We start from the raw sequence: 56,429 nt of genomic DNA, 5'->3' as shown, positions 1-56,429 counted from the left end.
GCGGCGAATCTCGTGGTCGACGCGGGCATGCACCTCATCTGACACCCCCACGAAAGCAGGCAATCAATGCGTATCGAAGAAACCGACGTCCTCGTGGTGGGGGCGGGGCCGTCCGGCCTGACCACCACCGCACTGCTCGCCAGGGACGGCATCTCGATGATCGCCGTCAACCGCTACCCCGGTACGGCGCACACCCCGCGTGCGCACATCACCAACCAGCGCGCGATGGAGGTCTTCCGCGACCTCGGCATCGAGGAGAAGGTGCTGGCCCGCGCGCTCCCGGCCGACCAGATGGGCAACAACGTCTGGGCCACCAGCGTCGCCGGGCGCGAGCTGGCCCGCAGCCACGCCTGGGGCACCGGTCCCGACCGGGCCGGCGACTACGCGAAGTCCAGCCCGTGCTCGATGACCAACATCGGCCAGCACGACCTCGAACCGATCCTGCGCGACCGCGCCCTCGAGCTCGGCGCCGATCTGCGCTTCAACACCGAGCTGGTCGCGATCAGCCAGGACGCCGACCGGGTCGAGGCCGAGGTCGTCGACCACACCACCGGCGAGCACTACCTGATCCGGGCGGCGTACGCCGTGGGCGCCGACGGTGGGCGCAGTGTCGTCGCCAGCCAGCTCGGCTTCCCCTTCGAGGGCGAGACCGGACTCGGCTCCGCGGTCAATGTCTGGATCGAGGCCGACCTGACCGAGCACCGGGCGCACCGGCCCGGGGCGCTCTTCTTCACCATCCAGCCCGGGCGCGACTTCTGGCTCGGCGCCGGCACCTTCGTCACCGTGCGGCCCTGGACCGAGTTCGTGCTGATCGTGGTCTACGACCCGGCCACCGAGCAGATCGACCTGAGCCACGACGCCCTGATCGAGCGGGCCCACAAGGTGATCGGCGACGACTCGGTCGAGGTGACCATCAAGGACGTCAGCGAGTGGCAGCTCAACCACGTGGTCGCGCTGGAATACCGCATGGGTCGCGCGTTCGTCATTGGCGACGCCGCACACCGTCACCCGCCGGCCAACGGGCTGGGCAGCAACACCTCGGTGCAGGACGGCTACAACTTGGCGTGGAAGCTGTCGCTGGTGGTGCGCGGCCTGGCCGACGACTCCCTGCTCGACAGCTACCACGACGAGCGCCAGCCGGTCGGCCGCCAGGTCGTCGACCGGGCACTGGCCAGCGTCGGCCTCGCAGGCTCGATCCCACCCGTGTTCGGTGTGGGTGCCGGGCAGTCCGACGAGGAGGGCCACGCCGCGCTCGACACGTTCTTCAGTGACTCCGACGAGGGCCGCGAGCGCCGAGCCGCCCTCGACCAGGCGATCGCTGCCAACGACCACCACTTCAACGCCAACGGCGTGGAGCTCGGCCAGCGCTACATGTCTGCGGCCGCGGTCACCGACGGCCAGCAGCAGCCGGCGTACGACAGGGACGCGGAGCTGTTCTACCACCAGACCACGTGGCCCGGCGCCTACCTGCCGCACCAGTGGCTGGCCCGGGAGGGCCGCCGGGTCTCCACTCTGGACCTGGCCGGTGGCGGAGTGTTCACCCTGCTCACCGGTATCGGGGGAGAGGCCTGGGCCAAGGCCGCCGTCGCCGTCTCCGCCGAGCTCGGCATCGAGATCCGCACCGCGGTCGTCGGTCGCGGGCAGGAGATCGACGACCCCTACGGTTCGTGGCGTACGGCCTCGGAGATCGAGGAGAACGGCGCCCTGCTGGTCCGGCCCGACCGCTACATCGGGTGGCGGGCTCCCACTCTCACCCCCGACCCCACGGCCAGCCTGCGGGCTGCGCTCGGGTCGATCGTCAACCGCTGACTTCGAGGAGACAGACATGGAATACGGACTACTGCTGCTGCGCCTGGTCGTGGGCGGGCTGATCCTGGCGCACGGCGCCCAGAAGGCGTTCGGTGCGTTCGGCGGCATGGGCCCCGGCGGCACCGCCCCGCTGTTCGAGCAGTGGGGCCTCCGTCCGGGGCGCACCCTGGTGCTGCTGGCCGCGGTCACCGAGATCACCGGGAGCCTGCTCGTGCTGCTCGGCCTCTTCACGCCGCTCGGCGCGGCGATGGTGCTCGGCACGCTGGTGGTCGCCTCGTCCGTCACCTGGGGCAACGGCCTCTGGGCGGTCAAGGGTGGCTACGAGCTCCCGCTGTTGTACGCCGCCGCGGCCGCCGTACTCGCCCTCACCGGACCGGGGCGCCTCTCGCTCGACCGCGCGCTCGACCTCACCAACCAGTACGGCGAGGCCACCGGCCTGCTCGCCATCGGAGTGGGCCTGGTCGCCGCGGCCTGTTTCATCACCTACGCCCGCAAGACCCTCAGTCGTTCCGTGACGGCATGACCACGGCCGACACCGCTCGCCATCCCCGGCTCGTCTGAGCCACCATCATGCCCAGGAGGAGAAAACACATGAGACTCGCCAACCTTTCAGGCCGTGCCGTGCTGGTCGCCGGAGACGCCGAGGCCCTCGACGTCCACAAGGCCAGCGACGGCCGCTTCGGCCCCGAGCTGCGCGGCATCTACGACAACTGGACCGACTTCGTGGGGTGGGCCGGGCAGGCCGGGCTCGACGGCGCCGAGCCGTTCGACGTGGCCGACCTCGGTGCCCCCTCGCCCGAGCCCCGCCAGATCTTCGCGATCGGGCTCAACTACTCCGCCCACGCCGCGGAGTCGGGCTTCGAGGCGCCCACCGACCTGCCGCCGGTCTTCCCGAAGTTCCAGAGCAGCCTGAGCGGCCCGGTCACCGAGGTCGTGCTGCCGGCCGGCGGCAACACCGACTGGGAGGTCGAGCTGGTCGCGGTGATCGGGCGCGAGGTCACCCGCGTCGCCGAGGCCGACGCCTGGGACGTCGTGGCCGGACTGACCGTCGGCAACGACATCTCCGAGCGCGTCGTCCAACTGCGCGGACCGGCCCCGCAGTTCGGACTGGGCAAGTCGTTCCCCGGGTTCTCGCCGACCGGACCGTGGCTGGTCACCACCGACGAGCTCGACGACCGCGACAACCTCACCCTGACCTGCACCCTGGACGACGAAGTGGTCCAGGACGGGCGCACCTCCGAGCTGATCATGTCGGTGCCCCGCCTGATCGCCGAGCTCACCAAGGTGGTCACCCTCTACCCCGGCGACCTGATCTTCACCGGTACGCCGGCCGGTGTCGGCGTCGGCCGCGAACCCCAGCTCTTCGTCGCCGCCGGGCAGACCCTGGTGTCCAGCATCGAGGGCATCGGTGAGCTGCGGCAGACCTTCGTTCCCGAGGAGACGCCATGAGCCTGCACGGACTCAGCCATGTCGTCATCGGCGTCCCCGACGTCGCGTCGACCGAGGCGTACTACACCGAGTTCGGCCTGACCAAGGGGCCCGACGGGCTCAGCACGCGTGACGGCGGACGCCAGCTGGCGCTGGTGCCGTCGCCGGTACGTCGTCTCGTCGAGCTCGGCGTGGCCGCCGACGACGTCGACGACCTGGCCCGCATCTCAGCGAACCTGCTGCGGCTCGGGGTGCCGGCCGACCTCGACGGCGACGAGCTGCTCACCCACGAGCCCGTGAGCGGGTTCGGGGTGAGGATCGCGGTGCGGCCACGCATCACCCAGGAGCGGCTCCCGGCCACGCCGTACAACGGGCCGGGGCGCATCGAGCGCCACGGCCGGGCTCCCGGCCTGGTCCGCACCGACCGGGTGCGCCCGCGCCGGCTCGGCCACGCGGTCGGCGGTACGACGGACCTGGCCGCCACGATGCGGTTCTTCATCGACGGGCTCGGTTTCAAGGTCTCCGACCACATCGGCGACAAGGGTGCCTTCCTGCGGTGCTCCAACGACCACCACAACTTCCTGGCCCTGCAGGCTCCGGTGAACTACCTGCACCACACGAGCTGGCAGGTCGACGACATCGACGACGTGGGCCGCGGTGCCTTCGCGATGCTGGAGGACAACCCGGAGCGCCACGTCTGGGGCCTGGGCCGGCACCACGCCGGCTCCAACTTCTTCTGGTACCTCAAGGATCCGGCCGGCAACTTCTCGGAGTACTTCTCCGACATGGACTGCATCCCCGAGGACGAGATCTGGGAGCCCGAGGTGCTCGAGGGCGCGAAGGGCCTGTTCAACTGGGGCCCGCCGCCGCCCCCGTCGTTCCTCAAGCCCGACGACCTCGCCGCCATGATGACCGGGGCGCACAGCACCGCCTGACCGGCGGCGCGCAACGGTCCGGTCTCAGTTGCCGGGTTCGCGCCACGCGGACGCCGCGAACTGACTACAGTCGGCAACGGCCCGACGTGGCCGCTGCTCCGGAGACGTTGAGCGGCGGTGAGGAGCCTCTCTCCTGGGAGGGAGCGGAGGGTAGGGCCGCTCGGCTTGCCGGGCGGCCCTATTGCAAGCCGGCCTGCAGTCGCGTGACCAGGTCGGGCTCGAGCGAGCCGTAGCCGGTCGACGCCCACGGCTCGGCGTCGGTCTCGAAGTAGTGCACCGGCTTGCCCCGGCGTACGACGTCGAGGATGTCGGGGGCCTTCTTCCTGCGCAGCGCGGTGAGGCAGTCGGGGCACAGCGGCACCTCGAGGGTGCGGCCCTGCCACTCGACGCGGCGCTCCTTGCCGGCTCGCCCGTGCAGCGGGTTGAGGTAGCAGGTGGGGCTCGGCGCCCAGGCCTTCCCTGCCCGGGCGGTCTCGAGTGCGTCCCTCCCGCGCCGGGTCAGCACGAGGGCACCGACCGCATCGAGCTCGTCGGGTTCTTCGGGGGTCAGCAGGCGGCGTACGGCGGCATAGTGGTCCAGTGCTGCCTGCCAGGCCTGCTGGTCGTCGCCGGGTGCGATCTCCAGCTCGTCGAGCTGCTCACCCAGCGCCTGCGACTCGTCGTGGGCGAGGGAGAGCGTCTCGCGGGCCCGGGCCGCGCGGATCTGTTTCAGGGCGGACTTCGGCAGCGGTGCCGGCTTCGCCTGCTTCCGGAACGAGACCGCGACCCGCCACGCCACGAACACGGCGACCAGCGCGACCACCACGGTGGTCAGGCCGCCGGGCAGCCACCCGTCGTCGTCCTCGCGCGGATTCTCCTCCCGGTAGTCCGCCGAGTGCTCGGCCAGCAGCTTGTCCTGCAGCTTCTCGACCCGCGCGGGGTCCATCGAGAGCAGCTCGATGGAGCGACTCATCGCCGACGGCACGTCCTGGTGCTCCTCCAGGTCGACCACCATCTCGATGGAGTAGTCGTTCAGCTCGCCATCGGGTTGGCCGGGAACGCCCCACTGGCGACCGTCGACCTCGACGCTCGAATAGTCCGTCGGCTCGAGGCGGGTGGTGGTGGAGAGGTAGATCCCGGGGTCGGGGAACTTGTCGTGCAGCCGGGTCAGCAGGTCCGAGGCCTTGCCGCCGTACGTGTCGTTGTCGCGCAGCGGCCACACCACGACGTACGTCGTGTGCTCGGCCGCGGTCACCTGGTGCTCCAGGTCGGCCTCGTCGGCCTTGCTCACCAGGCCGCGCAGCGACGGGTGCACGTAGACCCCGTCGGAGGCCAGCTCCTCGTGGATGCGGGTCAGGTCGTCGGCCATCGTGGTCTCCTCACCAGCGCCAGGTGCCGGGCAGTCGTCGCTTGGTCGTGCCCACGAACAGACCGTAGAGAGTGCCGATCCCGAGCAGGACGCCGACACCGATCAGTGCGCCCGCCATGATCCCGCCACTGACACCACCCCAGTAGTCGGACTCCGTGTCCCGCTCGGGCCACCGCACCTCGCCGTCGACCCGCTTGACCAGGCGCGGGAGGGTGACCGAGGGATCGCCGGCGAACTCGTCGTGTGGCGACATGGTCAGGTAGCCGTAGGGACCGAACGTGTTGATGTCGCCGTTCTCGGGGCCCTGCCAGATCAGGTAGACGCCGCGCTCACCGGACTCGGCCAACCCGGCTTCGAGCTGCTGGACCGTGTCGAAGCCGGAGGCACCGGCGTGGCGGGTGTCGGTCCACACCACCACCTTCACCGGGGTCTGCGCGGCCGCGACCGCCCGGGCCACCCTCTTCTCGCCGGCCCTGTCCAACATGTCGCGGGCGTCGGGTGCGACGTACACACCGTCGTCGGCCAGCCCGGCCAGGGCGTTCACCACACGGTCAGTGCGCGCCTCCGCCTTGAGTGGCTCGCCCTGCGCGGCCACGGCGTCGGCCCTCCGGTCGTGCAGCACCTGGGTGGCCAGTACGGCGGAGCCCGCGGCGAGCCCGGCGGCCACACCCAGCGACACGAGGCCACGAGTCACGCGGTTCATCGGGGCACCTGCTGCCACCAGTCGCCGCCGAGGGCGCCGAAGCCGGTCCTTGCCCACACCGTGGATCCCTCGTAGTAGGGCCGTCGGTTGCCCAGCCGGCCCTTCTCGTGGAGTGGCGCCAGCTCGGCGCCCTTCTCCAGCGCCCCGGCGCAGGCCCGGCAGACCGGCACGCTGGCACCGCCACCCAGCGGGGACTCGGTGTCGGCGGCTCCGTGGCGCGGGTCGACGTAGCAGCAGCGGTACTGGCCCTCGGACGTCTCGAGGGCATGCAGGCCGGTCTGTGCGAGCACGAGCGATCCGACCACCTCGAGCAGGCCGTCGGAGCTGGTGCGGGTCTCGGCACGCTCCAGGCATGCAGCGGCGGTGTCCCTGCGCCGCCAGTCGACGAGGTCGTCGGCCCGTCCGAGTGCTGCGGAAAGCTTCTTGGTCGCCGAGGAGGCCCGGGCCCGGGCGCGATCGAGTTCCTTGGCCGGGTCGGGCGCAGGTCGTGGCTTCCGCGACGAGGCGCTGGTGCCCTTGCCCGAACCCGGTCGGTGGGCGACTCCGCCGACGGCCTGGACCAGTCGGTACCCGACCACCGCGACACAGAGCGCCGTCACCGTGGCGACCACCGCGTAGAGCCCGGGGGTCGGCATCTCGGCGTTCTCGCCCACGGGGCTCCGGGTGCCCTGCCCCTGCCAGGTGGAGGTCGCATAGGCCTCGATCTGCTGGTCGGTCAGGGGATTCTCCATGTAGGTCCCGGGCAGTCCGGCGTTGACCACGTCGAGCACCAGGCCGGCCTCGACCACCGGCGTCGCGAAGCAGTCGCCGCACGAGTCCCGGATCGCGTCGGTGGCAGCCTCTCGGGCCTCCCTGACGGCGCCGGCCAGCATCAACTCGTCGTTGTCGACAGAAGGTGCGATGTCGCCGTAGACCGCCAGCGCAGTGTGTCCCACCTCCGAGGTCGAGACGAACCAGACGCCGTCCTCGCCCGAACGGGCGTGGAGGAGGGTCAGCAACTCCTCGGCGGTGTTGTCCGTGGTCAGCCCGGGTGGGGCCTTGGTCAGCACGATGTGCACCGGGACCGAGCTCTTGGCGGCCTTCGCGGTCAGCGCATCCAGGACGGCCTCGGTGTGGCCGTTGCCCATGACTTCCTCGACCAGGACGGGGTCGTGCTCGAGGTGGGCGACGATCTCGCCGACGGTGCCGGCGAAGTCGTCATCGACGCCCGAGACGGCCACGAGTCAGTCCTTGAGCTCGCAGATCACTTCGCCGTTGGTGACCGTGGCGCCGACCTCGGCGGTCAGGCCGGTGACCGTGCCGGCCTTGTGTGCCTTGAGTGGCTGCTCCATCTTCATCGCCTCGAGCACGACGACGACGTCGCCCTCGGCGACGGTGGCGCCTTCCTCGACGGCGACCTTGACGATGGTGCCCTGCATCGGGGAGGCGACCGCGTCACCGGAGACCGCGGAGCCGGACTTCTTGGCGGCTCGCTTCGGCTTCTTGGCTGCGCCCGCGCCGCCGGTGCTGAGGCCACCGAGACCGGCCGGGAGCACGACCTCGAGGCGCTTCCCGCCGACCTCGACGGTCACCCTCTGGCGCTCGCCGGCCTCTTCGGCCTCGGCGGTGCCGCCGGCGTACGGCGTGATCTGGTTGTCGAAGTCGGTCTCGATCCAGGTGGTGTAGACCGTGAACTCGCCCTCGCCGGACGGGGTCGAGGCGCCGACCCAGGCCGGGTCGTTCACGATCACCTCGTGGAAGGTGATCGCGGTCGGCATGCCGTCGACCTCGAACTCGGAGAGCGCGCGGCGCGAGCGCTCGATCGCCTGCGTGCGGTCCTTCCCCGTCACGATCAGCTTGGCCACGAGCGAGTCGAAGTTGCCCGGGATCGTCTCACCGTTGATGTAGCCGGAGTCGAGGCGGACACCGGGGCCGGCGGGCGGCAGCCAGGCGGTCAGGGTGCCGGGGGCCGGCATGAAGTTGTTGCCGCCGTCCTCGGCGTTGATGCGGAACTCGATCGAGTGGCCGCGGATCTCGGGGTCGTCGTAGCCGAGCTCCTCACCGGCGGCGATGCGGAACATCTCGCGCACCAGGTCGATGCCGGTGACCTCTTCGGAGACACAGTGCTCGACCTGCAGGCGGGTGTTGACCTCGAGGAACGAGATGGTGCCGTCGGCGGCGACGAGGAACTCGCAGGTGCCGGCACCGACGTAGCCGGCCTCCTTGAGGATCGCCTTGGAGGAGTCGTAGAGGCGCTTGACCTGCTCGTCGGTCAGGAACGGCGCGGGGGCCTCCTCGACGAGCTTCTGGTGACGACGCTGCAGGGAGCAGTCGCGGGTCGACACGACCACGACGTTGCCGTGCTGGTCGGCCAGGCACTGGGTCTCGACGTGGCGCGGCTTGTCGAGGAACTTCTCGACCAGGCACTCACCCCGGCCGAAGGCGCTGATCGCCTCGCGCACGGCGGATTCGTAGAGCTCGGGGATCTCCTCGAGCGTGCGGGCCACCTTCAGGCCGCGGCCACCGCCGCCGAAGACTGCCTTGATGGCGACCGGCAGGCCGTGCTCCTTGGCGAACCCGACGATCTCGTCGGCGTCCTTGACGGCGTCCTTGAGGCCCGGGGCGAGGGGAGCCCCGGCGGCGAGGGCGATCTGCTTGGCCTTGGCCTTGTCGCCGAGGCCCTCGATCGCCTCGGGGGAGGGGCCGATCCAGATCAGGCCGGCGTCGATCACGGCCTGTGCGAACTCGGCGTTCTCGGCGAGGAAGCCGTAGCCCGGGTGCACGGAGTCGGCGCCGGTCTCGGCCGCGACCTTGATGATCTTGGCGATGTCGAGGTAGGTCTCGGCGGGAGTGGCGCCACCGAGGGCGTGGGCCTCGTCGGCCAGGCGGACGAACTGGGCGTCACGGTCGGGGTCGGCGTAGACGGCGACCGAGCCGATTCCGGCGTCCTTGCAGGCGCGGATCACGCGCACGGCGATCTCGCCACGGTTGGCGATGAGGACCTTCTGCAACGGCTTGACCTCGGGCACGGACACTCCTCTGGTGATGAATTGCGAGGGCGCACCGATCGTGCACCCGTCGTGGAGTCTAAGGCCCTCCGGTGGTACTCAGTTCCGGGGTTCCGGTCTCTGGTCTGTGGAGAACGCCACTCCCGTTGTCGGGTGCACGGCTCAGGGCGAGAACTCGTTGAAGAACTCGGCCCACCAGCCCGGTCGGCCCACGGGCCCGAGAGTCGAGCCGGCGAGCACGATGGCCAGTTCGTCGTGGGCATCGGGTGCGGGCACCCCGTGGCGCACGACGTAGTTGGGCGCTGCGTCGGCGGTCGCGCCCCAGCCGAAACCCTTCCGCCGCAGCGTGGTCCGCCGTACGCCGTCGTGCACCAGGGCGGTACGGCGCCGGCCGAGGTGCCGCACCTCGTACTTGCGGCCGGCAATGGTCAACGTGCCGTGTCGACGGGCTCTCCGCCAACCGCCGTCCCTGCCGTTCCACAACTCGACCGGAGTTCCGTCGGCCATCGTGAAGTGCACCGCGGGGGCACCGCCGCGGATCCGGCCCCGTCCCTGCATCCACAGGGCGGCGTCGACGCCATCACTGAGTGACGAGCGCATCGTGGCGAAGAAGCCACTCCCGCGACGCTGCTCGGGCACGTCGTACGGCGCGATCTCGCCGGCGACCGCGCCGTCGGGCCGGATGAGCACGAGGGTGATGCGGGCGTCGTCGTAGGCCACCCGCCACGGTGGGGGCTGCTGCCAGCCGGATGCGTTCATGCCGGCACCATGCCCACCGGGCTCACAGGCGAACCAGGTCTTCGCGGCACCTGGCCTCGATCGCGGCGAGGTCGTCGAGGGTGGCGTCGATGTCGCGGCGCTGAGCCTCCAGGTGCTGGCGTCGTACGTCGCACTGCTCGATGAGGTACTCCAGCTGCCCGGCCTCGCCCGGGGGCTCGTCGTACATGTTCACGATCACGGCGATCTCGTCGAGCGAGAACCCGACCCGCTTGCCGCGCAGGATCAGCTCGAGCCGGATCCGGTCGCGTTGGTGGTACTCCCGCACGGTGCCGGCGCGCACCGGATGAAGCAGGCCGAGGTCCTCGTAGTGGCGCAGCGTGCGCAACGTGACGGCGTACTCGTCGGCCAGCTGCCGGATCGTCCAGGTCGTCACGGTGGTCCTTTCGGTGTCGGTGTTTTCGGTGGTCGAGTGCCGCCGAGGTACCAGGCGGTGTGGGTGTTTTCGGTGGTCGAGTGCCGCCGAGGTACGAGGCGGTGTATCGAGACCTTGCTTTACGTCAACGTAAGCGTAGGACCATGGTGTCGTACGTCGACCACAATGAAGAGGTAGTCATGTCGTTCGAGTTGTCCCGTGAGCACGAAGAGTTCCGCCGGTCCGTCCGCGACTTCGCGGAGGCCGAGATCGCCCCGCACGTCGCGCAGTGGGACCGCGACCACCACTTCCCGGTCGACGTCGTGCACAAGATGGGCGCGCTCGGCCTCTTCGGCCTGACCGCGCCCGAGGAGTACGGCGGCGCCGGGCTGGCCCCCGAGGACGGCCCGTTCACCTCGCTGTGCCTGGCCATCGAGGAGCTCGGCCGGGTCGACCAGTCGATGGGCATCACGCTCGAGGCCGGCGTCGGCCTCGGCATAAACCCGATCCTGACCTACGGCACCGACGCCCAGAAGGAGGAGTTCCTCCCGCCGCTGGTGGCCGGCGAGAAGCTCGCCGGCTTCGGCCTCACCGAGCCGGGCGCCGGCTCCGACGCGGGCGCGACCAAGACGAAGGCCGAGCTGGTCGGCGACGAGTGGGTGGTCAACGGCAGCAAGCAGTTCATCACCAACTCCGGCTCCGAGATCACCTCGCTGGTCACCGTCACCGCTCGCACCGGTACGCGCGACAACGGAAACGCCGAGATCAGCACGATCATCGTGCCGTCCGGCACGCCCGGCTTCACCGCCGAGAAGGCCTACGACAAGCTCGGCTGGCACATCTCCGACACCCACCCGCTCTCCTTCGAGGACGCGCACGTGCCGGCAGCCAACCTGCTCGGCGAGAAGGGCCGCGGCTTCGCGCAGTTCCTGGCCACCCTCGACGACGGCCGGGTCGCCATCGCCGCCCTCGCCGTCGGCCTGATCCAGGCCTGCCGCGACCTGTGCGTGGAATACGCACTGGAGCGCCAGACCATGGGAGGCCCGATCGGTCGCAAGCAGGGCGTGGCCTTCCAGATCGCCGACCTCGACGTCATGCTCCAGGCCGGTCGCCTGCTGACCTACAAGGCCGCGGCCATGAAGGACGCCGGCGCCCCGGTCAAGGAGTTCAAGCAGGCGGCCTCGATCGCCAAGCTCTACACCTCCGAGTCGGCGGTCACCGCGACCCGCATCGCCACCCAGGTCTTCGGCGGCTACGGCTTCATGGAGGAGTACCCGGTGGCCCGGTTCTACCGCGACGCGAAGATCCTCGAGATCGGCGAGGGCACCTCCGAGGTGCAGCGCATGCTGATCGCCCGTGGCCTCGGCCTGCCGGTGGAGTGACCACGTAGAAGAAATGGGCGGGGCTTCCCGGCTTCGGTCGAGTAGCCTCGCTTTTCATGGGTCCTCGCGCCAGGCGTCTCATTGACGAGACATTGCGCTTCCTTGCCGTCGGCGGGGCAGCGACGCTGGTGGCGTTCGTGCTCTTCAACTTCCTGGTGCACGGCGTCTACGTCACCGAGAAGCCGTGGCTGCACACCCATCCGACGCTCGCCTACGTCGTGGCCAACACGGTCGGCATGGCGATCAGCTACCGCGGCACGCGCAACTGGGCGTTCAAGAACCGGCAGACCGCACACGCGGACGGCGGCCGGTCGGCGTACGTCCTGATCAACGTGGTCACCATGGCCCTGCCCATCGGGTGCCTGTGGATCAGCCGCAACCTGCTCGACCAGGACTCGGCCTTCGCCGACAACATCGCCGCCAACGTGGTCGGGCTCGGCCTGGGCATGATGGCCCGGTTCTACCTGTTCCGCCAGGTGATCTTCAGCCAGAAGAACTACGCGCCGGCCACCCTCGCGGGCACCAACGCACTGCCGCTGCCGGGCAACTGCGTGGTGGCGCGCGGCAACCCGCGACGCGTCCTCGGTGTCACCGACGAAACCTCAACGGACCCAGAGGTCGATCCACGCATGCCCTAGCTCGGCCATCAGGTCGCGCAGCAGGGGCAGGCTGACGCCCACGACGGTGTGGTGGTCGCCCTCGATGCCGGTCACGAAGGCACCGCCGAGTCCGTCGATGGTGAACGCCCCCGCGACATGGAGGGGTTCACCGGTCGCGACGTACGCCGCGATCTCGTCGTCGCCGAGATCGGCGAAGTGCACGGTCGTCGACGCGGTGGCCGCGGCGACCCTGCCGTTGGCGACGTCGTGCAGCGAGTGTCCGCTGTGGAGCACGCCGCTGCGGCCGCGCATCAGCTGCCAGCGCGTGGTGGCCTCCTCGGGCGAGGCCGGCTTGCCGTAGGCCTCACCGTCGATCTCGAGCACCGAGTCGCAGCCCAGGACGAGGCCCTCACCCGTCACGCGGGCTGCGACGGCAGCCGCCTTCAGCTCGGCGAGCTGCAGTGCGAGCTCGCCCGGCGGGATGCCGACCACCTGCGACTCGTCGACGCCCGAGACGATCACCTCGGGCTCGACGCCGGCGCTGCGCAGGGTGGCCAGACGTGCGGGGGAGGCCGAGGCCAGGACCAGTCGTGTCGTCATTGCCGGCCGCTCAGATCCGGGCCAGCGCGGCCTTCAGCGGGTCCAGCCCGAGTGAGCCGAGGTCGAGCGCCGCGCGGTGGAACTCCTTGAGGTCGAAGTCGGCGCCCTTGCGTGCCTTCGCCTCGTCGCGGGCCTCGAGCCAGATGCGCTCGCCGACCTTGTACGACGGCGCCTGGCCCGGCCAGCCGAGGTAGCGGTTGACCTCGAACACGATGGTCGGGTCGTCCATGCGGCAGTGCTGGCGCATGAACTCCAGGCCCAGGGCGGGCGTCCATGTCTCGCCGGGGTGGAAGCCGAACGGGTTGTCCTTGGGGATCTCGAGCTCGAGGTGCATGCCGATGTCGATGATCACCCGGGCCGCGCGGAAGCCCTGGCCGTCGAGCATGCCCAGCTTGTCGGCCGGGTCCGCGAGGTAGCCGAGGTCGTCCATCAGGCGCTCGGCGTACAACGCCCAACCCTCGCCGTGACCGCTGACCCAGCACATCAGGCGTTGCCAGCGGTTGAGCTTGTCCTTGCGGTAGGCGGTCTGCCCGACCTGCAGGTGGTGGCCCGGCACGCCCTCGTGGAAGACGGTCGTGACCTCGCGCCAGGGGGAGAACTCCTCGATGCCGTCAGGCACCGACCACCACATGCGGCCGGGGCGGGTGAAGTCCTCCGACGGGCCGGTGTAGTAGATGCCGCCGTCGTTGGTGGGGGCCAGCCTGCACTCGATGCGGCGGATCGGCTCCGGGATGTCGAAGTGAGTGCCGGCCATGTCGGCGAGGGTCCGGTCGGCCAGCTCCTGCATCCACTGGCGGAACTCCTCGCGCCCGGCGATGCGGCGGGCCGGGTCGCCCTCGAGGTGGGCCACGGCCTCGTCGACACTGCTGCCCGGGAGGATCAGGTCGGAGGTGGCGGCCATGTCGTCCTCGATGCGCTTGAGCTCCTCCCAGCCCCACGCGTAGGTCTGCTCGAGGTCGAGGGTGGCGCCGAGGAACTGCCGCGACGCCAGTGCGTAGTGGTCGCGCCCCACCGCCTCGTTGGTGCGCCCGCGCGGCTCCATCTCGTCCTCGAGGAACATGCCGAAGTCGGCGAACGCGCGGGTCGCTGCCTGCGCGTGCCGGGCCAGGTCGGCCTGCAGGGCCTCGCCGGCGTCGCTGCCCTTGACGAGGTCGGCGAAGAAGTCGCCGCCGTTGCCCTCCTGTCCCGTCCAGTGGCGTACCTGGGTGGCCACCTCGGCGTACTGCCGCGCCGCGGCGACGTTGCCCTTGTTGGCCTCCTCGGACAGCGTGATGCGGTAGTCCTGAAGGGTCTGCGGTACGGCGGCGATGCGGGCGCGGATCAGGGACCAGGCCTCCTCGCCCTCGGTCGACATGAGGTCGAAGACCTGGCGCATCTCGTGCAGGCCGCTGCTGATCACCGAGAAGTCGCTGCGCTGCAGGCCGGCCTCGGAGGTCTCGACGTCGAGGCCGAGCCGCTCGAGGAACGCGTCGCGGGCGACCTGCTCCCGCTCGTCGCTGGGCGTCGCCGCCGTGGCGTCGGCGAGGGCCTTGCGGGTCAGCTCCTCGCGTGCGGCGAACCCGTCGGGGGAGAGGTCGGTCAGCTTGTCGTCGTGCCCGGCGATGCCGAGGTACGTCGCGGTGAGCGGGTCGAGGGCGGCGTACGCCTCGGCGTAGGCATCGGCAATGGCATCCACGGGGCGCTGTTCGGTCACGCGCCCACAGTAGTGGTGAGTGTCGAAGACGCGGCAACCTTTTACCGGGGTCGTTGGTCGTGTGGTATGAGACTGGTTCAAGGGCCCGGCAACCGCCGGGCGGACAGGGGACGACATGGACGCGGTGCAGCAGAGCTTCGCCGGTTCCTACCGGCGTCTCGTCGGCCAGCTGTACGGCGTGTGCGGCGACCTGTCCGAGGCCGAGGACGTGGTCTCCGAGGCCTTCGTCAGGGCGGTCAGCCATCGGCGTACGTTCGAGGCAGCGGAGAATCCCGAGGCCTGGTTGCGCACCGTCGCGGTGAACATCGCCCGCACGAGGTTCCGGCGCCGACAGCTGGGCGAGAAGCTGACCCGGAAGGCGCCCTCCGTCGGCTCCGGCCGCAGCCCCGACCTCGCCGAGGACCGGCTGGCCCTGGTCGCCGCGATGGGTCGACTGCCGCAGGCCCAACGCGAGGCCCTGGCGCTGCACTACCTCGCCGATCTCCCGGTGGACGAGGTGGCCAGGACTGTCGGTGCGCCTCTCGGCACGGTGAAGGCGCGGCTCAGTCGCGGCCGCACCGCACTCGCCGCACTGATGACCGAAGCCACGGCCCCGGAGGGCCGCTCAGTCCAGGAAGGACAGTCCCGTGCGTGACCTCGACGAGCTCCTGACCGGCCGGATCGGTGACGCCGCGGCCGACGCTGCCCGCATTCCCGACTTCGACGCACTGGCCGCCCGCGGACGACGCCGCACCACGGTTCGCCGTACGGCGGCGGCCGGGGCGGCTGCCCTGGCCGTGGTGACCGTCATCGGTGCGACCCAGTGGCTCGGCGGCGGTGACCCGTCGAGCGAGCCGGGCCCGGTCGCGCCGCCCACCTCGACTCCGAGCGCGCCGGCCGAGCCGAAGACCGACCACGGGACCGGCCCGATCTCCGACGCCCGGGCCGAGGCGATCGTCAGCAACCCGGCAGCGACCCTCTTCTCTCTCACCGTCGACCCGGACGCCCCGGACAGCCGGGCCTCGGTCTGGCAGCTGTGCCCGGCGCAGTGCGACAACCCGAAGTACGCCGTGGCGATCACCGACGACGGCTACACGACGTACGCCGCGTTCCGGCTGGCCAACCCGGTCGAGGTCCGGTCGGCGGGCTCCGGGCGATTCCTGGCCGAGCGCTGGGACCCGGGCGCCACCCCGTTCCTGCTCGATGCCGACGGCACCGGCACGGCGGTGGTCGCGGACGACACGGAGGCCCCTTTGTCGGCAGGCGAAGTCGTCGCGGCCGTGCACGGCTCCGGCGTGCCGATCATCGGCCTGTTGGCCGTCGATCCCGGGACCGGGGCCGCCCACCCGATCCCGCTCCCGAGCCGCGTGGCCACCTGGCAGCAGGACGGTGAGCGGATCTCGTTCCTCGACTACAACGGCCCCACCGCGCGATGGACCGACGACGGGGGAGCCACGTGGTCGAGCCACCCGCTCGACGCGGAGAACCTGCTGACCCAGTTGGTGCCCTCGGCGGATCCCGACCGGCACGCCGTGGTGGCCGGCGGCGACGGAGCCACGCTGTTCCCGTTCAACGTCGTGCACCGTTGGGACGGCGACGGTGCGGTGCAGCGGTTCGACCAGTCGAGCAGCCCGCAGGCCTACATCGCGCACCAGGCGGTGCTGCCTGACGGGCGGCTGCTGATCGACGTCGAGGACTGGTCGGACGGCGACGCTCCGACGGGCCTGCACGTCTCGGCCGGCGACGACTGGACGCGGTTCACCCCGGTGCGCCTCGGTGCGCCGTTCGACCGGGAACCCGCACAGGTGCTGGGGATCCAGGCCCACCACGGTGTCCTCACCATCGATGCCGTGACCGCCGACGGAGCGGTCCATCGCTCCACTGACGCCGGCGCCACGTGGCAACCCCTCGTGGTCAGGTAGTCGGTTTGGCGGGCCTCACTCGTCGAGGGAGCGCAGGTGCCGCAGCACGGCACGCCCGCGCGGGGAGAGTCGATAGCCGGGCCGCAGGCTCACGGTCAGGCCGAGCTCCTTGAGCCGTCGGATGTCGGCCTTGAACGGCAGCTTCGTTCGGCCGACATCGGCCGCGATGGTCTCGGCCAGCTCGCCGGGCCGGCCGTCGATCAGCTCGAGGTGCGAGCGGGTCCACGGACCGTGCTTGCTGCGCGCGTCCATGCCGGCCAGTCGGGCCACGATCTCTGCACGCTGCTTCGGCCCGAGGCGTGCCTTCTCGCGCAGCGTCCCCCGCTCGTCGTCGCCGGCGAAGCTCATCCGGATCCGGTAGACGTCTCCGGGCTTGCGGTCCAGGACCTCACGGAGCCGGGCCAGGTCAAGGCCGCTGCGTCGAGCCTCGTCCTCGGTGATCGCGTCGGGGTCGACCACGTCCACCTCGTCGAATCGGATCACGCCGACCGCCGTACGTTGTGAACCGCCGGGCACGTGCATGCGCCGGGTCCAGCGGCGGAACGCGAGGTCGAGCTCACCCGAGACGATGCCGTCCAGGACGGCGCGCGGAATCATCACGAGGCTCATCCTGCCTGCTGGCGTGCGCTCGTGGTGGATCAAGTCGATCACTACATCGATACCGCGGCCTGCCCGACCGTGGCGGGATGGGTGACCAGGAATCTTCACTCTCGGGAGGACCACCTCATGGGCTTCACCCTTCGACCGCGGCTGATCTCGGCCATCGTCGGTCTCGCGCTCTCGGCCACGCTCGCCCCACCGGCGGTTGCCGACACACCACCGACCCCCACGACGTCGCAGCAGGGCGCACCGTCGCGGGTCACGCTCGGCGTCGGCGAGCACTACCTCAACACGCCGTACCAGTGGCAGCGGACGTCGTACTGGTGCGGCCCGACGGCGATCAGCATGGCGCTCGGCATCCGTGGCATCGACGTGTCGCAGGAGACCCTCGCGGCCTTCATGGGCACGAGTCCCGACTACGGCACGACCGCCGACGCCGCGGTCACCGCGCTGCGGCACTTCTCGGGTGCGCCCTACGAGGCGGTCTACGTGCCGGACGGCGGCGGGCAGGCCGCGAAGGCCACGATCTGGAGTCGCATCCAGGAGGACATCGACGGCGGCTTCGCCGTGGTGACCGGTATCGGTGCACCGCCGCACACCTACCCCTACTACGACAACCCGACAATGATCCACCACCTCTTCGTGGTCGACGGGTATGACACCAACTACGGGACGGTGCGCATCTCCGACCCGGCCTACTTCAACGGGAACTCGCAGTACTGGATCACCCTCGATGACCTCGTCTGGCTGATGGAGGGCCACTTCTACAACTGGTGAGCCGCACCGGTCGGGCGTGCCAGACTGACGCGGGTGATGGTCTACGAGGCCCGGGACAGTGACCTCAGTGCACTCCGGTTCGGGGTGTCGCCGCTCAGCGAGCTGTGCCTCTCCCTGCGGGTGCTGCGGGCCCCGACGACCTACCCCGTGCCGGCAGGCTGGCACGCGCACGTGGCCCGACAGGTCGGCGACCTCGACCTCGAGCTGTTGACGGCGTTGGTCAACCAACGGCTGGGCACACCCGACTTCCTCAACCCGCGACCGGAGCTGCCGTTGCCCCGGCTGTGCGACGAGCTGCAGACGGTCGCCACGCTCCCGGCCGACGCGATCGAGCTGGACCTCGAGGACCTGTGGCCGGAGAACCGGCCGGAGGTGCTCAGGGGGCCGATGCCCGCGCTGAGGGGGCGGATCCTGGCCCAGGTGCAGGCCTACTGGGACCGTTGCTTCTCGCCGTTCTGGCCCGCCTTCCGCTCGGTGTTGCGGGCCGACATCCGCCACCGCTCGACCCAGATCGCCGACCACGGCCTGCGGCACATGCTCGACGCGCTGACGCCGAGCCTGACCTTCGACGGCACCCGCCTGGCGTGTGACAACCGGGTCGGTACGTCCTACGAAGCGGCGATCGCGGGGCGCGGCCTGGTGCTGGTGCCGTCCCTGTTCACGCTGAACATCTCGTATCCCGCAGTGGCACGGAGCAGTCCCACGCTGATCTATCCGGCGCGCGGGCACGGCAACCTCCACACCCTGACCGCCCGGGCCGACGACCACCTGACAGCCTTGGTCGGCGACGTGCGCGCACAGCTCCTGTCCACCCTGTCGGAGCCGCGCACGACCAAGGAGCTCGCACTGCTTCTGGGCAAGACCTCCTCGGCGGTCAACCAGCAGCTGCGGTCCTTGACCGCGGCCGGGCTGCTCGACACCACCCGCGACGGCCGCTCGGTGCTCTATGGCCTCTCCGACCTCGGCAGCCGACTGGTGCGACCGACCTAGATCAGAGCCGAGGGGAAGGCCTCGCGGTAGCTGCGCATGCCGCCGGCCGACTCCGCGGCGAGTACGGCGCGGCCGACCGCACGCGTGACGCAGTCACCGGCGGCGGTCAGCAGGTCCTGGAACGCGAACACGTCCACGGGCTCGCGGGCGCCGGTCGCCAGCGTGAAGAGGGTGTCGCCGTCGAACATCGTGTGCACCGGGTTGATCGCCCGGGCCAGGCCGTCGTGGCCGACACCGGACACCTTCGCGCACTGGGCCTTGGTCAGCGTCGCGTCGGTGGCGATGACCCCGATCGTGGTGGCGAACGGTGGCTTGACCAGCGAGGGGTCGGCCGCCGCGGCAGCGCGTGCGGCCACCAGGTCGTCCTCGGTCGGACGACGCAGGGGCGGCAGGTCGCCGGGCACGCAGTGGCGTTCGGCGTACAGCTCGCCGGTGCGTGGGTCGACCGCCGAACCGACCGCGTTCACCGCCACGAGCACGCCGATCGTCGTGCCGTCCTCGAGCCGGACCGATGCGGAGCCGATGCCGCCCTTGAGACCACCTACCCGTGCGCCGGTGCCGGCGCCGACCGTTCCCTCGCGCACGTCGGTCGAGGCCGCGTCGTAGGCCGCCGCGCCGAGGGCCGCATCGGGGTGGTTGGCGAACGTGCCGCCCCGACCGAGGTCGAAGAGCACCGCAGCCGGCACGATCGGCACCACCTCGCCCGGCCCGCCCATCGGGAAGCCGACGCCGTCGTGCAACAGCCGCTGCGCGACACCGTCGACGCTCGCCAGGCCCAGGGCCGAGCCGCCGCTGAGCACGACCGCGTGCACGAGCTCGACCAGGTTGCGTGGATCGAGCAGGTCGGTCTCGCGCGTGCCGGGCCCGCCACCGCGTACGTCGACGCCACCCACCGCACCGCCCGGCGGCGCCAGCACGACCGTCGTCCCGCTCAACCAGCCGTCGCCGATGCGCTCGGCCTGGCCCACCCGGATGCCCGGCACGTCCGTGATGCTGTTGGAGGTCACGGGACCAGTATGGTCACCCGCCATGGACACCAGACCAGCAAGTTATGTGGTGGTGGTCGAGGACGGCGCGGTGCTGCTCGCCCACTGGAACGAGAACGGCAAGACCGGGTGGACCCTGCCCGGCGGAGGCATGGAGGACCACGAGTCCACCGAGGAGACTGCGGTCCGCGAGTTCCGGGAGGAGACCGGCTTCGACGTCGCGCTCGACGGACTGCTCGGTGTCGACACGAACTACGTGCCGGCCGCCGCCCGATTCTCGAAGGGCGCCGGCGACCTGCGCGGACTGCGGGTGATCTACCGCGGGCACATCACCGGCGGTGAGCTGACCCACGAGGTCGAAGGCACCACCGACGAGTGCCGGTGGATCCCGCTCGACGAGGTCGCCTCACTCAAGCGGGTCAGCCTCGTCGACGCCGCCATGGAGCTGCTCCGCACGAGCTGACCGGCCGGCACCATGCCTGGAAAACCAGTCGCACCGAGCACTGACGATGTGCGACCGTCGAGGAGTCAGCCCGACCAGATCGAGGAGAACCCCCATGCGAGCAGCCACCACGCCCCGAGTCCTCATTCGTCTCGCCGTGGAGCTGCCCCGTGTCACCCTCACTCAATCTCGGAATCGTCGCGCATGTTGATGCCGGCAAGACCAGCCTGACCGAACGCCTTCTGTTCGAGGCCGGTGTCATCGACGCACCCGGGAGCGTCGACGCCGGCACCACCCGCACTGACTCGCTCGACCTCGAGCGGCGCCGCGGCATCACCATCCGGGCCGCCGTGACCTCGTTCGGTCTCGGCGACCTGGCCGTCAACCTCGTCGACACCCCCGGGCACCCCGACTTCATCGCCGAGGTCGAGCGGTCACTGGGCGTTCTCGACGCCGCGGTGCTGGTGCTGTCGGCGGTGGAGGGCGTGCAGCCGCAGACTGTCGTGATCTGGCGCGCCCTCCAGCGGATCGGCGTGCCCACCGTGCTGTTCGTCAACAAGATCGACCGAGCCGGCGCCGACGTCGAGCGCGTGCTCGCGCAGGTGCGCCGCCGCCTGACGCCGTACGCCGTGCAGCTCGCGCGCGCCGATGGGCAGGGCGACCGTGCCGCCACTGTCACCGGGGTGCCACTGACAGACGAGTCGGTCGTCGCCGGAGTCGCGGAGGTCGACGACCGGGTGCTGGCGGGTTGGGTGGCGGGGGCGACACCGCGTCACCGTGACCTCGTGCGCGCGCTGCGCAGTGGCGTACGACGTGGTGCGCTGACGCCGGTGCTGTGCGGGTCGGCGATCACCGGTGCCGGCATCGATGAACTGCACCGGACGCTCACCGGTCTCCTTCCGGCCGCACGGCACTCCGACGGTCCGGTGGCCGGCACCGTCTTCGCCGTCGACCGCGACGAGCGCGGTCGACGCGCCTGGATCCGCCTGTGGTCGGGCGAGCTGCGGGTCCGTGACCGGGTGGCGATCACCGGCCGGAAACCGGAGCTCGTGACGGAGGTTGCAGCGAGCGAACCGGGCGGAGTGACCGTCGCCTCCGTCGCCCGGGCGGGACAGATCGCGGTCATTCGCGGACCGGCCGCCCGCATAGGTGACGTGCTCGGCAGGCCACCGCGTCGTCGTGCCCACCACTTCGCGCCCGCCACCCTGCAGGCGTTGGTCGAGCCCGAGGACCCCACCGCCCGCACGGCGTTGTACGCCGGCCTGACCGAGCTTGCCGACGAGGATCCGCTCATCGACCTGCACCTCAACGAGGTCGACGGTGAGGCCGCGGTACGCCTGCACGGCGAGGTGCAGAAGGAGGTGATCGCAGCGCTGCTGGAGCAGCGGTACGGCGTCGTCGCGAGGTTCCTCGAGACCTCCGTCGTCTGCATCGAACGCGTGGTCGGCACCGGCGCATCGGTCGACCGGATCAACGTGGGCGACAACCCCTACCTGGCAGGCATCGGCCTGCGCGTGGAGCCCGGCGAGGTGGGGTCCGGCATCACGTTCTCGCCCGGCATCGAACGTGGCAACCTGCCTCCGGCGTTCATCGCTGCCACCGAGGAAGGGGTGCGCGCCGCGTTGATTCAGGGCCTGTGTGGTTGGGCGGTCACCGACTGCCAGGTGTCGATGACGGAGTCCGGCTACTGGCCGCGCCAGAGCCGGCCGCACCAGAAGTTCGACAAGTCGATCTCCAGTGTGGCCGCCGACTTCCGGCACCTGGCCCAGGTGGTCGTGATGGCCGCGTTGCAGCGGGCCGGAACCCGCGTCTGCCAGCCGATCGAGCGGTTCGACCTGGAGCTTCCCGACGAGGCATTCGGTGCCATCGCCGCACTGCTCGGGCGCATCGGCGCGGTCACCCTGGACACGTCGGCAGCCGCCGGGTACACCCGGCTCGTCGGGCACGTGCCCTCGGCCGCGGTTCGCGACCTCACGTCACGACTGCCCGACCTCACCAGTGGGGAGGGCGTGCTGGTCACGCGGCTCGATCACCACGCACCGGTCACCGACACGTGTCCGCCTCGAAGGCGACGGACGGGCTTCGACCCGCTGGACAGAGGCACGTGGTTCCGTCGCGTGCCGCGATGAAGCCACTGAAATGAGACAACGTGGTGGATCACAGGCACCAGATGCCTGCGATCCACCACGTTGAGTGGAATCAGTCGCGTGCCGTCAGCGGGGCAGGCCGCTCGAGCGCCAGCCACCCGGCCCGTGGGAGTAGTTGACCCGCACCCGACGGTGGTTGGCCGACCACTCCGACTGTCGCTTCTTCGGCGGGGCCTCGGTCGTGCCGAGCGAGGAGAACACCGCGACCAGGGCGGCGATCTCCTCCGGGGTCGCGTCGGGGCTGACGACCTTGAGGATCGGCTGCTGTGCTGGCTTGTCTTCGGCTGTCATGTCATCTCCTTCGGTCGTCGACCTGTCGTGAGTTCTGATCGACCTGTCGCCAGTTCTGGCTGACCTGTCGTGAGTTCCGGGTGTTCCCTCGGCCGCCGCGTTCGCTTCTTCGACTCCTGCGGAAAGAAGCAGGCAACATCCCCCTGACGGGCCTGGCGGCCCTTACAGAGGAATATTGCCGTGCTTCTTGGCCGGCAGAATCTCGCGCTTGGAGCGGAGGAGGCGCAGGCCGCGGACGATCTCGGTGCGCGTCTCGTGCGGCATGATCACCGTGTCGACGTAGCCACGCTCGGCGGCGATGTAGGGGTTCGCCAGCGTGGTCTCGTACTCGTCGACCAGCTCGGCTCGACGCGACTCGACGTCGCCGCCCTCGGCCTCGACGGCGGCGAGAGTCTTGCGGTGCACGATGTTGGCCGCACCCTGGGCGCCCATGACGGCGATCTGCGCGGTCGGCCAGGCGACGTTGAGGTCGGCACCGAGGTGCTTGGAGCCCATCACGTCGTACGCACCGCCGTAGGCCTTGCGGGTGATCACCGTGATCAGCGGAACGGTGGCCTCGGCGTAGGCGTAGATCAGCTTCGCGCCGCGGCGGATGATGCCGTTCCACTCCTGGTCGGTGCCGGGCAGGAAGCCGGGTACGTCGACGAACGTGAGGACCGGGATGTTGAACGCGTCGCAGGTGCGCACGAAGCGAGCGGCCTTCTCGGACGCGTCGATGTCGAGGCAGCCGGCGAACTGCATCGGCTGGTTGGCGACCACACCGACCGGGCGGCCCTCCATGCGGCCGTAGCCGATGATGATGTTCGGCGCGAACATCGACTGGACCTCGAGGAACTCCTCGTCGTCGAGCACGCTCTCGATCACGGTGTGCATGTCGTAGGGCTGGTTCGGGGAGTCCGGGATCAGCGTGTCGAGGGTCCGGTCGAGGTCGCTGATCTCGAGGTCGGCCTCCTCGTCGTACGACGGGGCCTCGTCGAGGTTGTTCTGCGGCAGGTAGGACAGCAGCGCCTTGACGTACTCGAACGCGTCCTCCTCGTCGGAGGCCATGTAGTGCGCGTTGCCCGACTTGGTGTTGTGGGTGCGCGCGCCGCCGAGCTCCTCCATGGTCACCTCCTCGCCGGTGACGGTCTTGATCACGTCGGGACCGGTGATGAACATCGCCGAGGTGCCGTCGACCATGACCGTGAAGTCGGTGACCGCGGGGGAGTAGACGTGCCCGCCGGCGCAGTTGCCCATGATCATCGAGATCTGCGGGATCACACCGGAGGCGTGCACGTTGCGCTTGAAGATCTCGCCGTAGAGGCCGAGCGAGACGACGCCCTCCTGGATGCGGGCCCCGGCACCTTCGTTGATGCCGATGATCGGCGAGCCGGTCTTGATCGCGAGGTCCATCACCTTGGTGATCTTCTCGCCGTAGACCTCGCCCAGCGAGCCGCCGAAGACGGTGAAGTCCTGCGAGAAGACGCAGACCTGACGACCGTCGACCGTGCCGTAGCCGGTGACGACGCCGTCGCCGTAGGGACGGTTCTTCTCCAGCCCGAAGGCCACGGAGCGGTGACGGGCAAGCTCGTCGAGCTCGACGAAGGAACCCTCGTCGAACAGCAGCGCGATCCGCTCGCGAGCGGTCTTGCGTCCCTTGGCGTGCTGCTTCTCGATTGCCTTCTCGCTACCGGCGTGCACGGCCTCGTCGAGGCGCCGTTCGAGCTCCTGGAGCTTTCCGGCGGTCGTGTGGATGTCGAGCTGCGGCTCGTTCTCGGCTGTGGTCATGTTGGTGCTGGCCTCCTCGGATGTCCGTGGGCCAATGTAGTGCCCATGACTTCCGCAACCGACCCGCGCCCACCCCTTGACCGCGACCGCCTGCCCGCCAGCGTCGAGATCCTCCCTGCCGTCGGCTCCACCAATGCCGAGCTGGGAAGTCGGGCCCGCGACGGTGCCGCTGACGGCACGGTGGTGGTCACCGAGCACCAGACCGCGGGCCGCGGTCGTCTCGACCGGGTGTGGGAGACGCCGGCCCGTTCCGCGCTGACCTTCTCGCTGCTCAAGCGGCCCGACCTCCCACCAGTCGTGTGGCCGTGGATCCCGCTGGCCACCGGACTCGCCATCCACACCGCGCTCTCCGGCACGGTGCCCGGCCTCGGCCTGAAGTGGCCCAACGACGTGCTGGTCGACGGCCGCAAGCTGGCGGGCATCCTCGTCGAGCGCATCGAGACACCGGACGGCCCGGCGGCCGTGATCGGCATCGGGCTCAACGTCTCCACCACGCGCGACGAGCTGCCGGTCGAGACGGCCACCTCACTGGCCCTCGAGTCGGGGGAGGCTCCCGACCGCACGGACCTGCTGAACGGCCTGCTCTCATCTCTTGAGTCCACCCTTGCCGCACTGTCCACGGACCTCGAGTCGGTGCGTACGTCGTACGCCGCCGCGTGCGTGACTGTGGGCAAGGACGTGCGGGTCGAGGTGCCTGCCGGGGAGCCGCTGACCGGACGCGCGACCGGCATCGACCCGGGCGGCCAGCTGGTGGTGGAGTCGTCCTCCGGGCAGGTATCCGTGGGCGCCGGCGACGTCATCCATGTGCGGTGACCGATTGTTTGACATGATCTGAGGGTGGCCATCTCAAAGAACCTCCTCAACGACGGGGAACACGTCGTCGTCACCACCCGCACGCACGTCAAGGCGCTGTTCCTGCCGATCCTCGTGCTGCTGGTGACCCTGGCTGCCGCTGTCTACCTCAGCGGGCTGGGTGACGGCACGACCGGCAAGGTGATCGACATCGTCGTCTGGGTCGTCGCCGCAATCGTCTTCGTGTGGTGGGTGGTGCGGCCGTTCCTCACCTGGCTGACCACGTCCTACACGTTCACGAACCGGCGCTTCCTCGCCCGCTCCGGCTTCATCGCCAAGGAGGGCCGCACGATCCCGCTCAACCGGATCAGCGGCGTCGACTTCGAGATCGGCGTGATCGACCGCATCTTCGGCTGCGGCACCCTCGTGGTCTCCGACGCCAGCGAGCAGGGCCGGGTCGAGCTCCACGACATCCCGCGGGTCGAGCAGATCCAGCTCCGGGTGGCCGACGAGCTGCACCGCCTGTCGGAGCAGCGCAACGACGATGGCACCTGAGCCCGACCAGCCGCTGAGCCGCGATGACCTGGTAGCGGGCATCCTCGGCACCAGCGCCGAATTCACCGCCGAGCAGATCGCGGTCGAGGCCTCCGTCGAGGTCGAGGTCACCCGTCGCCTGTGGCGCGCCCTCGGCTTCCCGGAGTACGCCGAGGACGAGGTCGCCTTCACCTCCCACGACATGGCCGCCCTGACCCTGCTCCAGCAGACCGTCGACTCCGGGCTCATCGACTTCGACACCGCCCTGAACCTCACCCGCGCCGTCGGTACGACGATGGCCAGGCTGGCCGACTGGGAGGTCGCCACCCTGGTGCCCCAGCTGCCCACCGGGGAGGGGGCTCGCGACAACAGGATGGCCGCGGCCCTGCACATGCTGGAGAAGGTCGGCGAACCCTTCGAGCAGCTGCTCGTCTACGCCTGGCGCCGGCACCTCGCGGCCGCGGCGTCCCGCATCGAGTCGCTGGGCCCCGACGACGAAGAGCTCAAGACCTCCGACGTCACGGTGGGCTTCGCCGACATCGTCGCGTTCAGCGCACTGTCCAACGAGATCGGCGAGGAGCGCGTCGGCGACCTCGTGGAGGTCTTCGAGACCCGCTGCCACGACGTCGTCTCCACGAACCACGGCCGCGTGATCAAGAGCCTCGGCGACTCGGTGCTCTTCATCTGTGACGACCCGGTCAAGGCGCTGGACATCGCCGACGGCATCATCACCGTGATCGGCCGCGACAGCCGCATGCCCGACGTACGCGTGGGACTGGCCAGTGGCGGCGTGGTGATGCGCATGGGCGACGTCTTCGGCCCGCCGGTCAACCTCGCCGCACGACTGACCGCGGTGGCCCGGCGCAACCGCATGATCATCGACGAGGCCACGGCGGCCAGGCTGCCCGCCGACAGGTTCGAGACCCGCCGCCTCCCGGCACGCCCGCTGCGTGGCTTCGGCCTGGTCGAACCCATCTCGGTCCGCCAGCGCTGACAGCGTTAGGGTTCGGGCGTGTCCCACGCTCCTGAACTGGCCCCGACGCTTGCCGTGATCGGCGGCGGACAGCTCGCCCGCATGATGGCCCAGCCGGCCATCGCGCTGGGCCTACCGCTGCGCCTGCTCGCCGAGGCCGAGGGCGTCTCCGCGGCCCAGGTGATCGTCGACCACACCGTCGGCGACTACCGCGACCTCGACACCCTGCGCGCGGTGACCGACGGCTGCGCGGTCGTCACGTTCGACCACGAGCACGTCCCGACCGACCACCTTCACGCGCTCGAGGAGGCCGGCGTCGCCGTACGCCCCGGACCCGGGGCCCTCGTGCACGCCCAGGACAAGGGCGTGATGCGATCGCGCCTGACCGCGCTGGGCATCCCGTGCCCGCGCCACGCACTGGTCTCGGAGCTCTCCGAGGTCGAGGCGTTCGGCTTCCCGGCGGTGCTCAAGACCACGCGCGGCGGGTACGACGGCAAGGGCGTGTGGGTGGTGCGTTCGGCAGCCGACTGCGCCGATGCGTTCGAGACCGCGGCCGCCTCCGGCGTACGGCTGCTGGCCGAGGAGCTGGTCGACTTCCGCCGTGAGCTCTCGGCCCTGGTCGCCCGGTCGCCCAGCGGCCAGGCCGCGGCCTACCCGGTCGTGGCCTCGACCCAGAAGGACGGCATCTGCCTCGAGGTGATCGCCCCGGCGCCCGACCTGTCTCCCGAGCTGTCCGCGCAGGCGCAGCAGATCGCCCTCACCATCGCCAAGGAGCTCGAGGTCACCGGTGTCCTGGCGGTCGAGCTCTTCGAGACCACCGACGGTCGGGTGCTGGTCAACGAGCTCGCCATGCGCCCGCACAACACGGGCCACTGGAGCCAGGACGGCGCGGTGACCAGCCAGTTCGAGAACCACCTGCGCGCGGTGATGGACCTGCCGCTCGGCTCGCCGGCGACCCGCGCGAAGTGGACCGTGATGGTCAACATCCTCGGCGGCGACGTCGCCGCCGGACGCCTGTACGACGGGTTCCCGCATGCGATGGCGCGAGACCCGTTCCTGCGCGTGCACCTCTACGGCAAGGAGTGGCGCCCGGGCCGCAAGGTCGGCCACGTGAACGCGTACGGCGACGACCTCGACGACTGCCTCGAACGGGCCCGGCACGCTGCGGCGTGGTTCCGCGGCGACCTGGGCAACGAGTCCGAATGAACTTCAGGGAGAGTGAGTGACATGACCGACTCTGCTGCCCGCGTGGGCATCGTGATGGGCTCCGACTCCGACTGGCCGGTGATGCGCGCCGCCGGGGAGATCCTGGACGAGTTCGGGGTGGCCTGGGAGGCCGACGTCGTCTCCGCACACCGGATGCCCGAGGAGATGATCGCCTGGGGCAAGGACGCGGCCGGTCGCGGCATCAAGGTGATCGTCGCCGGTGCCGGCGGCGCGGCACACCTGCCGGGCATGCTCGCCTCGGTCACGCCGCTCCCGGTGATCGGCGTACCCGTGCCGCTGAAGTACCTCGACGGCATGGACTCGCTGCTCTCGATCGTGCAGATGCCGGGCGGCATCCCGGTGGCAGCAGTGGCGATCGGCAACGCCAAGAACGCCGGCATCCTGGCCGCGCGCATCCTGGCCACCGCCGACGACGACCTGCAGCACAAGCTGGTCGCCTACCAGGAGTCGCTCTCCGAGATGGCCCGCGCCAAGGGCAAGGTCGTCCGCGACGCGCAGAAGCCTCGCAAGACCGGCTTCTGAGTCACTGCCGGACCCGGATCAGTCGATGTCGTCCTCGTCGCCGAGCAGCTCGTCGGGGTACTTCTTCACGTAGGTCTCCATCTGCCCCTTGCGGAGCAGGCCGAACAGCTCGGCGGTCTGGTCCTCCTTGAGCTCGACGATGGAGCCGTACTTGTCGATCGTCGGAGTCGCCGCGATCGGCACGGTCATGAACTTCACGTCCTCGGCCTTGGTGCCGCGCAGGGACAGGGCCAGACCACGGAGGTCGCCGTTCTCCCAGTCCATGTCGACCGTGAGGTGGTCGGTGATCGCCGACAGGGTGTCGGAGAACTGGCGCGGCTTGGTGAGGGTGCCGGCCTCGAGCACCTTCGTCATCAGCGACCGGAGGAAGTTCTGCTGCCGGTCGATGCGGTCGAAGTCGCCACGCAGCAGGCCGTGCCGGGTGCGGACGTACTGCAGCGCCTTCTCGCCCTTGAGGTTGTACTTGCCGGCCTTCCACGTGACGTCCTGCTTCTCGTCGTAGAACGTCTCGGGGATGGTCACCGGCACGCCGCCCACGGCGGTCGACAGGTCCTTGAACCCGGCCCAGTCGATGATCGCGACGTGGTCGAGGCGTACGTCGGTGAGGTGCTCGACCGTGGACAGGGTGCCGACCGGGCCGTACGCCGAGAAGGCCGCGTTGATCTTGTTCTTGTGGGTGGGCTCGCCGTTGTCGTCGTAGATCATCGTGAAGGTGTCACGGGGGATCGAGACGACATACACGTGCTTCCGGTTGGCCGAGATGTGCACGACCATGATCGTGTCGCTGCGGTACTTGCCGTTCGGCCACTCCTCGGCGTCGACGTCCTCGGCGAGTGAGGTGTCGGCGCTCTCGCCGGCGATCTTCTTCCCGGCGTCGGAGCCCAGGAGCAGGATGTTCACCGCGTCGCCCTTGTTGGGGTCGGGGCGGTTCTCGTCGTCGAGCTTGTCGGTGGAGAAGCGGTCGATGTTGTCGAGCTTGGCGTTGAGCGAGTAGAGGTAGTAGCCGCACGCGCCCACCACGAGCGCCAGGACGGCCAACGACGCGATCAGCGCCTTGGTGTGCTTGCGGCGGAACGCGGTCCACCCGGAACGGGCCCGTCGCCAGCGTGAGGGCGGTGGGGTGTCTGCCTGTTCGGACGCGTCCCCCGGCGGCTCATTCTCCATCGTGTCAGTGTGCCCGGTGCCGCCAAGAACAGACCGCAGGGACACTCACGCACGGTGGTTCACTCGGTGACGCGACCGCGCAGCGACTTCGTCTGTCCGCGCTGCTTCTTCGCCTCGAGCCGTCGGCGCTGGGACCCGCGCGTCGGCTTGGTCGGTCGGCGGGGCGGTGAGGGCGGGGCCAGGGCCTCGCGCAGCAGGACGGCCAGCCGTTCCCGCGCCGCGGCCCGGTTGCGGAACTGGGAGCGGTGTTCGGAGGCCGCGATGATGACCCGCCCGTCGACCAGGCGCGCGGCCAGGTGCCGCATCGCGCGGGCCCGTTGTGCGTCGCTGAGCACTGTCGACTGCGACACGTCGTAGTCGAGCTCGACGCGTGAGTCGGAGGTGTTGACCGACTGACCGCCGGGACCGGGGGAGCGCGAGAAGCGTTCGGTGAGCTCGGCCGCGGGGACGACCAGCCCGTCGGGCAGTCCGGGTCCGGCCCCAACGACGAGGTCCTCGCCGGGCTGGTTCATGAGCCGCGCTTGCCCCACTGGATGGCCGGGCAGGTGTCCATCACCATCGGTACGCCGGCGGCGCGGGTGCGCTCGAAGGCGGCCTCGTCGATCACGCCGAGCTGGAACCAGACGCCCTTCGCGCCGACCGCGACCGCTTCGTCGGCGTACTGTCCGGCAGCCTCGGAACGACGGAAGACGTCGACCACGTCGATCGGGAACGGCACCTCCGCCAGCGTCGCGTAACCCTGCTCGCCGTGGACCACGGGCGCGTCGGGGTGGATCGGCACGATGCGCTTGCCGCGGGCCTTCAGCAACGCCGAGATCGGGTAGGCGGTGCGCTCGGGATTGTCACTGAGTCCGACCACGGCCCACGTCTCACACTCGTCGAGCATGAAGTCGATCGCCTTCTGGTCCTGCCACGTGTCCATGCCGGTCAGCCTAACCACCGCGGGTCAGGGCGTCGCGCACGTCCCGGAGCACCTGGTCGACGTCGGTCGAGCTGGTGTGCACGACGACCGTGGCGCTGGCGCCGGCGGACGGGTCGGCGGTGGCCAGCGCGCGGGTCAGGGCGGCATCGAACTCCGCGTCGACGGCGTCGGTCTCCTCCCGCAGCCAGCGGCGCAGCACGTGGTTGTGCGCCGTGATGACCGCGGCCGCGAGCAGTTCAGCGCGCAGCTCCCCGTCGGGCTCGTCGGCGGTCCAAGTGGCGATGTGCTCCCGGAAGAGCCGCAGGTAGCGCTGGGCGCTGGCGCTCTCGCGGTCCCGCAGCGCCGGGACCGTGCGGGTCAGCCGGTAGCGGGCCCGGGCGGTGGTCCCTTCGTCGAGGTAGTGGTCGAGCACGATGCGGGCCGCCTCGCGCAGCGCCACCTCACGAGTGGTGCCGGTGGCGGTGCCGAGTCGCGCCGCGACCCGGGGGAGGAGCTGCTCGTGGTCGGGGAAGACGACGTCCTCCTTGCCGCGGAAGTGGCGGAAGAACGTGGTGCGGCCGGTGCCGGCCCGGGCGGTGATCTCCTCGACGGTGGTCTCGTGGAAGCCGCGCTCCTCGAAGAGCGCGAACGCCGCGTCGACGAGGCGGGCACGGGTGGAGGTCGGCATGCGAGCCATCTTACGTTGCGCGGTACGTAGTACCATTAGTACGGTACGTCGTACCGCAACGTTCTCAGGAGACCCCTTCGATGTCCGAGCACCCCATGTTTGCCCTGTCCGAGGAACACCAGGCGATCCGCGAGGCCGTCCGCGCGGTCTGTGACGCCAAGGTCGCGCCGTACGCCGCGGAGGTCGACGAGAACGCCCGCTTCCCGCAGGAGGCGGCCGACGCGCTGCTGGCCGCCGACTTCCACGCCGCGCACGTCCCCGAGCAGTACGGCGGCGCCGGCGCCGACGCTCTGGCCACGGTCCTGATCATCGAGGAGGTGGCCCGCGCCTGCGTGTCGTCCTCGCTGATCCCGGCGGTCAACAAGCTCGGCTCGCTGCCGGTGCAGATCGGCGGTTCCGAGGAGCTCAAGGCGAAGTACCTCGGCAAGCTGGCCGCCGGTGAGGGCGGCTTCTCCTACTGCCTCTCCGAGCCCGACGCCGGGTCCGACGCGGCCAACCAGAAGACCCGCGCGGTGCGCGACGGCGACCACTGGGTGCTCAACGGCGTGAAGCGCTGGATCTCCAACGCCGGTGTCTCGGAGTACTACACGGTGCTCGCCGTGACCGACCCCGACAAGCGCACCAAGGGCATCACGGCGTTCGTCGTCGAGAAGTCCGACGAGGGAGTCTCGTTCGGCGCGCCGGAGAAGAAGCTCGGCATCAAGGGCTCGCCGACGACCGAGGTCTACTTCGACAACGTGCGCATCCCGGCCGACCGCATCATCGGTGAGGAGGGCCAGGGCTTCGAGATCGCCATGAAGACGCTCGACCACACCCGCATCACCATCGCGGCCCAGGCCGTCGGTGTCGCCCAGGGCGCCCTCGACTACGCGCTGGACTACGCCAAGGAGCGGATCCAGTTCGGCAAGCCGATCGCCGACCAGCAGGGACTCCAGTTCCTGCTCGCCGACATGGGCATGAAGGTCGAGGCCGCCCGTCAGATGACGTACGCCGCCGCCGGCCGCTCCGAGCGCGGTGACAAGGATCTCACGTTCTTCGGTGCCGCGGCCAAGTGCTTCGCCTCCGACGTCGCCATGCAGGTGACCACCGACGCCGTCCAGGTGCTCGGCGGCTACGGCTACACCCGCGACTACCCGGTCGAGCGGATGATGCGCGACGCCAAGATCACCCAGATCTACGAAGGCACCAACCAGGTGCAGCGCATCGTGATGGCCCGCCAGCTGCTCGCCGGCATCCAGTCGAACCTCTGACCCGTCACCCGAGTCGGCTGCCCGCGCCCACGATTGCCGCCGCGACGTCGCGGATCCGCTGACCGCGGGAGCGGGCGTGGGAGCGGATCCGCTCGAACGCCTCGTCGACCGAGATGCCGTGATCGGCGGAGAGCACGCCCTTGGCCTGCTCGATCACGATCCTCGAGTCGAGCGCGGCCTGGAGCTGGTCGGTGAGGCGGCGCTGCTCGTCGAACAGTGACGCGTTGATGAGGAACGACGTGGCCAGGTTGGCCAGCACGCGGGCTGCGACCAGGTCACTGTCCGACCACTGTCTCGGCGCGGCCGAGTAGAGGTTGACCGCGCCGACCGACCGTCCGGCGAGGCACATCGGCAGGCCGGCAACCGCACGCACGCCGATCGTGCCGGCCAGGGCGACGTACGTCGGCCAGCGGTGCGGCTCGGCGGCGAGGTCGGGTACGACCACGGTCCGTCCGCTGCGGTAGGCCGTGGCGCACGGACCGTCCTGCGAGCCCGCCTGCTGGCGCTCCAGGATGGCGAACTCCTCCGGGACCGCGGCCACGAACTCGAGTCGCCCGTCAGGCGCGGCGACCATGACACCACTCCCGGCCAGGCCGAAGAGCTGGGTCAGGCGCTCGGCCAACTCGGCGAGAATGCTGTCGACGTCGTACGACGCCAGCAGTCGACTGCTGAACTCGGTGAGGGTGTTCAGGAACGACGTGTGGTCGTGCGGCACGTGATACCTCCTGTGGCTGGGAGGGTCTCTCAATCCCTTGTCCTGTACCCAATTCGGGCCATTCCTATTGCCGAGCGGCCCGGATTGGTGCTTGCATGTGACCTGCGTCACTCGGCGCAACCGTCCCAGACCCCGGCGGCCCTCGCATCGGCTCGCCCAGGTGGTTCGGATGGACACTTACGCAGTGGTTCGCCCCGAGTCGCGACCGGTAGGTCCGGTCGCCGGGGAGTCACCTTCGTCGCGCGCCGGGGTGGACGCGCGTTCGGTGGCGCCACGACCCCGGGTGACAGGGGAGTCCGGGCATCGGTGGCGCTACACCTCGGCCGTGCACGCAGCTCGGTCGCTCAGTTCGGGGCCGGCGGTCCGTGGGGGGCCGCCGGACCCGTCCTGAACGGGGCTCAGTCCTTGAGGCCGGTCTCGGTGCAGAGGTCGTTGGAGATGCCCTCGGTGTCGTCGTCCTTGATGTGCTCGAACATCTCCTTCGAGCGCTCGGCGTCCCAGTGGACGGCGAGGTCGGAGATCGGGACGCCGCAGGTCAGGCCGTTGTCGCCGTCGACCCGGGTCATCGCCCACGCGAAACGACCCAGGTCGATGGGGCCGGTGCCCTCACTGACCTTGACCGTGCGGGCGGCTGCCATGTTGAGCTTCCAGTAGCGGATCGGGTTGATCACCGACCACGGCGAGACGGCCTTCGACCCGACCGCGGAGACCACCTCGCGCTGGTGCTTGGCACGGGTGATGTCGCCGAACTGCGGGTCGGTCTTGCGGGAGCGCGCGTAGCCGAGGGCGGTGACGCCGTCGGCCTCCTGGCAGCCCTTCTCGATCTTGAGGTTGGCCTGCTTGTCCGTCATGTCCTTCGTCGGGCAGATCTCGATGCCGCCGACCGCGTCGACCACGTCGACGAACCCGCCGAAGCCGATCTCGACGTAGTGGTCGATCTTGATGCCGGTGTTGTGCTCGATGGTCTCGATCAGCAGCTTCGGTCCGCCGCCCTTGTAGGCGTCGGGGTTCGTGGTGCCGTTGATCTTCGCCGTGCCGTGGCCGGGGATCTCCACGAGGGAGTCGCGCGGGATCGACATCAGCAGGTTCGGGCCCTTGCCGGTGTGCAGCAGCATGATCGTGTCGGTGCGCTGGCCGACGTCGCCGCCGGTGCCGAGCTTCTTGCGCTCCTCCTTGGAGAGGTCCGCGCGGGAGTCGCTGCCGACCACGAGGTACGTCGTACCGTCCTGGTCGTCGGGACGGTCACCGCTCGGGAACGCGTCGACGGTCGAGATCTTGTTGAACGCGAAGATCGGCGTCGCGATCAGGAAGGCCAGCCACAGCAGCAGCAACAGCATCAGCCAGCGCAGCGGGCGGAACCGCGGTCGGCGTACGCCGAACCCGCGACCGCCTCCCGAGGGCGGCTGCTGGCCCGGTGGCGGTGCCAGGGGCCGGTTGGGCTGCGCCGTGTTCGGCTGCTGGCCGGGCGGCGGGGGTGTGCGGTACGGCTCTGCTGAGGGCATGACCTGCGTGTGCTCCGGGCCTGGGTCGGGACGGTTCGCAGTGGGCGGGACCTGTCCTTGCGGGATGATCTGGGTGGCGTCGTCGTCTGACTGCGGACGGCTCTTGCCGTAGAGCCATTCGTACTCAGGGGTGCCCGGTTCGGGCCCTTGGGGGCGGTCAACCATGAGGCAGACGCTACCGGGCAGGGCGTCGGTCACCGCTAATCTGCTCGCCATGACCGTTCCCCTGCCCGACCAGCCAGCCAGTCGGCCGCCGACGTATTCCAGGGTGTCGCTGGCCGAGATGATGCACGGAACCTCCGCCAACCTGCTCGGCAACGTGCACGGCGGCGACATCATGAAGCTGGCCGACTCGACGGCGGGCGCGGCGGCCCAACGGCACAGCGGAGGCCCGGCGGTCACGGCCGCCCTGGACGAGATGGCCTTCCTCGAGCCCGTGCACGTGGGCGACATCGTGCGTACGACGGCGCAGGTCAACTGGGCGGGCCGTTCGTCGATGGAGATCGGCGTGCGCATCGAGGCGGAGCCGTGGTCCGACGCGTCCGGACACCCGCTGCACGTCGCTTCGGCGTACTTCGTCTTCGTGGCCATCGACGAGGCCGGCCACCCGCGCACCGTTCCGAGCATCGAGCCCACCACTCCCGACGAGGTACGGCGACTCCGCGAGGCCGAGATCCGTCGCGCGCACCGCCTGGCCAAGAAGCAGGAGATCGAGTCCGGTCGGAACGATTCGGCGCGTCGCACCACGATGTGACTGGTGTGACTGGTGATACTGGCTGACGTCACTGATTACTTCCCCGATCAGAGAGGCTCAGTCGATGCCACCCGCATCTTCCCCCGGGTTGCACGATCGCCAGAGCGGTAACGCCAGAGAGGCGGACCGTGCAGCGAAGGTGCGCTTCCGGCGCGCCATCACCTTGATGGTGATGACCCTGGTCGTGCCCGGCTCCGCGCAGCTCGTGGCCGGCAACAAGCGCATCGGCCGGATCGCGATCCGCATCTGGATGGGCCTCATCGCCACCAGCGTCCTGCTGTTCCTGATCACCCTGGTCTGGCACAAGTTCGCCTTCAAGATGGCCTTCAACCTCGGCGCCCTCGACCTGGTCCGACTGCTGATGATGGGCATCGCGATCGGCTGGGCCGCCCTGTTCGTCGACGCCTGGCGCCTCGGCCAGCCACTGACCCTGGTCAAGAACCAGCGGCTCATGGCGGTCGGCGTCAACGGCGTGCTCTGCTTCACCGTCGCCGGCACCCTGCTCTTCGGTGCCCACCTGGTCACCGTCCAGCGGGACTTCGCGGCGATGTTCGCCAACGGGAAGGTCAGCGACGCCGAGCACGGCCGCTACAACGTGCTCCTGATGGGTGGCGACTCCGGCGCCGGGCGCTGGGGCCTGCGCCCTGACTCCATGACGATCGCCAGCATCGACGAGGAGACCGGCCGCACCGTGCTGATCGGTCTTCCGCGCAACCTCGAGAACTTCAAGTTCAAGAAGGGGTCGGTGATGGACGAGCAGTTCCCCGACGGCTTCGACTGCGAGGGCTGCTACCTCAACGGCGTCAGCACCTGGGCCGGCGACCACACCGACCTGTTCGGCAAGTCGAAGTCCCCGGGCATCGACGCCACGATCATGGCGGTCGAGGGCATCACCGACCTCAAGATCAACTACTGGGCGATGGTGAACCTCCAGGGCTTCAAGGACCTCGTCGACGCGGTCGGTGGCGTGACCGTGACGGTCCGCGACCGAATCCCGGTCGGCGGCCTCGGCAGCGACGTCACCGGCTACATCGAGCCCGGCACCCGCAAGCTCAACGGCCACGACGCGCTCTGGTACGCCCGCTCCCGCGAGGGCTCCGACGACTACTCACGCATGGCCCGCCAGAAGTGCATGATGAACGCGATGGCCACCCAGGTCAGTCCGCAGAAGGTGGTCAGCAACTTCGGCGAGATCGCCGAGGCGGGCGGCTCGATGATCGAGACCAACCTTCCGCGCAGCGAGTTCGCGACGTTCATCGACCTCGCGCTCAAGGCCAAGGACCAGAAGATCTCGTCCGTCTCGATCGTCCCGCCGGCGATCAATACGGCCGACCCCGACCTGGCCAAGATCAAGGCGATGGTCAAGAAGGGCATCGACAAGGCCGAGGGCAAGGCCGGCAAGCCGGGCAAGGCCAGGAAGAACGCCTCCACCAACGGCGCCGCGATCGGCACCCGCGACGAGGGCTACGCCGCCAACGCCTCCGAGGACCTCGCCGCTGCCTGCTAATCCGACTTCCCCCTCTAGGGTGGTCGCCGTGCCGACCCCATCCCACGCCCGACGCATCGTTGCGGTCGTCGTGACGTTCAACCGGTTGTCGCTGCTCCAGGGACTCCTCGAGCGCCTGCGTCGTACGCCGGACGTCACCGAGATCGTCGTCGTCGACAACGCGTCGACCGACGGTACGGGTGAGTGGCTGGCCGGCCAGGACGCCGACGGTGCCGTCCCCTTGCGGGCGGTCACGCTGGGCGACAACCGCGGCGGTGCGGGCGGGTTCCACGAGGGCATGCGGATCGGCCTCGAGCGTGACGCCGACCTGCTCTGGCTGATGGACGACGACGGCATGCCTGACGACGACTGCCTGGCCCTGCTCCTCGAGCACGACGGCACCCTCGACTTCTGGGGGCCGGTGGTGGTCGACCAGGACGACGCCGAACGGCTCGTCTTCCCGATCCGCCTGCCCGGGGGCACCACGGTGGTGCACGACCTGGCCGACGTACGCGCCGCGGCCACTGACGGGCGCATCGACGACATCGTCATCCCGTTCAACGGCGTGCTGGTCACCCGTGACCTGGCCGAGCGGATCGGCCTGCCGCGTGCCGAGTTCTTCATCTGGGGCGACGACCACGAGTACCGCCTGCGCGCCGAGAAGGCCGGCGCCCGCATCGCCACGGTCGTGGACGCCACGGTGCGTCACCCCTCGGTCGGCAGTCTCGGTACGCCGATGATGTTCGGCCGCACGACGTACAACCACTCACCGTCCGACCTGAAGCACTACTGCATGGCCCGCAACAACGTGGTCAACCTGCGCACCTACCGCGGCCTGCCGCACGTGCTCGCCTTCATCGTGAAGACCGTGTGGTTCTACGCCTTCACCCGCCCCTCCCCGAAGCGGCTCGCGCTGAGCGCCCGGGGCATCGGCGCCGGGCTGCGCAACGACTTCACCGGCCACGGGAGGTTCCTGGCATGAGTGAGCGCATCGCGGTCGTGATCGTCACCTACAACCGGGCCGACCTGCTGGGCGGCATGCTCGACGGGCTGGCCGCCCAGACCCGGGCACCCGACGCGGTCTTCGTGATCGACAACGCCAGCGCCGACCACACCCGCCAGGTGCTCGACCGCGACGACCTCCCGCTGCAGGTCACCCACAGCGACGACAACCTCGGCGGAGCCGGCGGCTTCCACCTCGGCGTCAAGCAGGCGTACGACGCCGGGTTCGACCGCATCTGGCTGATGGACGACGACGTCGTGCCCGCGCCCGACTGCCTGGCCGTCCTGGCCGCCCACGAGGGCCCGTGCCTGATGGCAGTGCGCGAGGACCTCGCCGGCAACCTCGTCGAGAAGTCGGCGATGCACTTCGACCTGAGGAACCCGTTGCGGATCCGGCCGAAGACGGCCAGCGTCGACCAGACCTACGCCTCGCGGGCCGACCTGCCGGCGGAGGTGCCGATCGAGGTGGTCGCCTTCGAGGGCTTCATGGTGCACCGTCGGGTGATCGACGAGATCGGCCTGCCCGACCCGTCGTACTTCATCTTCTACGACGACGCCGACTTCGCGATCCGCGCCCGGCGGGCCGGGTTCACGATCCTCGCGCTGCGCGACGCCGTGCTCGTGCGCCAGCTCGACTTCAACCAGCAGCACGCCCTGGACACGTGGAAGGGGTTCTACATGTTCCGCAACCTCTTCGTCGTCCACTTCCGGTACGGCGAGAACGCGCTCGTGCGACTCAAGCCGTGGCTGATCGTGATCGCCGTGCTGCTGCTCAGCCCGCTCCGCGGTGGCCGTGCGGAGGCTGCCAACGTGATCAAGGCCATCCGGTCGGCGCGCCACATGCGGCAGCCACCCGGGGCCGTACCGCCCGCTCGCTAGACTGACCGCCGCACCAATTGCTGAGGAGACCCCCTTGTCTGACCCCGACCTCGTCGTCGTCGGTTCCGGATTCTTCGGGCTGACCATCGCCGAACGCTGCGCCAACGAGCTGGGCCTCAAGGTGCTCGTGCTCGAGCGACGGCACCACCTGGGCGGCAACGCCTACTCGGAGGCCGACCCCGAGACCGGTATCGAGATGCACGTCTACGGCGCGCACCTCTTCCACACCTCCAACGAGAAGGTCTGGGAGTACGTCAACCGGTTCACCAGCTTCACGAACTACCAGCACCGCGTGTTCGGCCAGTACGACGGCCAGGTCTACTCGCTGCCGATGAACCTGGCGCTGATCAACTCGTTCTTCGGCAAGATGCACACTCCCGACGAGGCGCGCGCGCTGATCGCCGAGCAGGCAAGCGAGTTCGACACCGCCGAGGCCGGCAACTTCGAGGAGAAGGCGATCTCGCTGATCGGGCGCCCGCTCTACGAGGCGTTCATCAAGGGCTACACCGCCAAGCAGTGGCAGACCGACCCCACCAAGCTGAGCGCGGACATCATCACCAGGCTCCCGGTGCGCTACAACTTCGACAACCGCTGGTTCAACGACAAGTACGAAGGCCTGCCGGTCGACGGCTACACCGCCTGGCTGACCAAGATGGCCGAGCACCCCAACATCGAGGTCCGGCTCGAGACGGACTTCTTCGCGGTCGCCGACGAGTTCAAGGGCAAGGTGCCGATCGTCTACACCGGCCCCGTCGACGAGTACTTCGACAACTCCGAGGGCCGCCTCTCGTGGCGCACCGTCGACCTCGAGGCCGAGGTCAAGGAGGTCGACGACTTCCAGGGCTGCGCGGTGATGAACTACAACGACCAGGACGTGCCCTGGACCCGCATCCACGAGTTCAAGCACTTCCACCCCGAGCGCACCTACATCTCGGGCAAGACGGTGATCGTCCACGAGTACAGCCGCTTCGCTGAGGACGACGACGAGCCGTACTACCCGATCAACACCGCGGAGGACCGCGAGAAGCTGCTGAAGTACCGCGAGCTCGCGAAGAAGGAGCCGATGGTGCTGTTCGGTGGCCGCCTCGGCACCTACAAGTACCTCGACATGCACATGGCGATCGGGTCCGCGCTGTCGATGTTCGAGAACAAGCTCAAGCCGCACTTCGCCGAGGGTGTCGCGCTCACGAGCGGAGGAGTCGACGAATGACCGTCACCCGCCTGCTGCAACGCCAGATCCTCCCGATCGACCGCGACACCGACGTCTTCCCCCTGTACGTCGACCTCGAGGAGGCCGTCCTCGACGCAGACCGCCACGACGTGGGCGGCAACCGGGCGGCCAAGGACCTCAACAACGCCGCGATCCGGCAGTCGACCTCCACCGGGCGCAAGCTGCACCCCGACCAGATCGAGTCGCGCACGGCCCTGCGGGTCGAGCCGACCCAGGTGCTCTCGTTCGGGACCTACTTCAACGCGTTCCCGGCTGCCTACTGGCGCCGCCACACGGTCGTCACCGACGTCACGCTCACCGTGAAGGTGTCCGGTCGGGACTCAACGGTGATCGTCCACAAGTCGATGGCCAAGGGTCACTCGCAGCGGGTCGACACGGCCACCGTCGAGGGCGATTCCGGCACGTTCACGTTCGACCTGACCCTCAAGCCCTTCGTCGACGGCGGCTGGTACTGGTACGACGTCGTCGCCGGTGACGACGGCTGCACGGTCGACAGTGCCGAGTGGACCGCCGAGGTCCCCGACGACCGCGCCGACCACGGCACCGCCGACATCTGCATCACCACGATGAACCGGCCCGACTTCTGCGCCAAGCTGCTCACCCAGATCGGCGAGGACCCCGCGCTGGCGCCCTACCTCGACACCGTCATGGTGATGGAGCAGGGCACCCAGCCGGTCACCGAGTCCGAGTTCTTCGTCGACGCCGAGAAGGCGCTGGGGGAGCGGCTCCGGGTCATCGTCCAGGGCAACCTGGGCGGCTCCGGCGGCTACGCCCGCGGCCAGCTCGAGAGCCTGCGCAAGGGCACCGCGACGTACGCCCTGATGATGGACGACGACGTCGTGTGCGAGCCCGAGGGCGTGATCCGCGCCGTCACGTTCGGCGACCTCGCCAAGACCCCGACCATCGTCGGTGGCCACATGTTCAACATCTACAACCGCACCCAGCTGCACTCGTTCGGCGAGATCGTGCAGCCGTGGCGGTTCTGGTGGCAGACCCGGCTCGACGGCTACGCCCAGTGGGACTTCGGGGCCCGCAACCTGCGCTCGGCCCGCTGGTTGCACAAGCGTGCCGACGTCGACTTCAACGGCTGGTTCATGTGCCTGATCCCGCGGGTGGTCCTGGAGGAGATCGGGCTGTCCCTGCCGATCTTCATCAAGTGGGACGACTCCGAGTTCGGCCTGCGGGCCAAGGACGCCGGCTTCCCGACGGTCTCGTTCCCGGGTGCCGCCGTGTGGCACGTGCCGTGGAGCGACAAGAACGACGGCGTCGACTGGCAGTCCTACTTCCACCACCGCAACCGCATCATCGCGGCGCTCCTGCACTCGCCGTACGAGCGGGGCGGGCGCATGGTCCGTGAGAGCTTCAACCACCAGGTCAAGCACCTCGCGTCGTTGCAGTACTCCACCGCCGAGCTGCGCCACCTGGCCATGGAGGACGTCCTCGCGGGGCCGCATGCGCTGCACGGTGAGCTGGCCACGAAGCTGGGCGACGTCAACGCCTTCCGCAAGCAGTTCAGCGACGCACAGCTGCATGCCGACCGTGACGCGCTGCCTCCGGTGCGACGCAAGAAGCCGCCGAAGAAGGGGAAGTCCGACATGGACATCCCCGGCCGGTTGAGCACGCTGATCACGGCCGGGCTGGCCCCGATCCGTCAGCTGCGGCCGGTGCGCGAGATGTCGAAGGACTTCCCCGAGACCGAGCTGACCGCCATGGACTCGGCCTGGTACAACCTCGTCAAGTACGACTCGGCCGTGGTCTCCATGAACGACGGGACCTCGGTGGCGCTCTACAAGCGTGACCCCGAGAAGTACCGCGACCTCCTCAAGCGCACGATCGCGATCCACCGTCGCTTCCACAACGAGTGGCCCCAGCTGGCGGCGCAGTACCGCGACGCCCTCAAGGAGATCACCTCGCCCGAGACCTGGGAGCAGACCTTCGGGATCGCTCCCGAGGACGACAGGTGAGCGCCACCCGCACTGTCGACGCCCCACTCGTTCCGCCGTCGGGCGGCCAGGGGCTCGGCGAGGTCTTCCGGCGCCGCTACCTGCTGCGGCTCCTCGTACGCCGGGAGATCAGCGCGCGCTACCAGGGGTCGTTCCTGGGGTTCCTGTGGTCCTACATCAACCCGTTGTCCCAGTTCTTCATCTACTGGTTCGTGATCGGCCTGGTGATGGGCCTGCACAAGGACGTCCAGAACTTCGCGATCCACATGTTCACCGGCATCATCGTGGTGCACTTCTTCACCGAGACGTTCAACGCCGGCACGCGCTCGATCGTGCGCAACAAGGCCTTGGTCAAGAAGATGGCCATGCCACGCGAGATGTTCCCGGTCGCCTCGATGCTGGTCTCCGGCTTCCATGTCCTGCCACAGCTGGTGATCCTGCTGGGGGTCTGCCTGCTCTACGGGTGGACGCCGACCGTGCTGGGCATGTGCGCGCTGGTTCTCGCCCTGCTGGTCATCGCCATCCTGGGCACCGCCCTGGCCCTGCTGTTCAGCGCGGCCAACGTGTTCTTCCGCGACTTCGGCCAGCTGGTCACCATCCTGACCAACTTCGTGCGCTTCGGCGTGCCGATGATCTACCCCTACAGCATGGTCCACGAGCGGTTCCACGGGCACACGGAGATCTACCTGGCCAACCCCATCGCCCAGGCCGTGCTGCTCATGCAGCGCGCGTTCTGGGTGGGCACGACCGACGACCCGGACAAGACGATCGTCGAGCACATGCCCGACCACCTGTTCACCCGGGGGCTCATCAGTGTGGGCGTCTGCCTCGTGCTGCTGGCCATCGCCCAGTGGGTCTTCTCCCGCCTCGAGAACAAGATCCCGGAGCGCCTCTGATGTCCGAAGCCATCGTCGTCGACGAGGTCAGCAAGTCCTTCACCATGCAGTACCACCGCACGATGAAGCAGATGGCCGTGGCCATGACCAAGGGCCAGGACCTCCGCGAGCAGTTCCTCGCGCTCGACAAGGTGTCCTTCACCGTCGAGCAGGGAGAGTCCATCGGGCTGATGGGCCTCAACGGCTCGGGCAAGAGCACGCTGCTCAAGCTGGTCAACGGCATCATGCGACCCGACTCGGGCTCGGTGCTCACCCGTGGCCGCATCGCCGGCCTGATCGCCACGGGAGCCGGGTTCCACCCGCAGCTCTCCGGGCGCGAGAACATCTACCTCAACGCAGCGGTGCTGGGCATGAGCGAGGCCGAGACCAACCGCAAGTTCGACGACATCGTCGAGTTCGCCCAGGTCGGCAAGTTCCTCGACACCGAGGTGGGCCACTACAGCTCGGGCATGTTCGCCCGGCTCGGGTTTGCGGTGGCTGTGCACGTCGACTCCGACATCTTCCTCGTCGACGAGGTGCTCGCGGTGGGGGACAAGCCGTTCAAGAAGAAGTGCATCGAGAAGATGCAGGAGATCCGCGCCGAGGGCCGCACGATGTTCTACGTGAGCCACGCGCCCGGCTCGGTCCGCAAGATGTGTGACCGGGTGATCGTGCTCGAGAACGGTCGCGTCGGCTTCGACGGCGACGTCGTCCAGGGCATCCGCTACCTGAAGTACGACTCCTCCGACGAGGGCCTGCCCGAGGACGAGCAGACCGACGACGAGCTGGGCTCCGACGTCTGAGTTCGAGGGCGTGAAGCCCCTCTCGACTTGACATTTCTTCAAGTCATCGGCGTGTCGACTGGAAATTACACGTTTGTAGTTACTCAGAAACCCTTGCGGTGACCCATGTGACTGGTGTGAAACTTGGTACTCGTGTGAATCTTCCCCCGCACTGGAGTACCCAAATATGCGCCCCAACAAGGCTCGTTTCGTCACCGCCTGCCAGCAGATCCTGGCTCTCGGTGCGGTAGTCGCCGTCCTGGCTCCCGCCGCCAATGTCATCTCCCTCGACGTCGTCGGGACCCGTCCGGGCACCCAGGCGCAGGAGGCTCCCGAGGTGGCCGCAGAGGCGCCCTCGACGGCCCTGCCGGGTGGCAACGCCCAGCCGGCCCGGGCTGCCGACGAGGGCGGGGCCGGTGCCGACGAGGAGGAGGCGGAGGTCGAGACCGCGCCGGTCGAGCCCGTCGTCAACGAGTTCGAGATGGCCGCCGCGACGACGGAGCCCGAGGCGGACCAGCCCGAGGCAGAGCAGCCCAAGGCGGACCAGCCCGAGGCGGACCAGCCCGAGGCGGGTGCACCGAAGACGCAGGCACCCGAGCGCTCGGTGGCCCCCCGCAAGGCGGCCACCGCTGGTCCGACCGAGATCCTCAGCGACATCGAGGAGGTCACCGGGTACGGCGCGGTCGGTGTCACGTGGGGCAATGGCGAACAGGTCGACGAGGACCAGATCGCGGTCTCGGTGCGCACCCGCACCGACGGCGTCTGGTCGGCGTGGATCCCCATCGACTACCACGACGACCACGCGCCCGAGGCGAGCAGCCCCGAGGCCACCAAGGAGCGTCCCGGCACCGACGCGATGCTGGTCGGCGAGGTCGACGAGGTCCAGGCCAGGGCCGTGCTGGCCGACGGCGTCTCCGCCCCGGCCGACATGAAGCTCGCCGTCATCGCGCCGGGCACCGGCACCACCGAGGTGGAGCAGCCCGCGATCGACACCGCCAAGCTCGGGCAGGGCGAGTCCGAGGCCAGCGAGCCCGGCAACGGCGGGGACGGCGCGGAGTTCGACTCGAGCGAGGGCAAGCTCGCCATGCAGGCGACGACGTACACGCGCAAGCCCAAGATCTACTCCCGGGCCCAGTGGGGCGCCAACGAGCGGATGCGTGACGCCAGCTCGCTGCGCTACTACGAGGTGCACGCCGGCTTCGTCCACCACACGGTGAACGCCAACAACTACACGCGTGAGCAGGTGCCGGGCATCATCCGCAGCATCTACGCGTACCACACGCAGAGCCGCGGCTGGAGCGACGTGGGCTACAACTTCCTGGTCGACAAGTTCGGTCGCATCTGGGAAGGCCGGTACGGCGGCGTCGACCGCCCCGTCGTCGGCGCCCACACCCTCGGCTACAACGACTACTCGTTCGCGATGTCGGCGATCGGCAACTTCGACGTCGCCCGTCCGCCGGCCGTGATGATCGACGCCTACGCGCGCCTCTTCGCGTGGAAGCTGTCGCTGCACGGCATCGACGCGTCCAGCACCAGCCAGCGGGTCGGCTCGAGCACCTTCAAGGCGATCAACGGCCACCGCGACGCCGGCTCGACGGCGTGCCCCGGCCGGTACCTCTACGCCCAGATCCCGGCGATCAGGACCAAGGCCGCGCAGTACCAGGCCGACTGGAGTGGCCGGAACCTGGTCACCAACGTGGTGAGCACGGCCTATCCCGACATCCTCCTCCGCAGGGCTTCGGACAAAGTGGGATTCGCCCTGCCGACACAGGGCTACCTGCGCTGGAAGGCCGCCGTCACGTCCTCCACCGGCTGGTCCCGGTACGACGCCGTGGTGGCCACGCCGGACGTGACCGGTGACGGCCTGTCCGACGTGATCGTGCGCAACGGCACGACCAGGGTCACCTCGATCCGTCCGGGTGACGGCAAGGGAGGCTTCGGCGCCGCGACCGGGTCGATGTCGACGGTCGGTTCGATGGACCAGATCACCGCGGTCGGCGACGTCCACCGCAACGGCTTCAACGACTTCGTGGCCCGTGACCCGAAGACCGGCTACCTGCACCTCTACCGCGGCACCTCGAAGCACACCTTCAGCCGGGTCGTGGCGAGCACGTCATGGGGCAACTACGTCAAGACGATCGGCGCCGGCGACACCAACCGCGACGGGTTCGCCGATGTCTACAGCATCGACAAGGCCGGTGTCCTGTGGTTCCACGCCGGCACCGGCACGAAGTCGTTCAAGGCGCCCGTGCGGATGGCCGGAGCCTGGGCCGGGTTCGACCTGGTCACCGGCACCGGCGACTTCACCGGCGACGGCATCGGCGACCTCTACGCGCGCAGCAGGAGCAGCCATCTCGCCTACGTCTTCCCGGGCAGGGGCAACGGCACCTTCGGCCACTGGCTCGGCCCGTTCGGCCGGATCGGCACCATGACGCCGGCCGGAGCCGCGGACGTGATCGGCACCAAGTCGCCCGACGTGCTCGCGCTCAGCGGCGACACCCTCAAGGTGATCCCCCACAACGGCACCCAGAACACCAGCGGCCTGGTGCGTACGACGGTCAAGGGTTTCGCCGCCGCCAACGCCTTGCTCAACGTGGGCGACTGGGACCGTGACGGCCACGGCGACATGGTGATCCGCAACGCGTCCACCGCGAAGCTGGAGCTGATCCGCGGACTGGGTGGCAACAGGTTCGCCGAGCCCGTCGTGATCGGCACTGGCTGGTCCAGGGTGGGCCTGCTCTCGGCAGTCGGCGACACCACCGGCGACGGGTTCCCGGACCTCATGGGCCAGCCCTCGGGTGCCGCCATGCGGATCTACCCGGGTGCCGGCAAGGGATTCCGGCGCAGCTACGTCGCCCGCGGGGCGATCAGCGCGTTGCGCCAGGTCGGCATCGGCCGCTGGGACGCCGACGGAGCGCCGGACAACCTGTTCCGGGTCGGCAGCAAGATCGTCAAGTACACCGGCAACGGTCCGGGCGGGCTCTCCGGTTCGCCGGTGACGCTGAACACCGTCAGCCTCACGCCGTACGACTGGGTGATCAGCCCGGGTGACATCGACCGGGACGGTCGGCCCGACCTCGTGGTCCGCCGCAAGTCCGACGCGACCCTGTGGGTCCTGTCGGGCCGCCCGGGTGGCTTCGGAACGCCGAAGTTCCTGGCCGAGGGCATGAAGGGCTTCGACCTGGCGGGCTGAGTGAGGGCAGGACCGGGTCAGACCACCCAGCGCGCCGTCGCGCGTTCGTCCGCAACCCGACGTTCGATCCGGTCGGGGTCGGGGTTGCGGATCCAGATTCCTGAGCCGCCACTGACAAGTGGCGCCAGGAGACCGGCGAGTCCCCGTGGGGAAGCGGGGTTCGCCGTGGTCAGCAGGCGCCCGCCGGCGACGTAGTCAGGGACTTCGTCGCCGGCGGGCGTCAGCACGTCCTGCTGGGTCCGTCCGGCCAGGGCCGGGTCGTCAGGGGTGGGCGGGTCCCACGGGATGAACGAGTCCGGCTGCGACCAGACCTCGGCGCCGAAGTCGTGGACGCCCTCGGGCAACGGGTCGCGGAATCGGACACCCAGCGGCAGCAGGGCCGAGGCGAGGACGGTGCCGGAGTCGGCGTACCTCTCGAGGCCGTCGGGTCCGCAGACCGTGAGGTCGGCCGGCTGCTCAGGGTCGAACGACACGACCAGGCCAGCGTTCCAGGCGGCGCCGACGAAGACCGGTGCCAGCCAGTGCGTCGGCAGGTCGACGAGCACGGTGTCCCCGCGCTCGAGGTCGAACTCCTCGACGAACAGGCTGGAGGTCTTCGCCACCCAGTTGGCGTACGTCGCCACCGACAGCTCCACCCGCTCGCCGGTCGCGTCGTCGTAGAACGTCACCAGCGGCCGGCCGGGGTCGGTCCGGAGCAGGTCGGCGAGCAGGGCGGGGAAGGTGGCGGGCATGCGCACAGCCTAGGAGGCGCCACCTTAGGCTGTACTTATGACTGAGCTTCCCCCTCCCGAGGCCGTGATCGTCGCCGGCGGGTTCGGCACCCGGCTGCTGCCTCTCACCGCACGGCGCCCCAAGCACCTGCTCGACGTGGGCGGTGTCCCTTTCCTCGAGCACCAGATCGCCCGTCTCGCCGAGGCGGGGGTCGAGCACATCGTGCTGGCCACGTCGTACCAGGCCGACATGTTCGCGCCGGTGCTCGGCGACGGCAGCCGGTGGGGCGTGCGGCTCGACTACGTGCTGGAGGAGGAGCCGCTCGGCACCGGCGGCGCGATCCGCAACGTGGCCGGCGCGCTCACCGACGACCCGAACGGTGCGGTCATCATCCTCAACGGCGACGTCCTCTCCGGGCACGACCTTGCCGGTCAGCTGGCCGACTTCCGGGCCGGCCGCAACGGTCGCCGGGTCGACGTCTCGCTCCACCTCGTCGAGGTGGAGGACGCGCGCGCGTTCGGCTGCGTGCCGACCGACGAGGAGGGCCGGGTGCTCGACTTCGTCGAGAAGTCCGACCATCCGGTGACCAACCAGGTCAACGCCGGCTGCTACATCTTCCGCCGCGACATCATCGACACCATCGCGCCCGACACCGTCGTCTCGGTCGAGAGGGAGACCTTCCCCGGCCTGGTCGCGGACGGTCGCCTGGTGGTCGGCTTCGTCGAGACCGCCTACTGGCGTGACGTCGGCACGCCGGCGGCCCTGGTCGCGGCCTCGCGCGACGTCGTGCTCGGCACGGCGCCCACGCCCGCCGTCGACGCCGTGGAGTCCGGCGCCCGGGTCGACCCGTCGGCGTCGGTCGCGGGCACGGCGACCGTCGGCGGTGGATCCGTCGTGATGGCCGACGTCGTCATCGAGGACGCCGCGGAGATCAGCGGCAGCGTGCTCATGACCGGGGCCAGGATCGGCGCGGGTGCGCGCATCACGGACTCGGTGGTCGGCCCGGGGGCGGTCGTGGGCGAGAAGGCCGTGCTCACGGAGGCCACCCTCGGCGACGACGCCACCATCGGTGCCTCGGTCACCCTGCCCGTCGGGGAACGCGTCGACTGCGGTGAGGCACGCGAGGGCTGAGCACGGCCCACACACCACAGGTCCACACACCACGAACGAGCCGGGCCCGAACTGATCATCAGTTCGGGCCCGGCTCGTCGTTCGACTGGCATCACATGCCGTTCGGCTCCGGGGAGTCGAAGTAGTCGTACTCGGTCATGAAGTCGTAGAGCGCCTCACCCGAGACCTTGGGGCAGTACTGCCAGACGCCGACCTGCTTGGACCCGTCGGCGTCCGCGCCGCCCTTCGACCAGTGCGTGATCGAGACGTGCGTGCCGTCGGGGAACGCCTTGCCGTCGGACTTCAGCCAGGGCACCGCCTTGAACTTCAGCCGCTGGTTGTTGGTGCCCTTGAGCTTGCGCGCGATGGCCTGGAGCTCGGTCATCTGCTCGTCGTCGTCGGCGATCGTCTCGTCGTACCAGATGATCGTGTAGCCGTGCTCGAGGTTGTGCACGAGCATCTCGACCCGGGGACGGTCGTCCTTGGTGTAGAGCTTGCGGTCCGGGGTGTCCGGGACCTCCTCGTGCTTGCCGAAGGCCGGGGGCGCGTCCTTGTAGTCGATGTCGGTGCCCGCCGGGACGTGCTCCTGCTCACCGGTCGCCTTCTTGGTGATGATGTCCTGGCACGAGCTGGCAGGCGCACCGATGCCGGAGATGTCGACGTTCTTGAACTCCCGCAGGTCCCACCAGTTCTTGATCGGCCGGTAGGCGGCGAGTCCGATGATCACGACCGCGATGAGCACGCAGACGCCGACGATCACCAGGCCCTGGCGCTTGTCGGCGCGCTTCTGCTGGTTGCGGAGCTGGTCGGCGACTTCGCGTCGGCTGACCTTCTTGGAATTGGCCACGAATCAGGCTTCTCTCACGGTCGTGTGGGGAGTACGTCGGCAGAGTCTACGGACAGTCCGGTTGAAAGGTGATGTCGACGGTCGCCCCGGCGTCGACGGGCGTGGTCGTGACCGACCAGCCGAACGCGAACGCCAGGGTCTGCAGCCGCGCGAGCTCGTCGTCGTACGGCGCGCTGAGCCCGGTCGAGACGGTGCCGGGGCCGACCTCGACGTCCACCGTGTGGCCGAGCACCTCGGCAACCGCGGAGGCCAGGTCCACTGCCGGGGCAGTGCTGCCGAACACCTCGGCGCCGGTGCCGGCCAGGGCACGGACGACGGCCTCGCGCGACCCGTAGCCGAAGAGGTCGGTGCCGTCCTCGCGGATCAGCGCGCTTGCCCCGGTGCCGTGGTCGCCCGCCGCGAGCACCAGGTCGGCGCGTCCGCGGACCACGGCGAAGGGACGGGCCGCGAGCTTGCCGCCGGCGAGCTCCGCGGCGCCGGCGAGCTCGTCCGCGACCGCGGGCGCGGTGACGGCCAGCGGGTTGCCGTAGGAGTCGGTCCGCCCGGCGAAGTCCTCGAGCACGAGGAGCCCGGCGGCGCCGATGGCGATGTCGCTCTGGCCGGTGCGCCAGGCCCGTCCGGCCGTGTCGGTGACCAGCACGGCCACGTTGACGCCGCGGCGCTCCGCGATCGCCTCGCGCACCTCGCGGGCGGTGCGGTCAGGATCTTCGGGCAGCAGCAGGTAGTCGCCGGCCGTGACGTTGGACGCGTCGATCCCGGCGGCCGCCATGGTCAGGCCGAGGTGGTTGCGCACGATCGTGGTCGGCGTACGCCGGGCGACCACGCGCACGGTCTCGCCGGCCAGGGCCTCCTCCCGGTCCCCGGTGCGTCGTCGTCCCTCGGCCTTGCTGACCACCTTGCTGGTGATGGTGACGACGTCGCCGTCGACGAGGTCGCACGATGCGAGGACCAGCTCGGCCAGGTCGTCTCCCTCGACCACCTCACCGACGCCCTCGGGTGCGGTGACGACCAGTGGGGTGCTCACCGCACCAGGTCGATCGCGGACGCGGCCATCGCGGCGGTCGCCTCGGGCGAGGTCATCATCAGGGGTACGGCGGCGCAGGCGAGGCCGAGTGCCCGGATCCGCTCGACCTGGTCTGTGTCGCGTTCGTCGACCAGCCAGCCGTCGAGGACTCCGCCGCGGCTGCGTGCCCCGTAGTGGCCGGCCACGCCGGCGGCACTGACCTCGACGCCGATCGCGGTGAGGACCTGCTCGGCCATCCCGCGCACGTGCGTGTCGCCGACGATGGGGGAGAGACCCACGACCGGCGCGGTGGTCTCGAGCAGGGCCTCGCGGATGCCGGGCACGCCGAGGATCGTGCCGACCGAGACGACCGGGTTCGACGGCGGCACGATCACCAGGTCGGCGCCGGTGATCGCCTCGACGACGCCGGGCGCGGGGGAGGAGTCCTCGAGCCCGACGAAGACCAGCTGCTCGGCGGGGACCTCGGCGCGCAACCGCACCCAGTACTCCTGGAAGTGCACCACCCGCTTGCCCGAGGGAGCCTCGTCGTCGGCGATCGCGACGTGGGTCTCGACACGGTCGTCGGTCATCGGGATCAACGTCACACCCGGTTGCCAGCGCTCGCACAGCGCCCGGGTGACCGCGGAGAGCGGGTAGCCGGCCTCGAGCATCTGGGTGCGCACGAGGTGGGTCGCGATGTCGCGGTCGCCGAGGCCGAACCACGTCGGCTCGACGCCGTACGTCGCGAGCTCCTCCTTGACGCTCCAGGTCTCCTCGCGCCGGCCCCAGCCGCGCTCGAGGTCGATGCCGTCCCCGAGCGTGTACATCACGGTGTCGAGGTCGGGACAGACCTTGAGGCCGTGGATCCAGAGGTCGTCGGCGGTGTTGGCGACCACCGTGACGGTGGACTCAGGGGGCAGTGGCACACTTCCGGTGGCGATGCCGTGCAGGAGGCCCTGGAGGAACCGGGCGCCGCCCATGCCGCCGGAGAGCACAGTGATCGAAGACATGTGCCTACCTTGCCCGATCGGGCACAAGTTCGTCCCGCCGGGGGTTTATAGCAGATCCGGGCTTGACTTCCTTGTACGACAGGCATGTAATTCCAGTAGTGTTCTTCACGCAAAGCCAGGGTCGAAAGGGGAATGCAATGCGAGAGCTTTTTCTCCTTGACGGGGACGACGCGGAAGAGTTCGGTTGGCAGGAACGGGCACTCTGTGCCCAGACCGATCCGGAGGCGTTCTTTCCTGAAAAGGGTGGGTCCACCAGAGAAGCCAAGAAGGTCTGTCTGACCTGCGACGTCCGAGGCGACTGCCTCGAGTACGCGCTCATGAACGACGAACGCTTCGGCATCTGGGGCGGCTTGTCCGAGCGCGAGCGCCGCAAGCTCAAGAAGCGGGCGGTCTGACCACCCGCAGGGCAGATGGCCGGATATTGCGCGGCGGCGACTAGGGTTGTCCGCCGTGACGGTCACTGCTCTGCTGGTCAGCCATGACGGCGCGCGTTGGTTGCCGGCGGTGCTGGCTGGTCTCGACGACCAGCAGCGCCGCCCGGACCACGTGCTCGCCGTCGACACCGGAAGTACCGACGACTCCCTGGACCTGATCACCGCGGCGTTCGGCCCCGACGCGGTGACAGTGCAACCGGGCTCCTTCCCGGACGCGGTTGCGGCGGCACTGCCCCGCATCGACACCGAGTGGGTCTGGCTGCTGCACGACGACGCGCGTCCCGAGCCGGAGGCGCTCGGCGAGCTGCTCGAGGCTGCCTCCGCCCATGGCGCCGACATCGTCGGGCCCAAGCTCCGCGAGTGGCCCTCCCTGCGACGCCTGCTCGAGATCGGCGTCACCATCTCCGGTGCCGGTCGACGTGAGACCGGCCTCGAACGCGGTGAGTACGACCAGGGCCAGCACGAGAAGGTCCGCGAGGTGCTCGCGGTCAACACCGCCGGCATGCTGGTCCGTCGCTCCCTTCTCGAGGAGCTGCGCGGCTTCGACCCCGAGCTCCCGGTCTTCGGCAACGACATCGACTTCGGCTGGCGTGCCGCTCGCGCCGGGCACAAGACCGTGGTCGCGCCCGAGGCCGTGGTGTTCCACGCCGAGGCCGCCACCCGGGGACTGCGCACCACGCCGGCCACCGGACGACGTCCGCACCAGGCTGAGCGCATCGCCGCGCTCTACACGTTGCTGGTCAACTGCGCCGGAAGGGCAGTGCCCGTCAAGGTCGTACGCCTCGTCCTCGGCACGTGCCTGCGTGCCCTCGGCTTCCTGCTGTCCCGGTCACCGGGCATGGCACGCGACGAGTTCGGCGCGCTGTTCGCCGTACTCGGCAGGCCGGGCCGGATCCGCGCCGGACGTGCCGCCCGGCGTGGCCTCGGCGACCCGCGCAGCGACCGCCTCAAGCGGCTGCTCGCCCCGTGGTGGCTGCCCTACAGGCACGGCATCGACTTCGCCGGCGACGTGGCCTCGGCCGTCGCCAACCAGGGGCGGGACGCCGCCGACCGGCGTAGGGCCGCCCGGCTCGAGTCCTCGGGCCACGTACCCATGCGCCGACCGGACGACGGTGAGGACGAGCTCGCCGACGACAGCGGGCTGTTGGTCCGGTTCGTCACCAGCCCGGTCGCGATCCTCACCGCCGTCCTGTTGCTGCTCAGCCTGTGGGGTGCCCGCGAGGCGCTGCACGGCATCAGCGGTGGAGCACTCTCCCCGGCCCCGGAAGGCGCCGGTGACTGGTGGCGCCTGGTCACCGAGGGCTGGCACCAGATCGGACAGGGCACCGATGCGCCGACCCCGGCGTACCTCCTGCCGATGGCGCTGGTCGGGAGCATCCTCCTCGGCAGTGCGACCGCCGCCATCTCGCTGCTCTTCCTTGCTGCCGTCCCGATGGCCGCCTGGGGCGCCTGGCGCTTCGGCACCGTCGTCGCTGAACTCGGCTCGGGGCAGCCCGCCTCGCGCTGGATCGTCGGCTGGGCCGCGCTGGCCTACGCCGCCGTACCCGTGGCCAGCGGGGCCTGGGGGCAGGGGCGGTTCGGCGTGCTGGCCTCGGCCGCACTGCTGCCGTGGCTGGCCCACGCGGCCCTGGGGCTGGCCGACCCGTCGGCCGACCGCCGCTGGCGCGCAGGCTGGCGTTCGAGCCTCCTGCTCGCCCTGCTCACCGCCTTCACGCCCTCGGCCTGGCTCTTCGTGGTCGTGCTCGTGGTGGTCGGCGCGGCCCTGCTCATGGTGGTCGCCCGCGACCTGATCACGGAGCGCTCCGTGTGGGGCCCGCTGCTGGCCCTGGTGCTGACGCCGCCGGTGCTCCTGCTCCCCGGCGCGATCGGGATCCTCGGCCACGACGTCTCCGCGTTGTTCCTCGAGGCCGGTCGGGTCGTCGCCCAACCGGCTGCCGGAGACCTCGCGGCCGGGCGCTTCGGCGACGTGTCGGCACCTCACTGGATCGGTCTGGCCCTCCTCGTTCCCGCGGTGCTGGCCGTGCTCCGGCCCCGCACGCGCGTCGCGGTGGCCGCCTGCTGGGTGCTCGTCGCCCTCGGGGCGGTGCTCGCCGCCCTGCTCAGCCACGTCTCTATCGAGCTGCCCGCCGGTTCCGCACGTCCGGGCACCGGCTTCCTCCTCCTGGTCATCCAGGCTGCGCTCATCGTTGCGGTGATGGTGGCCGGCCACGGGCTGCGCCAGACCTTCGCCGGGGCCAGCTTCGGTTGGCAGCAGCCGCTGGCCGGCCTGATGGCCGTGGTCGCCGTACTGGTGCCTCTCGGTGGGCTCCTGTGGTGGATCGCCGGCGGCGACAACCAGCTCGAGCGACCGGGCGAGTCCGAGGTGCCGGCGTACATGGCACAGGCGGCCCAGGAGGGCGCCGGCCACGGCGTGCTCATGCTGCACGGATCGGCCGAGTCGGGTCTCACCTGGCGCGTGCACCGCGGCGACGGGGTCACCCTCGGCCAGGACGAGATCCTTGCCCTCACCGGCCCCGACGCCGGCTTCGACTCCGAGATCCGGCAGCTGGTCTCCGAGCCCGATGCCGACCTGGTCGCCGGCCTGCCGGCGCGCGGCGTCGACTACATCGTGATGCCGGCCCCGGCCGACAGCCAGGTGGCCGCGACGCTCGATGCCGCCACCGGGCTCACCCAGGCCAGCAGCTCCGACCGGAGCACGCGGGCCTGGCAGTTCGACGAGCCTGCGGAGGCCGATGCCATCGACGGCGACGGACCCTGGTGGCATCCGTGGGTGCTGGTCCTGCAAGGCGTCGCCATTCTCGTGGTCGGTGTGCTCTGCGGCCCGGCTCGGAGGGACAGGTCATGACCAACACACCGAGCAAGGGCCGTCGCGTCGCGACACAGCAGGCCGTACGCAAGGGAGGGGTGCCGCCGACCCTGGTGGTTGCCCTCGTCGCGATCCTGGCCTCCGCCGGGGCACTCGCGATCCAGCAGCCGACCGAGGACCCCGAGCAGCGCGCCGTCGTCGCCCCGGCCACCCGACCCCTGACCAGCTTGAGCATCCTGTGCCCGGCCGCGGTGCAGGGGAGCCCCGACCTCGTGATCGGTCAGGGCACCGAGGGTGGCACGGCCGATGACGGCACCCTGGTCAGCCGCGCAGCCGAGGGCGAGAAGTCAGAGGACCTCGACCTGGCGCCGGGTGGAGCCGGACCCGTCGACGCAAGCCGTGACGCGGTCGTGGTGACCGGCACCGGAACCCGAGCCCCCGGACTCTTCGGTGCCCGCTTCGGCGGGCCCGGCCGTCCGGCTGCGGGCCAGTGCGCCGAGCCCTCGGGCGAGCGTTGGTTCGTGGGCGTGGGCGCCGCCGGGGGGCTGCACGAGTCGAAGCTGCTCCTGGCCAACCCCGACACCGGACCGGCGGTGGCCGACCTCAGCCTGTGGAGCACGACCGGTGAGCTGATCGACGTGGCCTCCCGCGGGCTGACGGTGCCCGGTCACGGCAGCACGGTCATCGACCTCGCCGAGCTGGCCCCGAACCGCGACGAGCTGGCCGTGCAGGTCACCGTCTCCCGCGGACGGGTCGCAGCCTCGGTCTCCGACGACTACACCCCGCTCGAGGGAGACCCGGTCTCCGAGTGGCTCCCGCCGACCGCGGCACCCGCCACCACCCAGCTGGTGCCCGGCCTTCCGCGGACGATGGACGAGCCGAAGCTCGTGCTGGCGAACCCCGGCGCTGATGCCGGCCGGGTCACCCTGCAGGTCGTCGGCGAACGGAGCACGTTCACGCCGAGCGGGCTCAAGGAGATCAGCGTCGGATCGGGCGAGGTCGTCGTCGCCGACCTGCCGCCGAAGCTGGTCAAGCAGCTGGCCGAGGAGAACGCTTCACTCCGGATCACCTCGACCGTGCCGGTCAGCGGCTCCTTGCGCGCGGTCGTGTCTGGTGACCTGGTCCATCTGCCCGCCGTCGAGGAGCTCACCGGAGACAGTGCCACGGCGCTGCCCGGCGGCGCCGGCAGCGTCCTGACCCTGACCCCGACCGACAAGGCGGGCCAGGCGCGGGTCGAGTTCCCGGGGCAGGATCGCGACCCAGAGACCGTGCGGCTCACGCCGGGAACCACCACGACGGTGCCGATCCCGGCCAAGGCCCGTGCGGTCGTCGTCCGCGGCACCACGGCGTACGTCGGCTCGGTCCGCACCATCACCCCCAAGGGGGCGAGCGTGCTGCCCTTGCAGGCACTGGACGTCGAGCAGCTGATCCCCGACGTACGCCCCGAATGGCCGTAGGCTCGATCCCCAGCTGATGCTGGTTGCCGTAGTGCGGTCACACGCGGTTGGTGTGTTCGGCGATCGACAGGGCGAAGCGCTGTTCGAGGTGTGTGCCGTCGATGAGGGCGTCACCGAGTGT

At 69.9% G+C, this 56,429-nt stretch carries 54 protein-coding genes (1 of these 54 running past the window's edge); 32 read left to right on the top strand and 22 right to left on the bottom strand.

Annotated features, from left to right (window positions below; genetic code table 11):
• From ASH02_RS12645 to ASH02_RS12625, 5 genes are all read left to right on the top strand, one after another.
• Positions 1–42: the 3' end of an SDR family oxidoreductase gene (locus ASH02_RS12645; RefSeq protein WP_056681584.1), read on the top strand. 675 nt of this gene lie to the left of the window's left edge; only the last 42 of its 717 coding nucleotides appear in the window; its start codon lies beyond the left edge, outside the window; its stop codon occupies positions 40–42.
• Between the two features lie 24 nt (positions 43–66).
• The gene (locus ASH02_RS12640; RefSeq protein WP_057294854.1) at positions 67–1,809 is read left to right on the top strand and encodes an FAD-dependent monooxygenase; all 1,743 of its coding nucleotides are present in this window, start codon (positions 67–69) and stop codon (positions 1,807–1,809) included.
• Between the two features lie 16 nt (positions 1,810–1,825).
• Positions 1,826–2,332, top strand: coding sequence for a DoxX family protein (locus ASH02_RS12635; RefSeq protein WP_056681582.1), 507 nt, complete (start codon positions 1,826–1,828; stop codon positions 2,330–2,332).
• Positions 2,333–2,400: 68 nt separating this feature from the next.
• Entirely contained in the window at positions 2,401–3,258 is an 858-nt protein-coding gene (locus ASH02_RS12630) for a fumarylacetoacetate hydrolase family protein (RefSeq protein WP_056681581.1), read from the top strand.
• Complete coding sequence (locus ASH02_RS12625; RefSeq protein ID WP_056681580.1) at positions 3,255–4,172, top strand: VOC family protein; 918 nt, start codon at positions 3,255–3,257, stop codon at positions 4,170–4,172. Before ASH02_RS12630 ends, ASH02_RS12625 begins: the two co-directional genes overlap by 4 nt.
• A 178-nt stretch (positions 4,173–4,350) precedes the next feature.
• On the opposite strand, the gene ASH02_RS12620 is transcribed toward ASH02_RS12625, so the two are convergent.
• From ASH02_RS12620 to ASH02_RS12595, 6 genes are all read right to left on the bottom strand, one after another.
• Entirely contained in the window at positions 4,351–5,520 is a 1,170-nt protein-coding gene (locus ASH02_RS12620; RefSeq protein WP_057294853.1) for a hypothetical protein, read from the bottom strand.
• A gap of 10 nt (positions 5,521–5,530) precedes the next feature.
• Positions 5,531–6,223 (bottom strand): hypothetical protein, encoded by a 693-nt coding sequence (locus ASH02_RS12615; RefSeq protein ID WP_056681578.1) that lies wholly within the window; start codon positions 6,221–6,223, stop codon positions 5,531–5,533.
• Positions 6,220–7,443, bottom strand: coding sequence for a hypothetical protein (locus tag ASH02_RS12610; protein ID WP_056681577.1), 1,224 nt, complete (start codon positions 7,441–7,443; stop codon positions 6,220–6,222). The genes ASH02_RS12615 and ASH02_RS12610 overlap by 4 nt, the downstream gene beginning before the upstream one ends.
• Positions 7,444–7,446: 3 nt before the next feature.
• A complete protein-coding gene (locus tag ASH02_RS12605) occupies positions 7,447–9,231 on the bottom strand; it encodes an acetyl/propionyl/methylcrotonyl-CoA carboxylase subunit alpha (protein WP_056681576.1) in 1,785 nt (594 codons plus the stop codon).
• Positions 9,232–9,372: 141 nt separating this feature from the next.
• Entirely contained in the window at positions 9,373–9,969 is a 597-nt protein-coding gene (locus tag ASH02_RS12600; RefSeq protein ID WP_156409761.1) for a hypothetical protein, read from the bottom strand.
• A gap of 22 nt (positions 9,970–9,991) precedes the next feature.
• Entirely contained in the window at positions 9,992–10,363 is a 372-nt protein-coding gene (locus tag ASH02_RS12595) for a MerR family transcriptional regulator (protein ID WP_057294851.1), read from the bottom strand.
• Positions 10,364–10,542: 179 nt separating this feature from the next.
• Between ASH02_RS12595 and ASH02_RS12590 the strand changes: the two genes are divergently transcribed.
• Both ASH02_RS12590 and ASH02_RS12585 read left to right on the top strand, forming a co-directional pair.
• Positions 10,543–11,724, top strand: a complete 1,182-nt coding sequence (locus tag ASH02_RS12590) for an acyl-CoA dehydrogenase family protein (protein WP_056890545.1) — start codon at positions 10,543–10,545, stop codon at positions 11,722–11,724.
• Between the two features lie 56 nt (positions 11,725–11,780).
• Complete coding sequence (locus tag ASH02_RS12585; RefSeq protein WP_082563797.1) at positions 11,781–12,362, top strand: GtrA family protein; 582 nt, start codon at positions 11,781–11,783, stop codon at positions 12,360–12,362.
• Here ASH02_RS12585 and ASH02_RS12580 read toward each other — a convergent pair.
• Together ASH02_RS12580 and ASH02_RS12575 are read right to left on the bottom strand one after the other, a co-directional pair.
• Positions 12,327–12,923, bottom strand: a complete 597-nt coding sequence (locus ASH02_RS12580) for a Maf family protein (protein WP_056681572.1) — start codon at positions 12,921–12,923, stop codon at positions 12,327–12,329. The two genes, ASH02_RS12585 and ASH02_RS12580, sit on opposite strands and share 36 nt — an antisense overlap.
• A gap of 10 nt (positions 12,924–12,933) precedes the next feature.
• Positions 12,934–14,616: a DUF885 domain-containing protein gene (locus ASH02_RS12575; protein ID WP_057294850.1), complete on the bottom strand. Its 1,683-nt coding sequence runs from the start codon at positions 14,614–14,616 to the stop codon at positions 12,934–12,936.
• A gap of 115 nt (positions 14,617–14,731) precedes the next feature.
• Here ASH02_RS12575 and ASH02_RS12570 point away from each other — a divergent pair, with 115 nt between their 5' ends.
• Both ASH02_RS12570 and ASH02_RS12565 read left to right on the top strand, forming a co-directional pair.
• On the top strand, positions 14,732–15,250 hold the full coding sequence (locus tag ASH02_RS12570) for an RNA polymerase sigma factor (RefSeq protein WP_056681570.1): 519 nt from the start codon (positions 14,732–14,734) through the stop codon (positions 15,248–15,250).
• Positions 15,243–16,517, top strand: coding sequence for a hypothetical protein (locus ASH02_RS12565; RefSeq protein WP_057294849.1), 1,275 nt, complete (start codon positions 15,243–15,245; stop codon positions 16,515–16,517). Before ASH02_RS12570 ends, ASH02_RS12565 begins: the two co-directional genes overlap by 8 nt.
• A gap of 15 nt (positions 16,518–16,532) precedes the next feature.
• Here ASH02_RS12565 and ASH02_RS12560 read toward each other — a convergent pair whose 3' ends face one another.
• Entirely contained in the window at positions 16,533–17,114 is a 582-nt protein-coding gene (locus ASH02_RS12560) for a hypothetical protein (protein ID WP_235539066.1), read from the bottom strand.
• A gap of 129 nt (positions 17,115–17,243) precedes the next feature.
• Between ASH02_RS12560 and ASH02_RS12555 the strand changes: the two genes are divergently transcribed.
• Together ASH02_RS12555 and ASH02_RS12550 are read left to right on the top strand one after the other, a co-directional pair.
• Positions 17,244–17,894 carry a C39 family peptidase gene (locus ASH02_RS12555; RefSeq protein ID WP_056681568.1) on the top strand — a complete coding sequence of 217 codons (651 nt, stop codon included), beginning with the start codon at positions 17,244–17,246 and terminating at the stop codon, positions 17,892–17,894.
• A gap of 33 nt (positions 17,895–17,927) precedes the next feature.
• Complete coding sequence (locus ASH02_RS12550) at positions 17,928–18,884, top strand: ArsR/SmtB family transcription factor (RefSeq protein ID WP_057294848.1); 957 nt, start codon at positions 17,928–17,930, stop codon at positions 18,882–18,884.
• On the opposite strand, the gene ASH02_RS12545 is transcribed toward ASH02_RS12550, so the two are convergent.
• Entirely contained in the window at positions 18,881–19,891 is a 1,011-nt protein-coding gene (locus ASH02_RS12545) for a P1 family peptidase (protein WP_235529937.1), read from the bottom strand. The two genes, ASH02_RS12550 and ASH02_RS12545, sit on opposite strands and share 4 nt — an antisense overlap.
• Positions 19,892–19,913: 22 nt before the next feature.
• Between ASH02_RS12545 and ASH02_RS12540 the strand changes: the two genes are divergently transcribed.
• Both ASH02_RS12540 and ASH02_RS12535 read left to right on the top strand, forming a co-directional pair.
• The gene (locus ASH02_RS12540; RefSeq protein ID WP_057294846.1) at positions 19,914–20,333 is read left to right on the top strand and encodes an NUDIX hydrolase; all 420 of its coding nucleotides are present in this window, start codon (positions 19,914–19,916) and stop codon (positions 20,331–20,333) included.
• 149 nt (positions 20,334–20,482) lie between these two features.
• The gene (locus ASH02_RS12535) at positions 20,483–22,441 is read left to right on the top strand and encodes an elongation factor G (RefSeq protein WP_057294845.1); all 1,959 of its coding nucleotides are present in this window, start codon (positions 20,483–20,485) and stop codon (positions 22,439–22,441) included.
• 84 nt (positions 22,442–22,525) lie between these two features.
• On the opposite strand, the gene ASH02_RS12530 is transcribed toward ASH02_RS12535, so the two are convergent.
• Both ASH02_RS12530 and ASH02_RS12525 read right to left on the bottom strand, forming a co-directional pair.
• Positions 22,526–22,750 (bottom strand): acyl-CoA carboxylase subunit epsilon, encoded by a 225-nt coding sequence (locus ASH02_RS12530; protein WP_056889943.1) that lies wholly within the window; start codon positions 22,748–22,750, stop codon positions 22,526–22,528.
• 162 nt (positions 22,751–22,912) lie between these two features.
• Positions 22,913–24,517 (bottom strand): acyl-CoA carboxylase subunit beta, encoded by a 1,605-nt coding sequence (locus tag ASH02_RS12525; protein ID WP_056681563.1) that lies wholly within the window; start codon positions 24,515–24,517, stop codon positions 22,913–22,915.
• Positions 24,518–24,562: 45 nt separating this feature from the next.
• On the opposite strand from ASH02_RS12525, the gene ASH02_RS12520 reads away from it, so the two are divergent.
• The 5 genes from ASH02_RS12520 to purE are packed head-to-tail and all read left to right on the top strand — an operon-like array spanning position 24,563 to position 28,565.
• Positions 24,563–25,330 carry a biotin--[acetyl-CoA-carboxylase] ligase gene (locus tag ASH02_RS12520; RefSeq protein ID WP_056889942.1) on the top strand — a complete coding sequence of 256 codons (768 nt, stop codon included), beginning with the start codon at positions 24,563–24,565 and terminating at the stop codon, positions 25,328–25,330.
• A gap of 24 nt (positions 25,331–25,354) precedes the next feature.
• The gene (locus ASH02_RS12515) at positions 25,355–25,864 is read left to right on the top strand and encodes a PH domain-containing protein (protein ID WP_056681561.1); all 510 of its coding nucleotides are present in this window, start codon (positions 25,355–25,357) and stop codon (positions 25,862–25,864) included.
• On the top strand, positions 25,854–26,837 hold the full coding sequence (locus tag ASH02_RS12510) for an adenylate/guanylate cyclase domain-containing protein (RefSeq protein ID WP_082563795.1): 984 nt from the start codon (positions 25,854–25,856) through the stop codon (positions 26,835–26,837). The genes ASH02_RS12515 and ASH02_RS12510 overlap by 11 nt, the downstream gene beginning before the upstream one ends.
• 18 nt (positions 26,838–26,855) lie before the next feature.
• Entirely contained in the window at positions 26,856–28,022 is a 1,167-nt protein-coding gene (locus ASH02_RS12505; protein ID WP_200959134.1) for a 5-(carboxyamino)imidazole ribonucleotide synthase, read from the top strand.
• Positions 28,023–28,043: 21 nt separating this feature from the next.
• A complete protein-coding gene (gene purE / locus ASH02_RS12500) occupies positions 28,044–28,565 on the top strand; it encodes a 5-(carboxyamino)imidazole ribonucleotide mutase (RefSeq protein WP_057294844.1) in 522 nt (173 codons plus the stop codon).
• A gap of 18 nt (positions 28,566–28,583) precedes the next feature.
• Here the strand turns inward: purE and ASH02_RS12495 are convergent, their stop codons facing one another.
• Genes ASH02_RS12495 through ASH02_RS12480 form a run of 4 tightly spaced genes read right to left on the bottom strand, consistent with a single transcriptional unit; the run spans position 28,584 to position 31,318 of the window.
• Positions 28,584–29,729 (bottom strand): LCP family protein, encoded by a 1,146-nt coding sequence (locus tag ASH02_RS12495; RefSeq protein ID WP_057294843.1) that lies wholly within the window; start codon positions 29,727–29,729, stop codon positions 28,584–28,586.
• Positions 29,730–29,788: 59 nt separating this feature from the next.
• Complete coding sequence (gene arfB / locus ASH02_RS12490) at positions 29,789–30,241, bottom strand: alternative ribosome rescue aminoacyl-tRNA hydrolase ArfB (protein ID WP_057294842.1); 453 nt, start codon at positions 30,239–30,241, stop codon at positions 29,789–29,791.
• Positions 30,238–30,651 (bottom strand): CoA-binding protein, encoded by a 414-nt coding sequence (locus ASH02_RS12485; protein WP_056681557.1) that lies wholly within the window; start codon positions 30,649–30,651, stop codon positions 30,238–30,240. The genes arfB and ASH02_RS12485 overlap by 4 nt, the downstream gene beginning before the upstream one ends.
• Positions 30,652–30,661: 10 nt before the next feature.
• Positions 30,662–31,318, bottom strand: a complete 657-nt coding sequence (locus ASH02_RS12480) for a TetR/AcrR family transcriptional regulator (RefSeq protein WP_200949836.1) — start codon at positions 31,316–31,318, stop codon at positions 30,662–30,664.
• A gap of 80 nt (positions 31,319–31,398) precedes the next feature.
• Here ASH02_RS12480 and ASH02_RS12475 point away from each other — a divergent pair, with 80 nt between their 5' ends.
• Positions 31,399–32,568: an acyl-CoA dehydrogenase family protein gene (locus ASH02_RS12475; RefSeq protein ID WP_056681555.1), complete on the top strand. Its 1,170-nt coding sequence runs from the start codon at positions 31,399–31,401 to the stop codon at positions 32,566–32,568.
• Positions 32,569–32,572: 4 nt separating this feature from the next.
• On the opposite strand, the gene ASH02_RS12470 is transcribed toward ASH02_RS12475, so the two are convergent.
• Both ASH02_RS12470 and ASH02_RS12465 read right to left on the bottom strand, forming a co-directional pair.
• Complete coding sequence (locus ASH02_RS12470; protein WP_057294841.1) at positions 32,573–33,283, bottom strand: GAF and ANTAR domain-containing protein; 711 nt, start codon at positions 33,281–33,283, stop codon at positions 32,573–32,575.
• 398 nt (positions 33,284–33,681) lie between these two features.
• Entirely contained in the window at positions 33,682–34,950 is a 1,269-nt protein-coding gene (locus ASH02_RS12465) for an LCP family protein (RefSeq protein WP_057295139.1), read from the bottom strand.
• A 49-nt stretch (positions 34,951–34,999) separates the two neighbouring features.
• Between ASH02_RS12465 and ASH02_RS12460 the strand changes: the two genes are divergently transcribed.
• The 9 genes from ASH02_RS12460 to ASH02_RS12420 all read left to right on the top strand — a co-directional run bounded on the left by ASH02_RS12460 (position 35,000) and on the right by ASH02_RS12420 (position 46,930).
• The gene (locus tag ASH02_RS12460; protein ID WP_056681553.1) at positions 35,000–35,539 is read left to right on the top strand and encodes an acyl-CoA thioesterase; all 540 of its coding nucleotides are present in this window, start codon (positions 35,000–35,002) and stop codon (positions 35,537–35,539) included.
• 172 nt (positions 35,540–35,711) lie between these two features.
• On the top strand, positions 35,712–37,046 hold the full coding sequence (locus tag ASH02_RS12455; RefSeq protein ID WP_235532575.1) for an LCP family protein: 1,335 nt from the start codon (positions 35,712–35,714) through the stop codon (positions 37,044–37,046).
• Positions 37,047–37,074: 28 nt separating this feature from the next.
• On the top strand, positions 37,075–38,007 hold the full coding sequence (locus ASH02_RS12450; protein WP_056890542.1) for a glycosyltransferase: 933 nt from the start codon (positions 37,075–37,077) through the stop codon (positions 38,005–38,007).
• Entirely contained in the window at positions 38,004–38,906 is a 903-nt protein-coding gene (locus ASH02_RS12445) for a glycosyltransferase family 2 protein (RefSeq protein ID WP_057294840.1), read from the top strand. Before ASH02_RS12450 ends, ASH02_RS12445 begins: the two co-directional genes overlap by 4 nt.
• Before the next feature lie 34 nt (positions 38,907–38,940).
• Positions 38,941–40,116, top strand: a complete 1,176-nt coding sequence (glf, locus tag ASH02_RS12440; protein ID WP_200949835.1) for a UDP-galactopyranose mutase — start codon at positions 38,941–38,943, stop codon at positions 40,114–40,116.
• A complete protein-coding gene (locus ASH02_RS12435; protein ID WP_056889932.1) occupies positions 40,113–42,101 on the top strand; it encodes a glycosyltransferase in 1,989 nt (662 codons plus the stop codon). Before glf ends, ASH02_RS12435 begins: the two co-directional genes overlap by 4 nt.
• Positions 42,098–42,976: an ABC transporter permease gene (locus tag ASH02_RS12430; RefSeq protein ID WP_056681548.1), complete on the top strand. Its 879-nt coding sequence runs from the start codon at positions 42,098–42,100 to the stop codon at positions 42,974–42,976. Before ASH02_RS12435 ends, ASH02_RS12430 begins: the two co-directional genes overlap by 4 nt.
• Positions 42,976–43,758: an ABC transporter ATP-binding protein gene (locus tag ASH02_RS12425; RefSeq protein ID WP_056681547.1), complete on the top strand. Its 783-nt coding sequence runs from the start codon at positions 42,976–42,978 to the stop codon at positions 43,756–43,758. The genes ASH02_RS12430 and ASH02_RS12425 overlap by 1 nt, the downstream gene beginning before the upstream one ends.
• A gap of 166 nt (positions 43,759–43,924) precedes the next feature.
• Positions 43,925–46,930, top strand: coding sequence for an FG-GAP-like repeat-containing protein (locus ASH02_RS12420; protein ID WP_057294839.1), 3,006 nt, complete (start codon positions 43,925–43,927; stop codon positions 46,928–46,930).
• A 17-nt stretch (positions 46,931–46,947) separates the two neighbouring features.
• Here the strand turns inward: ASH02_RS12420 and ASH02_RS12415 are convergent, their stop codons facing one another.
• Positions 46,948–47,661 (bottom strand): TIGR03089 family protein, encoded by a 714-nt coding sequence (locus ASH02_RS12415; RefSeq protein WP_057294838.1) that lies wholly within the window; start codon positions 47,659–47,661, stop codon positions 46,948–46,950.
• Between the two features lie 37 nt (positions 47,662–47,698).
• On the opposite strand from ASH02_RS12415, the gene ASH02_RS12410 reads away from it, so the two are divergent.
• Positions 47,699–48,772 carry a sugar phosphate nucleotidyltransferase gene (locus tag ASH02_RS12410; protein ID WP_057294837.1) on the top strand — a complete coding sequence of 358 codons (1,074 nt, stop codon included), beginning with the start codon at positions 47,699–47,701 and terminating at the stop codon, positions 48,770–48,772.
• A 91-nt stretch (positions 48,773–48,863) separates the two neighbouring features.
• On the opposite strand, the gene ASH02_RS12405 is transcribed toward ASH02_RS12410, so the two are convergent.
• Genes ASH02_RS12405 through cofD form a run of 3 tightly spaced genes read right to left on the bottom strand, consistent with a single transcriptional unit; the run spans position 48,864 to position 51,611 of the window.
• Positions 48,864–49,598 (bottom strand): DUF3105 domain-containing protein, encoded by a 735-nt coding sequence (locus ASH02_RS12405; RefSeq protein ID WP_056681543.1) that lies wholly within the window; start codon positions 49,596–49,598, stop codon positions 48,864–48,866.
• Positions 49,599–49,644: 46 nt separating this feature from the next.
• Complete coding sequence (gene cofE, locus ASH02_RS12400; RefSeq protein ID WP_057294836.1) at positions 49,645–50,622, bottom strand: coenzyme F420-0:L-glutamate ligase; 978 nt, start codon at positions 50,620–50,622, stop codon at positions 49,645–49,647.
• Positions 50,619–51,611, bottom strand: coding sequence for a 2-phospho-L-lactate transferase (gene cofD, locus ASH02_RS12395; protein ID WP_056889926.1), 993 nt, complete (start codon positions 51,609–51,611; stop codon positions 50,619–50,621). Before cofD ends, cofE begins: the two co-directional genes overlap by 4 nt.
• 137 nt (positions 51,612–51,748) lie before the next feature.
• Between cofD and ASH02_RS12390 the strand changes: the two genes are divergently transcribed.
• Genes ASH02_RS12390 through ASH02_RS12380 form a run of 3 tightly spaced genes read left to right on the top strand, consistent with a single transcriptional unit; the run spans position 51,749 to position 56,308 of the window.
• Entirely contained in the window at positions 51,749–52,006 is a 258-nt protein-coding gene (locus ASH02_RS12390; protein ID WP_056681540.1) for a WhiB family transcriptional regulator, read from the top strand.
• Between the two features lie 55 nt (positions 52,007–52,061).
• Entirely contained in the window at positions 52,062–54,890 is a 2,829-nt protein-coding gene (locus ASH02_RS12385; protein WP_057294835.1) for a glycosyltransferase family 2 protein, read from the top strand.
• Entirely contained in the window at positions 54,887–56,308 is a 1,422-nt protein-coding gene (locus ASH02_RS12380; protein ID WP_057294834.1) for a DUF5719 family protein, read from the top strand. Before ASH02_RS12385 ends, ASH02_RS12380 begins: the two co-directional genes overlap by 4 nt.
• Positions 56,309–56,429: the final 121 nt, after the last annotated feature.

Source organism: Nocardioides sp. Soil796, from assembly GCF_001429525.1.
In the GTDB taxonomy this organism is placed as follows: Bacteria; Actinomycetota; Actinomycetes; order Propionibacteriales; family Nocardioidaceae; genus Nocardioides.
Note: the sequence above shows the minus strand (reverse complement) of the source record. Positions and strands in the feature narration are given on the sequence as shown.

What these genes read in the sequence shown, in the direction of transcription:
- ASH02_RS12640 (WP_057294854.1), top strand. Translation starts at nt 67, where the DNA reads ATGCGTATCGAAGAAACCGACGTCCTCGTGGTGGGGGCGGGGCCGTCC.
- ASH02_RS12635 (WP_056681582.1), top strand. Translation starts at nt 1,826, where the DNA reads ATGGAATACGGACTACTGCTGCTGCGCCTGGTCGTGGGCGGGCTGATC.
- ASH02_RS12630 (WP_056681581.1), top strand. Translation starts at nt 2,401, where the DNA reads ATGAGACTCGCCAACCTTTCAGGCCGTGCCGTGCTGGTCGCCGGAGAC.
- ASH02_RS12625 (WP_056681580.1), top strand. Translation starts at nt 3,255, where the DNA reads ATGAGCCTGCACGGACTCAGCCATGTCGTCATCGGCGTCCCCGACGTC.
- ASH02_RS12620 (WP_057294853.1), bottom strand. Translation starts at nt 5,520, where the DNA reads ATGGCCGACGACCTGACCCGCATCCACGAGGAGCTGGCCTCCGACGGG.
- ASH02_RS12615 (WP_056681578.1), bottom strand. Translation starts at nt 6,223, where the DNA reads ATGAACCGCGTGACTCGTGGCCTCGTGTCGCTGGGTGTGGCCGCCGGG.
- ASH02_RS12600 (WP_156409761.1), bottom strand. Translation starts at nt 9,969, where the DNA reads ATGAACGCATCCGGCTGGCAGCAGCCCCCACCGTGGCGGGTGGCCTAC.
- ASH02_RS12590 (WP_056890545.1), top strand. Translation starts at nt 10,543, where the DNA reads ATGTCGTTCGAGTTGTCCCGTGAGCACGAAGAGTTCCGCCGGTCCGTC.
- ASH02_RS12585 (WP_082563797.1), top strand. Translation starts at nt 11,781, where the DNA reads ATGGGTCCTCGCGCCAGGCGTCTCATTGACGAGACATTGCGCTTCCTT.
- ASH02_RS12580 (WP_056681572.1), bottom strand. Translation starts at nt 12,923, where the DNA reads ATGACGACACGACTGGTCCTGGCCTCGGCCTCCCCCGCACGTCTGGCC.
- ASH02_RS12570 (WP_056681570.1), top strand. Translation starts at nt 14,732, where the DNA reads ATGGACGCGGTGCAGCAGAGCTTCGCCGGTTCCTACCGGCGTCTCGTC.
- ASH02_RS12560 (WP_235539066.1), bottom strand. Translation starts at nt 17,114, where the DNA reads ATGATTCCGCGCGCCGTCCTGGACGGCATCGTCTCGGGTGAGCTCGAC.
- ASH02_RS12555 (WP_056681568.1), top strand. Translation starts at nt 17,244, where the DNA reads ATGGGCTTCACCCTTCGACCGCGGCTGATCTCGGCCATCGTCGGTCTC.
- ASH02_RS12540 (WP_057294846.1), top strand. Translation starts at nt 19,914, where the DNA reads ATGGACACCAGACCAGCAAGTTATGTGGTGGTGGTCGAGGACGGCGCG.
- ASH02_RS12530 (WP_056889943.1), bottom strand. Translation starts at nt 22,750, where the DNA reads ATGACAGCCGAAGACAAGCCAGCACAGCAGCCGATCCTCAAGGTCGTC.
- ASH02_RS12525 (WP_056681563.1), bottom strand. Translation starts at nt 24,517, where the DNA reads ATGACCACAGCCGAGAACGAGCCGCAGCTCGACATCCACACGACCGCC.
- ASH02_RS12520 (WP_056889942.1), top strand. Translation starts at nt 24,563, where the DNA reads ATGACTTCCGCAACCGACCCGCGCCCACCCCTTGACCGCGACCGCCTG.
- ASH02_RS12510 (WP_082563795.1), top strand. Translation starts at nt 25,854, where the DNA reads ATGGCACCTGAGCCCGACCAGCCGCTGAGCCGCGATGACCTGGTAGCG.
- purE (WP_057294844.1), top strand. Translation starts at nt 28,044, where the DNA reads ATGACCGACTCTGCTGCCCGCGTGGGCATCGTGATGGGCTCCGACTCC.
- ASH02_RS12495 (WP_057294843.1), bottom strand. Translation starts at nt 29,729, where the DNA reads ATGGAGAATGAGCCGCCGGGGGACGCGTCCGAACAGGCAGACACCCCA.
- arfB (WP_057294842.1), bottom strand. Translation starts at nt 30,241, where the DNA reads ATGAACCAGCCCGGCGAGGACCTCGTCGTTGGGGCCGGACCCGGACTG.
- ASH02_RS12485 (WP_056681557.1), bottom strand. Translation starts at nt 30,651, where the DNA reads ATGGACACGTGGCAGGACCAGAAGGCGATCGACTTCATGCTCGACGAG.
- ASH02_RS12480 (WP_200949836.1), bottom strand. Translation starts at nt 31,318, where the DNA reads ATGCCGACCTCCACCCGTGCCCGCCTCGTCGACGCGGCGTTCGCGCTC.
- ASH02_RS12475 (WP_056681555.1), top strand. Translation starts at nt 31,399, where the DNA reads ATGTCCGAGCACCCCATGTTTGCCCTGTCCGAGGAACACCAGGCGATC.
- ASH02_RS12465 (WP_057295139.1), bottom strand. Translation starts at nt 34,950, where the DNA reads ATGGTTGACCGCCCCCAAGGGCCCGAACCGGGCACCCCTGAGTACGAA.
- ASH02_RS12460 (WP_056681553.1), top strand. Translation starts at nt 35,000, where the DNA reads ATGACCGTTCCCCTGCCCGACCAGCCAGCCAGTCGGCCGCCGACGTAT.
- ASH02_RS12455 (WP_235532575.1), top strand. Translation starts at nt 35,712, where the DNA reads ATGACCCTGGTCGTGCCCGGCTCCGCGCAGCTCGTGGCCGGCAACAAG.
- ASH02_RS12445 (WP_057294840.1), top strand. Translation starts at nt 38,004, where the DNA reads ATGAGTGAGCGCATCGCGGTCGTGATCGTCACCTACAACCGGGCCGAC.
- ASH02_RS12435 (WP_056889932.1), top strand. Translation starts at nt 40,113, where the DNA reads ATGACCGTCACCCGCCTGCTGCAACGCCAGATCCTCCCGATCGACCGC.
- ASH02_RS12425 (WP_056681547.1), top strand. Translation starts at nt 42,976, where the DNA reads ATGTCCGAAGCCATCGTCGTCGACGAGGTCAGCAAGTCCTTCACCATG.
- ASH02_RS12420 (WP_057294839.1), top strand. Translation starts at nt 43,925, where the DNA reads ATGCGCCCCAACAAGGCTCGTTTCGTCACCGCCTGCCAGCAGATCCTG.
- ASH02_RS12415 (WP_057294838.1), bottom strand. Translation starts at nt 47,661, where the DNA reads ATGCCCGCCACCTTCCCCGCCCTGCTCGCCGACCTGCTCCGGACCGAC.
- ASH02_RS12410 (WP_057294837.1), top strand. Translation starts at nt 47,699, where the DNA reads ATGACTGAGCTTCCCCCTCCCGAGGCCGTGATCGTCGCCGGCGGGTTC.
- cofD (WP_056889926.1), bottom strand. Translation starts at nt 51,611, where the DNA reads ATGTCTTCGATCACTGTGCTCTCCGGCGGCATGGGCGGCGCCCGGTTC.
- ASH02_RS12390 (WP_056681540.1), top strand. Translation starts at nt 51,749, where the DNA reads ATGCGAGAGCTTTTTCTCCTTGACGGGGACGACGCGGAAGAGTTCGGT.
- ASH02_RS12380 (WP_057294834.1), top strand. Translation starts at nt 54,887, where the DNA reads ATGACCAACACACCGAGCAAGGGCCGTCGCGTCGCGACACAGCAGGCC.